Annotated in this window: 56 protein-coding genes, 2 pseudogenes, 1 riboswitch and 1 other annotated feature; of the genes and pseudogenes, 19 read left to right on the plus strand and 39 right to left on the minus strand. The window is 28.0% G+C overall.

All coding sequences use genetic code 11. The features are described from left to right. Window positions 1–168: 168 nt before the first annotated feature. The 4 genes from BD821_RS10975 to BD821_RS10990 form a co-directional block, all read right to left on the minus strand. The gene (locus tag BD821_RS10975) at window positions 169–504 is read right to left on the minus strand and encodes an HAD family hydrolase (RefSeq protein ID WP_169994137.1); all 336 of its coding nucleotides are present in this window, start codon (window positions 502–504) and stop codon (window positions 169–171) included. A 138-nt stretch (window positions 505–642) separates the two neighbouring features. Then, on the minus strand, window positions 643–1356 hold the full coding sequence (locus BD821_RS10980) for a D-alanyl-D-alanine carboxypeptidase family protein (RefSeq protein ID WP_104410508.1): 714 nt from the start codon (window positions 1354–1356) through the stop codon (window positions 643–645). Next, window positions 1346–2392 carry a sensor histidine kinase gene (locus tag BD821_RS10985; protein ID WP_104410509.1) on the minus strand — a complete coding sequence of 349 codons (1047 nt, stop codon included), beginning with the start codon at window positions 2390–2392 and terminating at the stop codon, window positions 1346–1348. The genes BD821_RS10980 and BD821_RS10985 overlap by 11 nt, the downstream gene beginning before the upstream one ends. Beyond that, on the minus strand, window positions 2393–3046 hold the full coding sequence (locus tag BD821_RS10990; protein WP_104410510.1) for a response regulator transcription factor: 654 nt from the start codon (window positions 3044–3046) through the stop codon (window positions 2393–2395). It abuts the gene before it with no gap. Between the two features lie 132 nt (window positions 3047–3178). Between BD821_RS10990 and BD821_RS10995 the strand changes: the two genes are divergently transcribed. From BD821_RS10995 to BD821_RS11010, 4 genes are all read left to right on the plus strand, one after another. Further along, window positions 3179–3859, plus strand: coding sequence for an ABC transporter ATP-binding protein (locus BD821_RS10995; protein WP_104410511.1), 681 nt, complete (start codon window positions 3179–3181; stop codon window positions 3857–3859). Next, window positions 3856–5979: an ABC transporter permease gene (locus BD821_RS11000; RefSeq protein WP_104410512.1), complete on the plus strand. Its 2124-nt coding sequence runs from the start codon at window positions 3856–3858 to the stop codon at window positions 5977–5979. Before BD821_RS10995 ends, BD821_RS11000 begins: the two co-directional genes overlap by 4 nt. A gap of 100 nt (window positions 5980–6079) precedes the next feature. Continuing rightward, entirely contained in the window at window positions 6080–6322 is a 243-nt protein-coding gene (locus BD821_RS13490) for a hypothetical protein (RefSeq protein ID WP_104410513.1), read from the plus strand. A gap of 190 nt (window positions 6323–6512) precedes the next feature. Continuing rightward, window positions 6513–7517, plus strand: coding sequence for a CehA/McbA family metallohydrolase (locus BD821_RS11010; protein ID WP_104410514.1), 1005 nt, complete (start codon window positions 6513–6515; stop codon window positions 7515–7517). An 83-nt stretch (window positions 7518–7600) separates the two neighbouring features. On the opposite strand, the gene BD821_RS11015 is transcribed toward BD821_RS11010, so the two are convergent. After that, window positions 7601–7969, minus strand: coding sequence for a hypothetical protein (locus BD821_RS11015; protein ID WP_104410515.1), 369 nt, complete (start codon window positions 7967–7969; stop codon window positions 7601–7603). A 384-nt stretch (window positions 7970–8353) separates the two neighbouring features. Between BD821_RS11015 and BD821_RS11020 the strand changes: the two genes are divergently transcribed. After that, window positions 8354–8821: an Lrp/AsnC ligand binding domain-containing protein gene (locus tag BD821_RS11020; RefSeq protein ID WP_029452904.1), complete on the plus strand. Its 468-nt coding sequence runs from the start codon at window positions 8354–8356 to the stop codon at window positions 8819–8821. Between the two features lie 59 nt (window positions 8822–8880). Here BD821_RS11020 and BD821_RS11025 read toward each other — a convergent pair whose 3' ends face one another. After that, window positions 8881–9339 carry a protease complex subunit PrcB family protein gene (locus tag BD821_RS11025; RefSeq protein WP_169994140.1) on the minus strand — a complete coding sequence of 153 codons (459 nt, stop codon included), beginning with the start codon at window positions 9337–9339 and terminating at the stop codon, window positions 8881–8883. A gap of 211 nt (window positions 9340–9550) precedes the next feature. Between BD821_RS11025 and BD821_RS11030 the strand changes: the two genes are divergently transcribed. Both BD821_RS11030 and BD821_RS11035 read left to right on the plus strand, forming a co-directional pair. Continuing rightward, window positions 9551–9757 carry a DUF378 domain-containing protein gene (locus tag BD821_RS11030; protein WP_104410517.1) on the plus strand — a complete coding sequence of 69 codons (207 nt, stop codon included), beginning with the start codon at window positions 9551–9553 and terminating at the stop codon, window positions 9755–9757. A gap of 437 nt (window positions 9758–10194) precedes the next feature. Continuing rightward, complete coding sequence (locus tag BD821_RS11035; RefSeq protein WP_104410518.1) at window positions 10195–10950, plus strand: putative ABC transporter permease; 756 nt, start codon at window positions 10195–10197, stop codon at window positions 10948–10950. A gap of 112 nt (window positions 10951–11062) precedes the next feature. On the opposite strand, the gene murQ is transcribed toward BD821_RS11035, so the two are convergent. Next, the gene (gene murQ / locus BD821_RS11040; RefSeq protein WP_104410519.1) at window positions 11063–11974 is read right to left on the minus strand and encodes an N-acetylmuramic acid 6-phosphate etherase; all 912 of its coding nucleotides are present in this window, start codon (window positions 11972–11974) and stop codon (window positions 11063–11065) included. Window positions 11975–12100: 126 nt separating this feature from the next. Continuing rightward, window positions 12101–12811: a lysophospholipid acyltransferase family protein gene (locus BD821_RS11045; RefSeq protein WP_104410520.1), complete on the minus strand. Its 711-nt coding sequence runs from the start codon at window positions 12809–12811 to the stop codon at window positions 12101–12103. 149 nt (window positions 12812–12960) lie between these two features. On the opposite strand from BD821_RS11045, the gene BD821_RS11050 reads away from it, so the two are divergent. Further along, window positions 12961–13833 carry a ComEC/Rec2 family competence protein gene (locus BD821_RS11050; RefSeq protein WP_104410556.1) on the plus strand — a complete coding sequence of 291 codons (873 nt, stop codon included), beginning with the start codon at window positions 12961–12963 and terminating at the stop codon, window positions 13831–13833. Between the two features lie 34 nt (window positions 13834–13867). Here BD821_RS11050 and BD821_RS11055 read toward each other — a convergent pair whose 3' ends face one another. Then, a complete protein-coding gene (locus BD821_RS11055) occupies window positions 13868–14536 on the minus strand; it encodes a ribonuclease H-like domain-containing protein (RefSeq protein ID WP_104410521.1) in 669 nt (222 codons plus the stop codon). 14 nt (window positions 14537–14550) lie between these two features. Next, on the minus strand, window positions 14551–15294 hold the full coding sequence (locus BD821_RS11060) for an HAD-IB family hydrolase (RefSeq protein WP_104410522.1): 744 nt from the start codon (window positions 15292–15294) through the stop codon (window positions 14551–14553). 252 nt (window positions 15295–15546) lie between these two features. Here BD821_RS11060 and BD821_RS11065 point away from each other — a divergent pair, with 252 nt between their 5' ends. The 3 genes from BD821_RS11065 to BD821_RS11075 are packed head-to-tail and all read left to right on the plus strand — an operon-like array spanning window position 15547 to window position 17746. Then, the gene (locus BD821_RS11065) at window positions 15547–15774 is read left to right on the plus strand and encodes a FeoA family protein (RefSeq protein ID WP_029452895.1); all 228 of its coding nucleotides are present in this window, start codon (window positions 15547–15549) and stop codon (window positions 15772–15774) included. An 18-nt stretch (window positions 15775–15792) separates the two neighbouring features. Continuing rightward, window positions 15793–17562 carry a ferrous iron transport protein B gene (gene feoB / locus BD821_RS11070; RefSeq protein WP_104410523.1) on the plus strand — a complete coding sequence of 590 codons (1770 nt, stop codon included), beginning with the start codon at window positions 15793–15795 and terminating at the stop codon, window positions 17560–17562. A 13-nt stretch (window positions 17563–17575) separates the two neighbouring features. Continuing rightward, a complete protein-coding gene (locus tag BD821_RS11075; protein ID WP_169994143.1) occupies window positions 17576–17746 on the plus strand; it encodes a FeoB-associated Cys-rich membrane protein in 171 nt (56 codons plus the stop codon). 111 nt (window positions 17747–17857) lie between these two features. Here BD821_RS11075 and BD821_RS11080 read toward each other — a convergent pair whose 3' ends face one another. The 4 genes from BD821_RS11080 to BD821_RS11095 form a co-directional block, all read right to left on the minus strand. After that, on the minus strand, window positions 17858–18256 hold the full coding sequence (locus tag BD821_RS11080; RefSeq protein ID WP_242971494.1) for a superoxide dismutase family protein: 399 nt from the start codon (window positions 18254–18256) through the stop codon (window positions 17858–17860). Window positions 18257–18540: 284 nt separating this feature from the next. Further along, window positions 18541–20235, minus strand: coding sequence for an arginine--tRNA ligase (gene argS / locus BD821_RS11085; RefSeq protein ID WP_104410525.1), 1695 nt, complete (start codon window positions 20233–20235; stop codon window positions 18541–18543). A 165-nt stretch (window positions 20236–20400) separates the two neighbouring features. Next, window positions 20401–20609 (minus strand) — a binding site (T-box leader). A 75-nt stretch (window positions 20610–20684) separates the two neighbouring features. Next, complete coding sequence (locus tag BD821_RS11090; RefSeq protein ID WP_029452891.1) at window positions 20685–21197, minus strand: DUF2179 domain-containing protein; 513 nt, start codon at window positions 21195–21197, stop codon at window positions 20685–20687. Between the two features lie 29 nt (window positions 21198–21226). Then, complete coding sequence (locus BD821_RS11095; RefSeq protein WP_104410527.1) at window positions 21227–22528, minus strand: L-cysteine desulfidase family protein; 1302 nt, start codon at window positions 22526–22528, stop codon at window positions 21227–21229. A gap of 223 nt (window positions 22529–22751) precedes the next feature. On the opposite strand from BD821_RS11095, the gene BD821_RS11100 reads away from it, so the two are divergent. From BD821_RS11100 to BD821_RS11115, 4 genes are all read left to right on the plus strand, one after another. Beyond that, window positions 22752–24260 carry a Ppx/GppA phosphatase family protein gene (locus BD821_RS11100; protein WP_169994146.1) on the plus strand — a complete coding sequence of 503 codons (1509 nt, stop codon included), beginning with the start codon at window positions 22752–22754 and terminating at the stop codon, window positions 24258–24260. Window positions 24261–24385: 125 nt separating this feature from the next. Further along, window positions 24386–24700: a PadR family transcriptional regulator gene (locus BD821_RS11105; protein WP_104410529.1), complete on the plus strand. Its 315-nt coding sequence runs from the start codon at window positions 24386–24388 to the stop codon at window positions 24698–24700. Next, the gene (locus BD821_RS11110) at window positions 24700–25401 is read left to right on the plus strand and encodes a DUF1700 domain-containing protein (protein ID WP_104410530.1); all 702 of its coding nucleotides are present in this window, start codon (window positions 24700–24702) and stop codon (window positions 25399–25401) included. Before BD821_RS11105 ends, BD821_RS11110 begins: the two co-directional genes overlap by 1 nt. Before the next feature lie 18 nt (window positions 25402–25419). After that, a complete protein-coding gene (locus BD821_RS11115; protein WP_104410531.1) occupies window positions 25420–26505 on the plus strand; it encodes a DUF4097 family beta strand repeat-containing protein in 1086 nt (361 codons plus the stop codon). Window positions 26506–26637: 132 nt separating this feature from the next. Here BD821_RS11115 and BD821_RS11120 read toward each other — a convergent pair whose 3' ends face one another. Then, entirely contained in the window at window positions 26638–27075 is a 438-nt protein-coding gene (locus tag BD821_RS11120; RefSeq protein ID WP_104410532.1) for a hypothetical protein, read from the minus strand. Between the two features lie 208 nt (window positions 27076–27283). Here BD821_RS11120 and BD821_RS11125 point away from each other — a divergent pair, with 208 nt between their 5' ends. Then, a complete protein-coding gene (locus BD821_RS11125; RefSeq protein WP_185158720.1) occupies window positions 27284–27670 on the plus strand; it encodes a DUF2721 domain-containing protein in 387 nt (128 codons plus the stop codon). Between the two features lie 67 nt (window positions 27671–27737). Then, on the plus strand, window positions 27738–28136 hold the full coding sequence (locus tag BD821_RS11130; RefSeq protein WP_104410533.1) for a (deoxy)nucleoside triphosphate pyrophosphohydrolase: 399 nt from the start codon (window positions 27738–27740) through the stop codon (window positions 28134–28136). Between the two features lie 128 nt (window positions 28137–28264). Here the strand turns inward: BD821_RS11130 and BD821_RS11135 are convergent, their stop codons facing one another. Then, window positions 28265–29023: a MerR family transcriptional regulator gene (locus BD821_RS11135; protein WP_104410534.1), complete on the minus strand. Its 759-nt coding sequence runs from the start codon at window positions 29021–29023 to the stop codon at window positions 28265–28267. A gap of 127 nt (window positions 29024–29150) precedes the next feature. Beyond that, window positions 29151–32558 carry a prenyltransferase/squalene oxidase repeat-containing protein gene (locus BD821_RS11140; protein WP_104410535.1) on the minus strand — a complete coding sequence of 1136 codons (3408 nt, stop codon included), beginning with the start codon at window positions 32556–32558 and terminating at the stop codon, window positions 29151–29153. 331 nt (window positions 32559–32889) lie between these two features. After that, a riboswitch (cobalamin riboswitch) is annotated at window positions 32890–33086 on the minus strand. A 445-nt stretch (window positions 33087–33531) separates the two neighbouring features. Between BD821_RS11140 and BD821_RS11145 the strand changes: the two genes are divergently transcribed. Further along, window positions 33532–34077 (plus strand): 2'-5' RNA ligase family protein, encoded by a 546-nt coding sequence (locus tag BD821_RS11145; protein WP_104410536.1) that lies wholly within the window; start codon window positions 33532–33534, stop codon window positions 34075–34077. Window positions 34078–34116: 39 nt separating this feature from the next. On the opposite strand, the gene BD821_RS11150 is transcribed toward BD821_RS11145, so the two are convergent. After that, window positions 34117–34389, minus strand: a complete 273-nt coding sequence (locus BD821_RS11150) for a MazG-like family protein (RefSeq protein ID WP_226104294.1) — start codon at window positions 34387–34389, stop codon at window positions 34117–34119. A 629-nt stretch (window positions 34390–35018) separates the two neighbouring features. Between BD821_RS11150 and BD821_RS11155 the strand changes: the two genes are divergently transcribed. Then, complete coding sequence (locus BD821_RS11155) at window positions 35019–35378, plus strand: arsenate reductase family protein (protein WP_104410538.1); 360 nt, start codon at window positions 35019–35021, stop codon at window positions 35376–35378. A gap of 424 nt (window positions 35379–35802) precedes the next feature. Here the strand turns inward: BD821_RS11155 and BD821_RS11160 are convergent, their stop codons facing one another. The 21 genes and pseudogenes from BD821_RS11160 to deoD all read right to left on the minus strand — a co-directional run bounded on the left by BD821_RS11160 (window position 35803) and on the right by deoD (window position 56669). Then, a complete protein-coding gene (locus BD821_RS11160; protein ID WP_104410539.1) occupies window positions 35803–36612 on the minus strand; it encodes a GNAT family N-acetyltransferase in 810 nt (269 codons plus the stop codon). 107 nt (window positions 36613–36719) lie between these two features. Beyond that, window positions 36720–37238, minus strand: a complete 519-nt coding sequence (locus BD821_RS11165; RefSeq protein ID WP_169994150.1) for a GNAT family N-acetyltransferase — start codon at window positions 37236–37238, stop codon at window positions 36720–36722. Between the two features lie 212 nt (window positions 37239–37450). Next, a complete protein-coding gene (locus BD821_RS11170) occupies window positions 37451–41839 on the minus strand; it encodes a coiled-coil domain-containing protein (RefSeq protein WP_104410541.1) in 4389 nt (1462 codons plus the stop codon). After that, window positions 41832–42545 carry a DUF6063 family protein gene (locus BD821_RS11175; RefSeq protein ID WP_104410542.1) on the minus strand — a complete coding sequence of 238 codons (714 nt, stop codon included), beginning with the start codon at window positions 42543–42545 and terminating at the stop codon, window positions 41832–41834. Before BD821_RS11175 ends, BD821_RS11170 begins: the two co-directional genes overlap by 8 nt. Before the next feature lie 13 nt (window positions 42546–42558). Beyond that, window positions 42559–44166, minus strand: a complete 1608-nt coding sequence (locus BD821_RS11180) for a hypothetical protein (RefSeq protein ID WP_104410543.1) — start codon at window positions 44164–44166, stop codon at window positions 42559–42561. After that, a complete protein-coding gene (locus tag BD821_RS11185) occupies window positions 44156–45175 on the minus strand; it encodes a Wadjet anti-phage system protein JetD domain-containing protein (protein ID WP_226104293.1) in 1020 nt (339 codons plus the stop codon). Before BD821_RS11185 ends, BD821_RS11180 begins: the two co-directional genes overlap by 11 nt. Window positions 45176–45303: 128 nt before the next feature. After that, the gene (locus tag BD821_RS13850; protein WP_104410560.1) at window positions 45304–45435 is read right to left on the minus strand and encodes a GNAT family N-acetyltransferase; all 132 of its coding nucleotides are present in this window, start codon (window positions 45433–45435) and stop codon (window positions 45304–45306) included. Between the two features lie 151 nt (window positions 45436–45586). After that, window positions 45587–46441 carry a GNAT family N-acetyltransferase gene (locus BD821_RS11195; protein WP_104410544.1) on the minus strand — a complete coding sequence of 285 codons (855 nt, stop codon included), beginning with the start codon at window positions 46439–46441 and terminating at the stop codon, window positions 45587–45589. 141 nt (window positions 46442–46582) lie between these two features. Continuing rightward, the gene (locus tag BD821_RS11200) at window positions 46583–47257 is read right to left on the minus strand and encodes a DUF1287 domain-containing protein (RefSeq protein ID WP_226104292.1); all 675 of its coding nucleotides are present in this window, start codon (window positions 47255–47257) and stop codon (window positions 46583–46585) included. Window positions 47258–47459: 202 nt separating this feature from the next. Then, window positions 47460–48011, minus strand: coding sequence for a biotin transporter BioY (locus BD821_RS11205; protein ID WP_104410545.1), 552 nt, complete (start codon window positions 48009–48011; stop codon window positions 47460–47462). A 68-nt stretch (window positions 48012–48079) separates the two neighbouring features. Further along, entirely contained in the window at window positions 48080–48733 is a 654-nt protein-coding gene (locus BD821_RS11210; RefSeq protein ID WP_104410546.1) for a lysoplasmalogenase, read from the minus strand. A 40-nt stretch (window positions 48734–48773) separates the two neighbouring features. Next, window positions 48774–49466 (minus strand): TraX family protein, encoded by a 693-nt coding sequence (locus BD821_RS11215; protein ID WP_104410547.1) that lies wholly within the window; start codon window positions 49464–49466, stop codon window positions 48774–48776. A 170-nt stretch (window positions 49467–49636) separates the two neighbouring features. Beyond that, window positions 49637–49942, minus strand: a pseudogene (locus BD821_RS11220) (endonuclease MutS2); the annotation flags it as partial. Window positions 49943–50345: 403 nt separating this feature from the next. Then, window positions 50346–50498: pseudogene (locus tag BD821_RS13675) on the minus strand (ATPase); the annotation flags it as partial. Window position 50499: 1 nt separating this feature from the next. After that, window positions 50500–50664 (minus strand): hypothetical protein, encoded by a 165-nt coding sequence (locus tag BD821_RS11230; protein ID WP_104410549.1) that lies wholly within the window; start codon window positions 50662–50664, stop codon window positions 50500–50502. Between the two features lie 222 nt (window positions 50665–50886). Continuing rightward, window positions 50887–51675 carry a pseudouridine synthase gene (locus tag BD821_RS11235; RefSeq protein WP_104410550.1) on the minus strand — a complete coding sequence of 263 codons (789 nt, stop codon included), beginning with the start codon at window positions 51673–51675 and terminating at the stop codon, window positions 50887–50889. Between the two features lie 385 nt (window positions 51676–52060). Next, window positions 52061–52702 carry a tRNA (guanosine(46)-N7)-methyltransferase TrmB gene (gene trmB / locus BD821_RS11240; RefSeq protein ID WP_104410551.1) on the minus strand — a complete coding sequence of 214 codons (642 nt, stop codon included), beginning with the start codon at window positions 52700–52702 and terminating at the stop codon, window positions 52061–52063. 163 nt (window positions 52703–52865) lie between these two features. Next, complete coding sequence (locus BD821_RS11245) at window positions 52866–53516, minus strand: site-2 protease family protein (RefSeq protein WP_104410552.1); 651 nt, start codon at window positions 53514–53516, stop codon at window positions 52866–52868. 17 nt (window positions 53517–53533) lie between these two features. Further along, window positions 53534–54583 carry a hypothetical protein gene (locus BD821_RS11250; RefSeq protein WP_104410553.1) on the minus strand — a complete coding sequence of 350 codons (1050 nt, stop codon included), beginning with the start codon at window positions 54581–54583 and terminating at the stop codon, window positions 53534–53536. Window positions 54584–54612: 29 nt separating this feature from the next. Continuing rightward, window positions 54613–55614 (minus strand): phosphodiester glycosidase family protein, encoded by a 1002-nt coding sequence (locus BD821_RS11255; RefSeq protein ID WP_104410554.1) that lies wholly within the window; start codon window positions 55612–55614, stop codon window positions 54613–54615. Window positions 55615–55967: 353 nt separating this feature from the next. After that, complete coding sequence (gene deoD, locus BD821_RS11260; RefSeq protein ID WP_104410555.1) at window positions 55968–56669, minus strand: purine-nucleoside phosphorylase; 702 nt, start codon at window positions 56667–56669, stop codon at window positions 55968–55970. Between the last annotated feature and the right edge of the window lie 242 nt (window positions 56670–56911).

The raw sequence follows: 56911 nt of genomic DNA on the forward strand, positions 1-56911 counted from the left end.
CACTTCATTCTTTTAGAGCACATTTTCATTTTTCAAAGTGTAATTTAAATCTTAAAATTTTTAATCTGTTTTTTCATAGATTAGTTAACACTATCTTTATTTGACTATCAAATACTTTGATAGTCAAAGTATATCTTATGAATAAAAAATAGTCAATATTAATATTTTTTAAGTTAATTCATTTAGCGACCTAATTATAGGATATTTACTTTTGAGGTCTCTTATGTCATATCTATCTATTAATATAGGTGCCATTCCAAATTCTTTTGCTGCATCAAGGTTTGATTCGCTGTCATCCACAAAGATGGCTTCTTGTGGTTTAATTCCTAATTCTTCAATAGCTATTTTAAATAAAGTCTTTTCAGCTTGATATGAACCATAAATAGATGACATTATAAAAGTTGAAAAATATTGTTTTAATTTCTTATTAATATGCTCACAGGCTTTTTCCATTGCTTCATTTAGCTGTTTATCTGTACACGAAATTTGAGCATTTCCAATCATTTGGAAAAAAATTGGGTGTAATAAACCAATGTCCTGTTCTAGGCACATTAAGAGTACGTCCTGAATCAAATAAAATTGCTTTAATACCATTCACATCCATTATGAATCCCCCTAACAACAATTATAATTGTATCTTTTTCAATCTAATTTTTTCAACTTACTATAAATTTTCTCTGTATCTATTAAATTGTATTGTTCCGTTTCGATATTTCTATCTGCATGTGCTGCAACTACTATATATGCTCTATTATTTACTTCTCCTGAGCTTACTAAACACAATCCTGCCGCTTTTCTATATCCTGTTTTACCACATTTTATATGATCTTTATCTATATTTAACATACTTCTTTTAAAAAAAAGATTATTATTTATAGTACGTTTAGTAAATAAGCCATTTATACCACGTACTTCATACTCTTTTGATTCAACTATTTTTTTGAATTGTCTATTTCCTAAGGCATATTTAAAAAGTATTCCTATATCTTCTACTGTACTATAATTTTCAATATCTGTTATACCTGTAGAGTTCGAGAAATGTGTATTTTTCATCCCTAATTCTCTTGCTTTTTGATTCATTAAATTAACAAATTCTTGTTCAGTACCAGAAACATATCTAGCTAAAGTTATACTTGCCTCTCCTCCTGATTCTAAAAGTATTCCATATAACAAATCTATTATTTTGGGATTATCTCCTGGTTTAAAGCCTGAAACACTTAATCCATTGGTAATACAATAATCTATAATATCTTGTGTAATCTTTGTTCTTTTATTCAAGTTGCTAACATTTTCAATACCTACTATCGCTGTCATAACTTTAGTCATTGAAGTATGAAAGTGATTTTTACGTGACATTATAAAATTTCACTTCAAAAGTTAATCCATTATCATTAAAGGCTATTATATCCCCCTTATGATCCTCTATAATTGATTTTGACAGATTTAGACCTATTCCGTATCCTGGCAATGATGTCTCTCCTCTATAAAACCTATCAAAAATCCTCTTTAATATATCTTCTTCTACTCCACTACCATTATCAGATATTTTTACAACCTTATAAATAGGATTAGAAGTAAGCTCTATACTTACAGTATCTAATGTATGCTCTAAGGAGTTTTTTATTATATTTAGAAAAGCTTCATAAAGCCATACTTCATCTCCTAATACATAAAAATCTTCTCCATTATATTTTATATTTACCTTTCTATTTCTATTTAAACTATTGAATATATCTTCTATTATCTCTAAAATAGAGAGTTCTTTAAATTTATATTCTATAGCATTAGAATTTATTTTTGAAAGCTTTAGAAGTACCTCTATAAAGTTTTTAAGCTTTTCTAACTCTGAATAAAGCTTCTCTAAATATATATCTGAGTTTTCTCTATCTTCATTTATTAGCTCTACCATAAATCCAATAGATGTTATGGGTGTTTTTAATTGATGAGCAATATTTGAAAGATCTTTTTTCAATGTTAATTTCTGCCTCTTAGCTTCTTCTTCTAGGGATTTTAAGTTTATGATTATTTTGTAAATTTCATCTCTTAGTGAGCTATATTCATCATCTTCTTTAATATCTATTGAATAGTCCCCACCATTTATTCTAATTAAATCATCTTCAAGTTTTTTTATCTTCTCTTTATATTTTTCTTGTTTTTTCTTTTCATTGTACCTATATAGTCCATATATAAGAATCAATATGAATATACTAAGTAATACACCATGCAGTTTATTTGTAAATATACTCTTGTTATAATAACCTAATGAATTTAAAACCACTTCACTGTTTATATTTTTAAATTCTAAAATATTAGAAATTGTTATATAAAAATATCTATCTAATCCAAATATTAATATAGTTATTATTAAAAAAATTATTAAAAAGTAAAGCATTTAATCCCTCACAAATCTATAGCCTATACCTCTTATAGTCTCTATAGTATAGCTATATTGTTTTAGTTTCTTTCTAAGTCTTTTTACCGTTGCTGAAAGAGTATTATCCTCTACAAATTTCCCTCTTATATCCCATATATCCTCTAATATCTTTTCCCTGGTTAATGTATTACCTCTATTTTTCAAAAGAAGTCTTAAAAGTTCATATTCTTTTACAGTTAATTCTATCTCGTTACCATCTAAAAAACATATATAGTTTTTCTCATCTAAAACTAATCCTTTATAATTTAATTTTTTATCCTTCTCTTCTACCCTTCTTAATATACTTTCTATTTTAGCTTTTAATATTGATAATTTAAAAGGCTTCGTAATATAGGCATCAGAAACATTTAATCCCATAACAATATCCTCTTCCGAATCATTAACAGTTAAAAACATTATTGGAGTAGTTTTTATATCATATAATTTTAAAAAATCAAAGCCTGTACCATCTGGTAAGTTTACATCTAGTATTATTAAATCAAAATCATAATTAAATTTTTCCTTTGCTTCGTTTAAAGAGCTTGCATCTATCACAGTGTAATCACTATTTTCTAAATATGTCTTTATTCCAAATCCTAAAGTCTCATCATCTTCCAGTAAAAATATTTTCAATATATCACCTCAAAGTTATTATATCAATAAATCTAGTATATAATTAATTTAAAGAAAATATTAGATTAAATTATTTAATTGTCACTTTAAAATCACTTTCGTATTGTATTCTCTTTCTAGGAGGTAAGATATATGGAAATATTAAAAGTTATGAACTTAAAAAAAATATATGGTGAAGGAGAAATTAAAGTAGAAGCATTAAAAGGAATCAACCTTTCTATTGAAAGAGGACAAATGGTTGCTATTATGGGGCCTAGTGGGTGTGGTAAGTCTACACTTTTAAATTTATTATCAGGTGTAGATGCTATTACATCTGGAGAAATTAAAGTCGATAATACAGATATATCAAATTTAGATGAAAATCATCTTGCTCTTTATAGAAGAAGACAATTAGGGGTTATTTATCAATTTTTCAATCTAATTTCTAACCTTTCTGTAGAGAACAACATAAAATTACCTGTTTTAATGGATGATAAAAATGTGGACCAGGAACATTTTGATGATCTAATAAAAAACTTAGGTATTGAATCTAAATTAAAAGTATTCCCTGATAAACTTTCTGGTGGACAACAACAAAGGGTAGCAATTGCTAAAAGTTTAATTTATAAGCCTAGTATAATATTAGCAGATGAACCAACAGGTAATTTAGATAAACAAAATGCTAGGGATATAATAGAAATCTTTAGGCTTTCAAACTTAAAATACAACCAAACTATTATAATAGTTACTCATGATGAAGAAGTTGCCCTATCTGCTGATAGAATAGTCCGTATGGAAGATGGGCTAATCATTAGTGATGAGGTGATAAGATGATTTTACGTGAATATGTAAAAGGAGATATAAGCTTAAATAAAAAGTCTTATATTTCAACAATCATTACAATATTTCTAGCTGTAGTTATTCTTTCTACTTTTGTTTTTGGTGTTTCATCATACTATAAATCTTATAGGGATATAATAGGTAAAAGTACAGGAGGCTATCACTTTAGAATTGTAAATACAATTTCAAGCAATGATGCGAAAAGTTTACAATCAAATAGATATATAAAAAAACTAGGATTATTTAATAATAAAGTTATAGAAGAAGGTTTTGGATCCAAAGAGAAAACTGAATTATTCGAAATGGATGAGAACTCTCTTTCTACTATTGAATCTTGGTTGAAAGAAGGTAGTCTTCCAAGCCCTAATGAAATTATGATAAGTAATGATATGGCAAGAGAGATTAATAAAAATATTAATGATAATCTTGAAGTAAATGGTAATAATTATACAATCTCAGGTATCTATTATGATACAACTTATGAATACGAAGAATTTTACAATATATTTTTAAATGTACAACAAGATAAACTTTTAGAAAGCGGAGAAGAACTTTCTCCATTTATATGGTATAAAAACATATTCAAAACTTATAGTTTAAGTGAAGAAATAGTAAACAACCTAGAAACAAAGGATATTACATATAATTACAACTTAATGTATTTAGATAGATCCTTTGTTTTTGATCCTCAAGATAATTTATTAAAAGATCATACTTTTCAAGTAATTGTATTGGTTTTATTCTTCATATTAATAATACTTTTTTACTTTATTATTACAAACTTATTTTTAGTGCAAGAGGCAAAGTCTATACAAGAATATTCCAAATTAAAAGCTATAGGTGCTACTAGTAGAGATATTAATAAAATAATAAAACTAAAAGCATTATATATCTCTCAAATACCAATACTTTTAGGTATAGTTTCATCTATTGGAATAATCAAACTATTATTTCTTGCTATAAATAAGGTTGAAATGTATTTTTCTAAATCTAAAAACATTCTTGAAAGTACTATTGATTTAAATATAAGCTTAAACTTTAAATTTGCAATACTTATTTATATTTTAAGCTTAGTAATAATCTATCTAAGTACAAAGAAACCTATAAACAAACTTAAAAAAAGTTCTATTTTAAATGGATTGAAAGGAGAAATAAAATCTAAATCTTATAAGAAATATGACCTTAAATATAAGGGTAATATAGAAAAAGATTTATCTAAACAATTTTATAAAAATGGTAAGAAAAGCTTTAAATTCACAGGAATAACTTTAAAATTAGGATTTGCTTTAATGGCTTTTATAATAATAATAATAACATACTATTCTATAGAGGAGAGATATAACAATATTGATAGATACACAACTTATGGTATTCAAGGAGAATATTCTACTATAAGTCCTTTAAATCAAGATTTAATTAATGATATAAAATCACTTAATATTGATGACTTTATAAACTTTAGAAGTGAATGCGTATATATTGATTATAATGACAATTTAATTGATGATGAATTTAAAAACTCTGGCAGTTTAAATAATCTAGAAAAAAATATTATATCTTTAAAAAATACACGACTTAATATAATTGGCTTAGAAGATAAAAAATTCAATGAATTGGTAGCTAAAAGAGGATTAAATCCAAGTAAATATAAGGGTAACAGAGTTTTATTATTAAATACTGTTGGAGATAATTTTAATATTCCAACATCAAGGATTACAGATAAACAATTTCTCAAAGAAGATATAGAAGCTCTTTACCTTTCAGAGTATGGAAATGTTCTAGATACTAGAGGTTATGAGTTTACTTTAAATGTAGAAGATAAAATTGATACACCACTTTTTGATTATCCTATATATAAAAATAGATTAAATTGTTATATGCCTAAATCTGAGTATATAAAACTATTTAGTAATTTTGAAAAAATCGCTGATTTAGATCAATTTGAATATATTGCTATTAAATCCGATAATGTTGAAGAAACTCAGACTGTGGTAAAAGGTAAGTCTCTTGATTATTTTAAAGATGGAGATTTTAGTTTGGCATCAAAAGTAGACGAAGATAACTTGATCCAAAAAAAGAACTATAATAGGAAATATACTAGCTACATTCTTTAGTGTATTCTTTATTGTAGTAGGATTCTCTAATTGCTATTTCGCCTTTTATAATTTATTTTTAAAAAGAAAGGATGAATTAATACTATATAAATCTATAGGAATGGATGAGACATTACTTAGAAATATATTAAAACGAGAAAAAAACAAGATATTATTTAGTTTTATATCTTCAATGCCTATTATATTAATTATACTAGCTATTATAGTGTCTAAGTCATCCAAAGTATTTACTGTTATAGACATATTAACAAACATAAATTATATATTTATAATCGGATATGTTGCTCTAATATATATATCTATTTCAAAAATGTATAATAACTATAAAAAAGAAATAATATGAAAATAAAAGGGCTATTTCACAACTAATTAATTTTAGCTAAAGGTTACACTTTTAGATGTAACTTTTTATTCATTCATATTTCAACCACAGTATTGTATTCATACTTTTTCTCATATAACTTAAAACATAATAACAGTTCCCATTCTTTTATCTATTATATTAATAAGAAAGATTTTTAAGGATGTGCTATATGGGAAAAAGCAAAAAATCTAAAGGATCTCTAAAAAAAAAGCATAGTATACTATATGGAATACCTCATTGCCATACTGAAAATTCTACAGGTACAGGAGATGTAAAGGTAGCCTTAAAGTATGCTAAAAATAAAGACCTAGATTTTATTATAATAACAGATCACAACAACGCTTTAAATAATAACAAAAAACGTAAAGATAAAAACAAATGGGAAGATGCTCTAAAAGATATACAAAAGTTTAATAAAAAACATGATAATTTCATTGGTCTTTTAGGGTTTGAATTCACCTTAAAGCCTTACGGTCATTTAAATATATTTGCCTCAGAAAATTTCTTTTCAGGGGATATAGGGAATATTAAAAACCTCCTTTTATGGAACTCTGTAAATAATCCTATAATGGCTATAAATCACCCAAGTAAAAACATAGAAAAACTTGATTTTAATCCTTTATTAAATAATAACCTATCTTTAATTGAGGTGGGAAATGGTCTTTACCCTGCTAAATCCTATAATAGATATGAAAAGCGTTATTATTCACTTCTTGATAAAGGTTGGAAGCTTGGTGCTATAAACTCTCAAGATAACCATAAGATAAACTTTGGAGATAGCGATAATTTAACTGCGGTACTAGTGGAGAAAAAAGATAAGAAAAACCTTTTACAATCTTTAAGAAATAGGAATACCTATTCTACTGAATCTAGAACCCTTAAGGTCCATTTTTATATTAATGGTAGCTTAATGGGTGATGTACTTAGTTGCAAGAAAAATGACACTTTAAAATTCTCTTTATATGCTGAAGATAGGGAGGATAAGATTACAAAAATTAAGCTTATATCCTCTAAGGGAGTATGTATAAAAGAAATGGACTTTCCACCCCAAAAGGACATTAAATATTTTTGTTCTCTCCCCTTTAAGGAAAATGAAAAATGGTATGTAGCTAAGATATTTTTACAAAGTGGAGCTACAGCTCTTACCTCTCCAATATTTTTAAATGAAATTTAAAAAGGTTAAAAGTTTTAGCCATAGATGGTTAAAACTTTTAACCTTTTTAAGTTTTTTACTCTTAATATCTTTCTTTTAAAAAACTATTTTTTATTTTTACTTTTTTTATCTTTTTCATTTGTTATTATTGAATCTTTAGGCATAGTTTTTAATTTATTTGGCTTTGCTTTAGTTTTTATCTTTATCTGTTTCTCTTTTTTTATTGGTCCCTTTGAGTTTAAATCAAAAAACCATAACAGTAATATTACGAAAAACATTGATTGTACTATAGACATTACATTTGGGCTAAACTCAAACCTACTAAGAGCTATAGGTAAAAAGAAAACTAATATAGCAACACCTAGTACTATCCACTTGTTAACATTTATCTTTCTTAGTAAATATACATTTAATAAGTTATATAATATAACACCTACCACTGCAGCTATCAAAATTAATAAAACATATGGCATATCTTTCCCCCCTTTAATTTTATACCTATAAAGTATCATATTTCATATTTAAGATTTTTTCAATAAAAACTTCATAATATATATAATAATTAATATAAAAGGTTAATACTTAAAATTAATAATTTAAAGCCTTATTGCACTTTTCTTTTGAATAATTTTAAATTTTTCTTAAAAACTCTCTACAAGTATTAGCTAAAATTGTTGTTATTAATTGAATTCTGTAGTAATATTAAAAATGTAATATGCTTGTATTTATGAGTTTAATATTTAAGGCCTTAAAATTTATGTTATTATTATATTTATCCTGGTTTTTAATAAAGATTTTATAAATTCATGAATATTTGAGTACATTGCTCAAAAAATTTACATATATGGGGTGATTTCATGTCTCTTGTGGTTAATTCTCAATTAGATGATTTAGACCTTCAAATTCTTGACATACTTATTAAAGATTCCAGGACACCATATCTAGAAATAGCTCGTATCTGTCATGTAAGTGGTGGTACCATCCATGTAAGAATGAAAAAAATGGAAGATATCGGTATAATAAAAGGTACAAAACTTATGTTAGATATGCCTAAACTTGGATATGACGTATGCTGTTTTGTTGGAGTATTTGTGGATAAAAACTCTTCTTTTAGTAATGTTATGGATGAAATGGCTAAAATAAAAGAAATCGTAGAATTACACTATACTACTGGCCAATATTCAGTTTTTGCAAAGGTTATATGTAAGAGCATATCAGACCTTCAAGATATATTGATGCATAGAATAAATACAATTATAGGTATACAAAGTACAGATACCTTTATTTCCCTTTCTCAACCAATTGATAGAAACATAAAACTTTAATAATTTTTTTATTAGCTTATTAAAAACCTTTTATTTTTGATAAATAAAAGGTTTTTTTGTTATCTTAGAGTTTCTTCTATCTTAGTATATTCATTTCCGAAAGTATCTAAAACTTTTAAATTTTCATTATTACATTTAACATTTAATATGATATAAGGGTAGGTAATAGCTTGTATGACTACTTCTCCATTAGAAGGTGATTTCTCTTCAATAGTTATAACTGTAGTGTTATCTGTTTTCTCTACGGAACTTACAGAAATAGAATGTCCTCCTGAAGTCTTTTTTCCTGATAAAATTATAATATAATTATCCTTATCTTTACTATATATAAAATATCCCTTTTTACCTTTATACTTAGATACTATATTATTTATGCCTTCTGGCGCTTTATCCCAAGATGTAACTTTATATTCTACAACACAATTATTATCAATGTTTTCGGCAGATGGTACCTTTTCTAAAATACCATCTTCTTCTTTTGCCACATCTTTTTTATACTCATTTTCATTTATACTCATATTTTCACACCCCGTAAATGTGAGACTGAAGATAAGTATAGGTACAAACATCAAAAATTTTTTCATGTAAAAACTCCTCACTAAACTATTTTATAAATATATAATACACTACAAATTAAGTTAATAATTTAAGAAAGAATTAAATATTAGTTATAAAAAATAGATTTTATGTTAATACTAACAAGAATAACTTATAAAAGGAGATGATCTGATGAAATCATTTGATTTTGTTGCGCTTTTATTAGTAATAATAGGAGCTTTAAATTGGGGACTTATTGTATTATTCAAGTTAGATCTAGTTGCATCAGTATTTGGAACTATGTCAGGTTTTTCTAGAATCATTTATGGCTTAGTTGGCCTTTCTGGTATTTATGCTATATCCTTTTTTACCAAAGATAGCCGTAACCATGTTGAATAATGACTCTATCAAGTGATTCTTAGACTCAGGTGGAGTTTGCTTATAAGGAATACATCTCCATCTGAGTCTTAGAAGAACTTATCCAGGGGCTTATCAGCCATCATCCCCCACCTTGAAGAGGATAGGGGTGTTACGGATGGTAGCCATCGGATAAACATAGTTGATTTAAGAAAAGTACTCTCAATACAATTGAGAGTGCTTTTTATTATAAAATTGAATTATTAATTAACTTTATAATATATTATTGATTACTCCCTAAATTACTACTAAACTTATATTAGTAATAAATAAAACTGATTATTAAATATTAGTTCATTCTATTCTATTCTTTAATTTTTAAAATAAAGTTATTATGTTATAATTCTTATTATGTTATTATAATCTAATAACATAATAAATATGACACCATTAAAAATTATAAGGAGGACTATATACACATGTTGGAACTTAGCATTTATAACTTATTATTTTACTTTGTAATATACTCGTTTTTAGGATGGACCTTGGAAGTAAGCTATGCCTTTTATTCTCAACATAAATTTGTAAATAGGGGATTTTTAAACGGTCCCTTTTGTCCTATTTATGGATTTGGAGGATTAATATTAATAATATTCTTAAATTCTTTTAAAAATAACCTTATGCTATTATTTGTTTTCTCCGTACTTTTAACCTCTATTCTTGAATATATAACTGGATATATTTTAGAGACAGTTTTTAATACTCGTTGGTGGGATTATGATGATAATGCATATAATATCAAAGGTAGGGTATGCCTTAGCTTTTCTCTAATGTGGGGAGCAGCATCCGTCTTTATAGTTAAATTTGTACACCCTTACGTTGAAATATTCACAAACAAGATACCATCAAGTTATGAGAAAGTATTATTTTACTTATTTATTATATACTTTATAGTTGATCTTACAGCTACTATAATCTCATTAATTGAATTCAGAAAAATTATTATTCAATTAGAACAAATATCTAAAGAAGTAAAAGAAAAATATTCTTATCTTCTAGAAAAGACCGATGTTATAGAAGAACCTATAAAAGATCTTAAAATTAAATATGACAATGCTATTATTAGCATTAAAACTAATCATAAAAGGCTTCTAAGTGCCTTTCCTAATTTAATGTCTAAAAGTTTTGATAATCTAATAAAAGAAATACAAAATAAACTTAAATTTAAAAAATAATCAATAAAGCCTTTGGATACTTAGTATCCAAAGGCTTTATTGATTATCATATACGTTTTTATAATACTAAACTACTTAAATACTTATACTTATTAATTTAAATTAATATAATTTATTTATTATTTAAATCTATTGCTTTAGATATGTACCCTTCACTATCTTTTAATAACTCTTCACTCTCTTCTTTACCTTTGTTAGTTTCAATCATCAATATACTTAATTTAACATCATATTCTGTCTCTTTAAGATACCTTTCTGCTTCTTCTATAGATACACCTGTGGCTAACATAACTATCCTTTTAGCTCTAGTAATTAGCTTTTCATTGGTAGATTGTACGTCTACCATAAGATTACTATATACTTTACCAAGTTTAATCATTGTTCCTGTAGTTAACATATTTAAAACCATCTTTTGAGCAGTGCCAGCCTTCATTCTAGTAGAGCCCATTATAACTTCTGGACCTACAACTACAGATATTGGAACATGGGCTATTTTAGACATATCACTGCCTGGGTTCATTGTAACACAAATTACCTTTGCCCCTAAAGACTTTGCATAATTCATTCCCCCTATTACATAAGGTGTCCTTCCTGAAGCTGCAATACCACAAATTACGTCATTTTCATTTATATTTTTATCTTCAAGATCATTCTTTCCTAGTTCCATGCTATCTTCTGCACCTTCCACAGCTTTAAAAATAGCAGTTTTTCCTCCGGCAATTATACCTTGAATTAATTCAAAATCCACACCAAAGGTAGGTGGGCATTCTGATGCATCTAAGATACCAAGTCTTCCACTAGTCCCAGCACCCATGTAAATAAGTCTTCCACCCTTTTTTATACCCTCAGTTATTATATCAATAGCTTTAGCTATTTGCTCTGATTCCTTTGACACAGCTTCAGCTACCTTTTTATCTTCTTCATTTATCCTTTTTACCATATCTAATGTTGAAAGTCTATCTATATCCATTGTATTAATATTTCTTTCCTCAGTTACCAAACATTCTAATTTCTTAATATCCATTATATATCCTCCTATAAAAATATTCTACATTCCCATTATAATGCCTATTTTCATAAATATCAATATTTTATGAAACTTTATTTCTTGACCTTCTTCAAAGTATTTTTAGCATATTTCTATAAAGTTTTATATATCTAGATTCTTACACATTAAATTTCTCAAATCATCAGATAGTGTATTTTCTTCTTCTTTAGTTAAATCTTTTGTATATATAGGTTTGTCTATTATAATCTTAACAGAGGCTCTTTTAAGCGATCCCGTTTCTTCAAAGGCTTTGTAAGTCCCATTAATAGATATAGGAACTATAGGAACCTTAGATTTTGTAGCAAGTTTTAAGCTTCCTTTTTTAAATTTCCCCATATGTTTTGATTTACTTCTAGTACCCTCAGGAAATATGCCCATGGAATAGCCTTCCTTTAAATACTGAACCCCTTCATTTATAGTTTTTATAGCTTCTCTTGCATTATTCCTATCTATAAATACGCTTTTTATATCTAGCATCCAGCTCTTATATACTGGTATCTTTTCTAATTCCTTTTTAGCTACAAAACCTATAGGTTTATCAATAGCATAAATAAGTGCTGGAACATCAAAATAGCTTTGATGATTAGACACAAATAAGCAGGCTTCCTTTGGGATATTATCCTTTCCTATTACCTCTATCTCCATACCAATTATTTTTATAGTTTTTATAGACCAGTTACTTACAACCTTTTTAGTATATTGAAATGCTGCCTCTTTACCTTTGAATACCCTAATAAAATGAAACTTTATTCTCTTAAGTCCTATAAATATCATGTATAATCCGTAGTATATTTCTACAAAAAAAGATTTCATCCCACCACATCCTTTTATAAGTTAGTCAAAGTAATTATACTCACTTATAAATTAAAATTCAACATAAACACTTTTATAGTAGCAATAAAAATGATAAACTATTGTAATAAGTTATTAAACTTACTATTAAACTTACTATACAAGGAGTGATACATTTGAAACCAAGGCATTTTAAAATTTTATTTCCTATCTTTCTAGCCCTTATGTTAATTTTTACATCCTGTGCTAGTATTAATACTTCAAGTGATGGTGGAAATAATTCTAATACTGATAACCTTAAAGTACACTATATAGATGTAGGACAAGGAGATTCTATATTAGTTCAGTATAAAGACAAAAACATGTTAATAGATGCAGGTCCTAAATCAAGTTCTGATAAATTAATTAATTATCTAAAGAGCGTTGGAGTAAAAAATATAAACATATTAATAGCTACACATCCTCATGAAGATCATATAGGAGGAATGGTTGCTGTATTAAATACCTTTCCTGTAGAAAAGTTTTATGCTCCTAAAAAAACAAATACAACAAAGGTATTTGAAAATATGGTATCTAAGCTAAAAGAAAAGGACCTTAAAATTAATGTAGCTAAAAGTGGAGTTGTATTAGATTTTGATGAAGATATAACCGCAACATTAATAGCACCAAATAGTACAGACTACGAAAACATAAATAATTATTCTGCTGCCTTAAAATTAACCTATGGAGATAATAGCTTTTTATTTATGGGAGATGCTGAAAAGGTATCTGAAAAGGAAATTCTTCAAAAAAACTTAGATATAAGTTCAGATGTGATAAAACTAGGGCACCATGGAAGTAGTACTTCTTCGTCAAAAGACTTTTTAGACAAGGTTAATCCTAAATATGCTGTTGTAAGTTGTGCTAAAGAAAATGATTATGGTCATCCTCATAAAGAAATAATTAAAGATATGGAAAAAAGAAATATTACAGTTTATAGAACAGATTTACAAGAAAATATAGTAATATCTAGTGATGGCAACAATATAAAAGTGAATAAATAAATTAAAAATGAATTTTTGAAAAATAAAAGAGGACTCATATTTCAGAGTCCTCTTTTAGGCATGGTAGCTTATTCCAATTTGTATATATATGGAATAGATTTACCACATCTTGTTCGTTATATAATAAAATTCTTTGTATTTTATCTTCCGGCATTCTTTTTATATAATCTTTATCTTTCACAACTTTGCTAAAAGTCTTTGCAAGATTAGCTCCGTTGACAATTTCGCCTTCTCTTTCTATACCCATTAGCTTTTCTAAATTCTTTAATCCTATACTTTCTTTAAACTTTTTCTCATATTCTTTTTGCAAATCTATATGAACAAAATGATCTTCAAAGTTAAAGTCTATATTATGCTGAGTAAATAAATATTTAATTACAGAAAAGTCATTATTACCAGAAAAGGTTACTATATAGCCTTTTTTTTCTCTCTCTGCCATTACTTTAAAATAACTTTCTGCCATAAATAGTACATCTATTGCTTCTTTTTTATTTTCTATCATATATTGTGTAACATTTATAGATGAATCTTCTTTATTATAGTAAGAACATCCAAAGACGCCTATACACACTGGCTTTTTATAAACATAGTGTTCTAAATCAAAAAATAAAGCCGATTCATAACATTCTCTTTTTTCTTCTACTTCTAATACTTTGCTAAGATCTATGTCTTCTACATAGATAGTATTTTCACGAATTATCACTTTACCCACTCTTTCTACAAGATCTGTAAACAATCTGGATTTATACTGTAAACAACATCTTTTCTTTCTACTATTATTTTTATCTTATCTCTTACTTCTTTGTGTTCTAAGACCTTTTTTGTTAACTCTCGAGTTGGGTTTATACAAATAGGATGACCTACTGATTTAAACATAGAAAAATCTCCTGCAGTATCCCCATAGGCATAACTATTATCTAAATCTATGAAATACTTGTCCTTAAAATGCAAAATTGCCTTTCTCTTGCTATTGCTATCCCACATTGGAACTACTTCACCAGTATATTCTAGATTATCGTCCATAAGATAATCTGCTCCTTTATAGTCATCAAATCCGTATTTTAAAGCCATTTCTCTAACTAATTCTTTAGGGCTACCAGATATTATTATTATTTTATGCCCCTGAGCTTTATGCCAAACTATCCGATCTCTTGTGTAGGTATATACTCTATCACCTTTTTGGTTTACAACCTTTTTAGCAATAAATTCAACCTGAGATTTATGAAGGCCTTTAACTGCTTCTATATATATATCTGCCATCTTTAAAAGATAATTATCATAATTACCTTGCCTTTTATCCCATTTTTGGTATTCAGGTCTCACTTCATTATACCACTTTTCAGGTTCTATTATTTCATATTTAACTAATTTTTTAAAAAGCTCTCCTATAAGACCTTCCCTATATAATGTACCATCAATATCAAAAAATGCTGCAATATTGGTACCTTTGTCTGAAATCATCATTTTCACCTACCTTTCTTAATAATTAATTATTTACTTTTACATTTATATTTGCCTCTTTTTTATTTTATCATAAGAAACTTATATTTATAGTATAATATCATGAAATTAATATAGGTTCAACTTTAACTGACATCATTATTAATAGATAGTTATTTTTTTATCAGCACTTATAATAGTATTGACTTGTTAATAACAAGATGGTATTATAAGAACATGGTATTGATAATGATTTTCAACGGGGGTGTTTTAATGTGTATTTGTGATTTAAAAATAGGTGAAATTGGTACTGTAATGTCTATCTGTGGTGACGATAAGCTAACTAAGAGGTTACTTGCATTAGGTTGTGTTGAAGGTACAGAGGTTTTTGTAAAACGCTTTGCTCCACTTGGTGACCCTATTGTAATAAACTTTAGAGGCTTCGATATGGCCATTAGAAAAACAGATGCTAAAAATATATATATAAATAATTTAATATAGTTTTTAAGGAGGACAAGTATGATAACAGCAGCTTTGTTAGGTAACCCAAATGTAGGTAAAACTACACTATTTAATGCATTAACAGGTTCTAACCAATATGTAGGAAATTGGCCCGGAGTTACTGTAGAAAAAAAAGAAGGTTTCGCTTACAAAAATTTAAAGATTGTTGATTTACCGGGAATTTATGCTATGGATACCTATTCTAATGAAGAAAAAGTTTCTAAAAGTTTTTTAGAAAACGGTAATGTAGATGTAATAATAAATATTGTAGATGCTTCAAATTTAAATAGAAATTTATATCTTACAACGCAACTAAAACAATTCAATAAACCAATAATTTTAATTTTAAATATGATGGATGTAGCTGAGTCTAAGGGTAAAACTATAGATATTAAATCTCTTTCTAAAGCTCTAAATGTTACTGTAATACCTATGATTGCAAGTAAGAGAAAAGGTATAAAATCTATACTAGAAACTATCGAAAAAAAGGAATATGTAATGCCTTCTGCTGATAATGATTATTATTTTCCCAGTGAAAAATCCACATACAAATATATAGAAAATGTTTTATCTACATGTGTATCTAAGGCTTCTTCTAAAAATAATATAAGCACTTCAGATAAAATTGATAAAGTAATATTAAATCCATTTTTAGCTTATTTAATATTTATAGGCATTATGTTTTTAATTTTTAAGGTTACCTTTAATTGGATTGGACAACCTTTATCGGACATGTTAGATAATTTTGTTTCAAATAGCTTTTCACCTTTTATAGAAGGTTTATTAGAAAGCTCTAGCCCTTGGTTTTCTTCCCTTATAGTTGAAGGAATTATAGCAGGTGTTGGATCTGTAATAGTTTTTATACCTATAATCCTTACATTATTTTTCTGCATATCCATATTAGAAGATAGTGGATACATGGCTCGTGTCGCTTTTATAATGGATAAACTAATGAGAAAAATGGGACTATCCGGTAAAGCCTTTATTCCTTTTGTTATAGGATTTGGTTGCTCTGTACCCGCTATAATGTCAGCTAGAACCTTAGAAAGTGAAAAAGATAGAAAGCTTACAGCTCTTTTAGTTCCACTTATGTCTTGTAATGCAAGGCTACCCGTTTATGCTGTATTTGCTTCAGCCTTTTTTCCTAAAAATGCTGATATACTAGTTTTATCCCTTTATTTATTAGGTATTGTTATGGCCTTTCTTTTAGGTATATTATTTAAAAATACTATATTTAAAAAGGATGAAGAACCTTTCATAATTGAATTACCTGAATACAAATTACCTGAAGCAAAAAATTTATTAAGACATACCTGGGATAAAGGTAAAGGATTTGCAAAAAAAGCTGGTACTATAATATTTGCAATGTCCGTAGTAATTTGGGTATTATCTAAATTTAGCTTTGGTGGATATACTGAAACCATATCTGAAAGCCTTTTAGCTAGCATAGGTAGTGTTATAGCACCTTTGTTAAGGCCTTTAGGCTTTGGAAACTGGGAGGCTGCTGTATCGCTATTAACAGGCTTTGTTGCTAAGGAGTCTGTAGTATCAACTATGGGAGTTATATATGGGGATCAACTTTCAGCAATATTACCCCTTCACTTTACATCTATTGCAGCAATATCTTTCTTAGTATTTGTATTGTTATATACTCCTTGCGTAGCTGTTATAGCCACTTTAAAGAAAGAATATGGTCATAAGATGGCTATCTTCTCAATAACCTATCAGCTTGCATTAGCTTGGATAATGTCTTTCATAGTATTCAACATTGGGAATTTAATATTTTAAAGAGGTGTGTTTTATGATAGAATTAATAGTAACAGCAGTAATAATATCATTCACTGCATATATAATATATAAAAATTTAAAAAATGCTAAAAAAGGCAAAGGCTCTTGTAGCAATTGCCCTTCCTCATCTTCTTGTTCAGGGTGTAGCATAAATAAGATAGAAATTAAAAATAACAAAAAGTAAATATTAAAATATTTTTAATCTACGCAAAGTACCTTAAGCTTAATTAATAAAATGTCCTATAATCTTCTATAAAGAGTCTAAAAGATTATAGGACATTTTTTATCTTTCTATTTATCCTATTATTTCACCACAAGCAAGCTTTCTTCCAGAGTTTCCTGAAGGTTCTGTTCTATAATCATCAGGGTTTTCATGTATTATTATAGATTTTCCTATTATATCTTTAACCTTAAACTTATCCGTAAAAAAGCACATATTAGCAATTCCATGATTAGAAAACAGCACCGGAAAATCTCCCGCATGATTTCCATGAGGCTGGTTATAAGGATTCCAATGACCTCCTACAGATTTGAATGGGTCATTTTTATCGCCTACCTCACAATTTCCAAATTCATGTATATGAAAACCATGTGGACCTATTGGGCTTTTGTTCCCTTCTGCTTTCTTATATTCAGGAAGTCCAGTAACTTTTACGCATACATTAGTTCCATAAGGTACATCCGTAAAATGCATGTATCCCTTTATGTTTGGAGCAAATGGTCCCCCCTTTATAATTGCTGTAGCCGTAGAACTCTTAATATTTCTATAGTCAGAATTAAAATTAGTATATATATTATAATTTGTACAAGGCAAATATCCATAATAATTATAAAGGTCATATATATATTGATTATTTATCATGTTAAAATCCCTTCATTAATACTTTATAAGCTATATTATGACAAACATCAAATATTTGTGAAACCAGAAAAAGACTTAGTTATTATAATAACTAAGTCTACTTTCTATGTTTATTATTACATCTTTTCTACAGTTTCTACCCCTAATAGCTTAAGTCCACTATTTATTACTATACAAGTAGCCTCAACTATATTAAGTCTAGCATTTTTTAAATCTTCATCCTCTATATTTAGTATTGAATTAGAATTATAGAACTTATTAAAGCTCTTCGCTACCTCTATAACATATCTAGTAACTATTGAAGGTTCAAGTTTATCTATAGCTAAAATTATAGCTTCATTAAATCCTTCTAAAGTCTTTACAAGTTCAAACTCTTCTTTAGTTTTAAGCTTTGAATAGTCCACATTATTACTTCTTATGCCTTCTGCTTTTCTTAGTATGCTTTTTCCTCTTGCATAAGTGTATTGAACGTAAGGACCTGTTTCACCTTCAAAGCTTAACATATCATTCCAATCAAAAACTATATCTTTTTCTCTGTTGTTTTTAAGATATGCAAATATTACAGCTCCTATTCCAAGCTTTTTAGCTACCTCTTCCTTATCTTCAAGATTTGGATTCTTTTCATTTATTATCTCTAAAGTCTTCTTTTTTGTCTCATTTAATAAATCCTCTAGTAATACTACATCACCTTTTCTCGTAGATAGCTTTTTGTCTGCAAATTTAACCATACCAAATCCTACATGCTCACAATCATTTGCCCATTCATGTCCCATAAGCTTTAATGTAGTAAATATTTGTTTAAAGTGAAGCTTCTGAGGGCTACCCACTACATATATATTTTTATAAAAATCATAAGTCTTTTTCCTATACATTGCTGCTGCAAGATCTCTTGTTGCATATATAGTAGCTCCATCTGCCTTTTTAATCATACATGGTGGCATATTATATTCATCTAACATAACAACCTTAGCTCCATTGCTTTCAACAAGTAGTCCCTTACCTTCTAATTCTTCTACAACTGAATCCATTTTATCTCCATAAAAGCTTTCACCTGCATAAGAATCAAATTTAACTCCTAACATATCATATACCTTTTCAAATTCTTTTAAACTAAGGTCTCTAAACCTTTTCCAAAGTTCTTGCTCCTCTTTTGATCCATCCTCTAATCTTTTAAAGTGCATTCTAGCTTCATCATCTAATGAAGGATCAATTTTTGCTTCCTCATGGAACTTTACATATATTCTTAAAAGTTCATCTATAGGATTTTTAAGAAGAGCCTCTTCATCTACCCACTTTTTATAAGCTACTATAAGCTTTCCAAATTGAGTACCCCAATCTCCTAGATGATTTATTCCTATGGCATTATATCCTTGTGATGCTAAAATCTTATATAATGAGTTTCCTATAGCTGTAGTGAATAGATGTCCTACGTGAAAAGGCTTTGCTATATTGGGAGATGAATATTCTACTATAACATTTTTACCTTTTCCAATGTCTGAAGATCCATAGTCTTCCTTTTCCTTTAATATCTTATCTAAAGTTTCTTTCATAAAACTTTCTTTTTCTACAAAAAAGTTTAAATAAGGTCCTAAATTTTCAATCCTTTCAAAATCTTCTTTTTCTATTTTATCTTTTAGTTCCATAGCTATAGCTAAAGGTGCTTTCCTTAGAGCCTTAGCTAATTGGAAACAAGGAAAAGCATAGTCCCCCATATCAGCTTTAGGTGGTATTTCTATAAGTCTTTCTAGCTCCTCGACTTTCATATCTACATGCTTTGAAATTCTTTCTGCTATGATCTTTTTATAATCCATTTTTATTTTCCTCCCTAACCACTTAATTATTTTTAAAAATAATTAGTTAAATTGCCTTTTAAAATGTTGATTTTCAACATAACTTAATATATTTATCTTTGTTATACTATTAAATCCTAAAATATAGAATTAAGTATAAAATAAAATCCGTCTCTTATTAAAATAATAAGAGACGGATTCCTCCGCGGTACCACTCCTGTTGATTACTTAAATTAAATAATCCCCTCAAAAACTTAACGCATTTAGCGGCCGCCTTTTATTTTAGACAGCTTCTCTGAGTTTCTCTTCTTTTTATATATCTTATAAGGCTTCCACCACATCCTTAATCGCTGTAAGAAATTCTATAAAAGTACTTCTCTCTTCTTTGAATTTTCATATTAAATTACATTACATTATACACCTGTAACCCTATATTGGTCAATATCAAACAATCTTTAAATTAAAACTATTTACTTTTTAATACCATACCCTCCATAAACAGTTTTAGTATCTGCAATAGATATAACTGCCTTTGTGTTGGTATCCTCAATTAATTTTATAACTTCTTTTTTTCTCTTTCGTTTTACATGTACAACTATCATCTTTTTCTTTTCATTTATACCTTCAGCCTCTACTAATGTAACTCCTAAATTATCTTTTCTAAGTTTTTCTGCTATTATAATAGCATCATTAGCTGAAGCCACTATGCTGATAGTTAAAAGTCCTATTGCTAACTTTTCCTCTAAAAATGACCCCACATAGTTTCCAACAGAGAATCCAAGAGCATAAACTACCATTTTAATAGGATCCTCACTTATTCCAACAAGAACAGTACTAACTAAATAAAGCCATATTATAACTTCAAAAAAACCAATGATAGATCCAACTACCTTCTCGCCTCTAGTTATAAGTACGGTTCTTAATGTCATAAGTGATACTTCAACTATTTTTGCCAAAAATATCAATACATATAGTACCATAATATAATCATATACCTCCTACTACTTTAAAATTATTTACACACCATCATATCTAAAATAACTTTATCTGTATCCACCATACCAGCTGTGGCTAGATTTCCTAAATTTTTTATAGTTTGTTCTACACATTCATGTATTATACCATCTTTACAGGATACTTCAATACCATTTGTAGCAAGCACTGCAGATTGAATAGCTGAACTCACTGATGTAGAAATTTTCAGTGCACAACCTTGCTTTGCCCCATCACATATCATTCCCGAAAGTCCAGCTACCATGTTTTTAACTGCATGGGAAATTGATTCATAGTCTCCACCTAAAAGATAGGTTATGCCACAGCTTGACCCTACTGCTGCCGCCACTCCACACCCACATAAAGCAGATAATCTTCCAAGATAACTTTTTATATGAATTGTAACTAAATTACTTATAGCAAGGGCTCTACAAAGTTCTTCTTCGCTACTCCCTAACTTTTCAAACACAGCTACTACTGGTAGGGTACACGTAAGTCCTTGATTTCCACTACCTGCAGTGGTCATAACTGGTAGTGCACACCCATCCATTCTAGCATCCACGGCTGCTGCTGTTATAGCAATAGCATGAGATTCAATGCTATCTGCAAAAATCCCCTTTCCTATGCTTTCATGAAATGTCTTTCCAACCTTTAATCCATATTCATGTTCAATTCCTTCTTTAGCAACTCTTCTATTCATTTTAGCACCATCTAAAAGAAACTTTATATCTTCAAAGTCTACATTAGTTGCAAAGTTATGTATATCCTTTATGCTGATTTCTATCTTATCATTGAATTTTGTAATTTCTTCATTTACTCCATCTTCAACTTTATTTTCTTCTTTTTCTTCACTTTCATAAAGAACCTCACCATTTAATGATATGTAAACTATATTAGTATGTTCATCTTTTATAATAACTTTAGATTCATCTTGTCCTTTTTTGCATATAACCTCTATGTAAAGCTTACTTTTAGTATCTTTTAGTTTTATCTTCAAATTATTATCTTTTAAAAACTTTACTGCTTCATCTATATGTTTGTCTTCTATATCCTTTAGAACTTCAAGCTTTGCTTCTGGATTTCCACCAATAACCCCAAGGGCCGCCGCTATATCAAGTCCTGTCATTTTTGTCTTTGGTATTCCAACTCCCATACCATTTTTAAGGATATTCCCACTTACTAAAACCTCTACCTTATCTGGCATAAATCCTAATACATTTTTCGCCTTAGCACTAGCATAAGCTACCGCTATAGGCTCTGTACATCCTAATGCAGGTGCGAGTTCTCTTTTAAGAAGCTCTATATATTTTATAAAATTCATAAGTATTCCCCCTAATTTAATTGGATAGTGTTAACACTAACATATCCTATGTAAATGTTTACTACCATTATAATAACAAATGCACTAGTTATATTCAATTTATATTATAGATTAATGTAGAATTTATTTATTTTTTATAATAACATTGAAAAAAACTGTATTATAAAATAATATAGTATATACTTATATTTGATTGAAATTCATTAAAAGGAGTATGTGTATTATGGAGAAACTGGGCATCATTGATATAGGCTCTAACTCAGTAAGATTGGTCCTGGCTCAAATAAACGAGAGTGGTTCTTTTCATATTATAGATGAGATAAAAGAAACCATAAGGCTTGGTGAAGATATTGAAATAAATCAAGTTCTCTCTGAAGATAAAATTATCAAAACTATTAAAACTTTAGACACATTTAAAGCTATTTGTAAATCCTTAAATACTTCAAATATTATAGTAATTGCTACAGAAGCTGTAAGGCAATCAAAAAACGGGGATTATTTTATTAATAAGGTAAAAAAGGATATTAACTTAGATATTAGGGTCTTAACTGGTATAGAAGAAGCTAATTATGATTGTATGGCTATAATTAACAGTATGGACACTGATAATTCATTAATGATAGATATTGGTGGCTCTAGTACAGAAATTGCTTGGATAAAAGAAGGTTATTTAAAAGAAAGCATAAGTCTACCTTTTGGAACTGTAAATCTTACTAAAAGATTTAATTTAGAAGATATGGTTAGATCTGAAGATGATCAAGCCTTTAAGGGCTTTGTTATAGAAGAATTAAACAAAATTCCTTGGATTTTGGGCACAAAATTCGATAACATTATTGGTATCGGTGGTGCTATAAGAAATATGGGAAAAATAGATAGAGCCATTAAAAAATATCCATTAGATACAGCTCATAATTATAAAATGGATTCTAAAGATATAAACCATATTTATAACTTAGCTAAAAGCAAGAATTTAAAGCAAAGATTAAAAATAAATGGGTTATCTGCTGATAGAGCAGATATATTTGTAGCTGCAGTATCTTCACTAAATGTTATTATTAATTTACTTCACATAGACGAAGTAATTGTAAGTGGTAAAGGTCTTAGAGAAGGAGTTTTAGATGAATACATTAAGATTAACTATAATCCAAAAGAGGACATGCTGGAATCATCTATAGATGGGATTCTAGAAAGTCATTATGTAAATAAAGTCCATGCTTATAATGTTTATAATTTAACACTTAAGCTATTTGATGATTTAAAAGATCTTCATAAATTAAATGACGATTTTATAGATATCCTAAAGACTGGATCCCTTCTTCATGACTGCGGTATAAGTGTAAGATATTATAATCATCATAAACATTCTTTTTATATAATAGTTAATTCTCAGCTAAGAGGCCTTACACATAGAGAATTAGTACTAAGCGCATATATGGCAGCCTATCATAGAAATAATGACTATGAAATAAACTTATGTCACTTTAGTAGCATAATAAATAGATTAGATTTGTCCAATATTAGAAAGATTGGAATCCTTTTAAGAATATCTGAAGGTTTAGATAAAACTATGCTAGGTTCCGTAACTAATATAACTACAATTATTGATGATAAATCTGTAACCTTAAAATTAAATGCATCTAGAGACATAGACTTAGAAGTAAGTGAAGCTTTAAGATGTAAAAATAAATTTTATGAGATTTATGAAAAAGAGTTAATTATAATTCAAGAATGACCTTTAAGGGAAGTCTAATTAAACTTCCCTTATTATATTTTAATCTACAACTTATAATTTGGTACCTTGCAATGTATACTACCATATGTTATATTATAGTAAAATTATAAATTAGAGGTGATTAAATGAATGTCCAACTAAAGAAGGGTGTTTTAGAGCTCTGCGTTCTGTCTGTACTTTCAGAAAAAGATTGTTATGGATATGAATTAGTAAATGAAATATCTAAAAATATTAAAATTTCAGATGGAACTATCTACCCTATCTTAAGAAGGTTAACCCAGGAAGGCTATTTTACCACATACCTTCAAGAATCGCAGGAAGGCCCCCCAAGAAAATATTATAAGTTAACTGATTTAGGGCATGAAACCAAACACAAATTAACCTCAGAATGGTTTGACTTTGTTAAAGCCGTAAGTTCCATAGTAAAGGAGGACAAGTAATGAGCCAAGATGAATTCCTAAAAATATTAGAAAAAAGTCTTCAAGGATTCTCTACAGATGAAAAAAGAGAAATTCTTTATGACTATGAAGAGCACTTTTGCTTAGGTAAAGAAAATGGCAAAACTAACAATGAGATAATTAAAGAGCTTGGAAATCCCTTAGATATAGCAAAACATTATAAGAGTAACAGAGTTGCATCAATTAATGAAAATCAAAACAATAACTATCGTGAAAATTATAATAACCAAAATTCAAATAATAATTATACTGAAAATAGTAATACACAAAGATCAAAAAAGTCTAATCCTATGAATGATGATAGTTTTAGCTACTCATACACGCCAAACAAACTTCCTAAGATTCTAATATTTTTACTTTTAACTCCTTTTGTAATCTTGCCTTCAATAGGTATTATACTAGGTTTATATGGTAGCATATTAGGCTTATTTGCAACATCTTTAGCCGTTGTAATTTCAGGGGTTGCACTCTCTTTAGGTGGTATATTTGGTACTACTATACTTGAACTTCAGATAATATCTTTCCCTAATATATCCATGATTCCAATGCCTGCACTGTTATTTGGCGGAATTGGTACCATAGCTCTAGGAGCACTATTTTTCATAGGAACCCTATGTTTAATTAAACTTTTAAATCGTGGAACATCAAAATTCTTTTCCTTAATATTAAGTTTACTAAAATAATAGAAGGGAGGCTAATCAATGTTTAAAAATAGTAAATTAGTTAGAAAGATCACCCTATACCTTTTATGCACTGTTCTTATTTGTTTCTGGATTACTAAAATGATTCTTAATTCCTCTGGATTTGAGCCTAATACTCTGTTTAATGGTTTTGACTCAAACTTCAATATCGGTGATCATTGGAATGGATTTAACTATAAATACAATTATGATGTAAATGAAGAAAAGTCTATAGAACCCTCTAATATAAATAGCATAAAAATAGATATGGTTAGTGCAGATATCAAAGTGTTAATATCTGAGGATGACAATATAAAAGCCACATTAAAAGGTTATGTAAAATCAAGTGAAGAAGCGTCAAATCCTAAATTAGATATGACAAGTAAAGAAGGTACCCTATATATAACATCACAAAATAACGCGTTTAAAGGTTTTTCTTCCTACTCAATGGATTTAGAACTAGAGATATTTATACCTAAAAGCTATGTTAATGATTTATATATAAAATCAACCTCTTCTGATATTTCTATAAATCCCTTAAACTTAAATAATCTAAATATAATTACAACCTCTGGATTTATTGAAGCAGAAGAAATTACAGTTAAAAGCTTTAATTTTAGTTCTACTTCAGGAGATTTAAATATTAATAAATTAAACAGTACACAAAATGAAATTCAAACTTCTTCTGGTAATATTGAGGTTCAATCTATGGAAGGTAACTCATCTATAAGTTCTACTTCCGGTGATTTAAATATTGATAGATTAAGCAGTAACCAAAATCAAATTCGAACTACTTCTGGGAATATTGAGATTCAATCTATAGAAGGGAACTTATCCCTAAACTCTACTTCAGGAGATTCTTATTTAAAGTATAACAAAATGCCAAATGGAAACATTGACATAAGCTCTATATCCGGTAATTTAGAAGTACTTACCCCAAGTAATGCGGAATTCTTCATTAACGCTTCCAGCACTTCTGGTAATATAACATTAAATAAACCTATACTAGCAGAAGTAAAAAAAGAGCATCAGGTAAAAGGGGTTGTAGGTTCTGATAATTGTAAAATAAATATAAAGACTACCTCAGGAGATGTAACCATCAAATAATAAAGTAGCCTCAAATATACAGATTTGAGGCTACTTCTCATATAAAGATGTTATAATCTAAGTATCACTTAGAAAGATTGGAGGTGAATTCATTGGAAAATAAATTAACTAAGTATGTGATATCTAGATTGATTATTCTAAATCCTCTACACTACTTTTAAAAATCATCTTAGGAAATTTCTTTTCTTTAATTTGAATTACTGACTTTTCATAAAGTTCTTGTATTACATTTTTCTTTTGTACAAATACATAGTCATCAAAAAGTATAACTGGATCTTCAATATCCATATAATTCATTATAATACCTTCTATAAATTCAATTTCAAAATCTGAGACTAATTGCTTTTCGCTAAAGCTTAGTAGTGCTAATTGATATATCAATTCTTCTCTATTATCTTTAATTTTCTCATACTCCTCTATGTCAATAGTCAAATCCAGATTTTCCACTATATTCAGTATAAATTGATAATTCACTTCAGATTTTAATTCTACATTATCTTCTATGTATAGTAACCCCTTTTTCTGTAGGCTTTTCATTGCTCTTATAATGCTCCTCAAATTTTCATCCATTATATCCACCTCCCTTACCAATATATTCTACTTAGGCGCCTATAATTATAATATCATGTTACGTAAAATAAAACTTGATATTTTATATTTATAGAGAATTTTAGATATTAAGTATCCTAAATATATTCACTTTAATATATAATAATGGTATTCTATTAATAAGTGCTATTATATATTTACTATATAACATAAGATTGGAGAATTAATAATGAAAATAGAATTAACTACACCTGCAGTGCTCTTTACATCCATTTCACTTCTTATCTCTGCCTATACAAGTAGATTTCTATCCTTAGCTCAATTAGTTAGGCAGTTAGATAATCAGTACAAGCAAGATAAAAATGAAGATATTTTAAAACAAATAAGAAATCTACAGCTTAGAATAAGTATAATAAGATACACTCAAATAATGGGAGGAGTCAGCTTCTTTCTTTGTGCATTATCCACATTTCTTATATTTAAAGATAAGAACTTTGCAGGAGAAGTTGCCTTTGGAGCGAGTCTTATTGCACTCATGATATCCCTTTTACTATTAATAATAGAGGTTCAAATATCTGTTAAGGCACTAAATGTACAGCTAGAAAAATATAAGTAGTATATGAAAGTTCATAGCATTTTCAAAAATATTTATTTCATGCTAAACTTATATAGAGGTGTTGATTATGAAAAGATTAGTAAAAGTTATTGGTGCTATTGTGGAAAATGAAAATAATGAAATACTCTGTGCTCTTCGTTCTCCCAAAATGTCTCTACCAAACCTTTGGGAATTTCCCGGTGGAAAAATAGAAAAAAATGAAACTTTTAAACAAGCTATAGAAAGAGAAATTAAAGAAGAATTATCTTGCACAATTGAATTTATAGGTGTTTTTCATGCTAATACTCACGAATACCCTGAAATTATAGTAAATTTAGTTACAGCTAAATGTAAATTAACTGCTGATACACCAAAAGCAAGTGAACATTCAAAATTAATATGGTTACATAGAGAAAATTTACTTTCCCTAAATTGGGCCGCAGCAGATATTCCCGCTGTAAAAAAGCTTGTATCAGAAAAGGTATAGCAAATTATTGCTATACCTAAAATCCAGTTCTTTAACATAACTTAAATCATATCTTCAGCATCTGTTATACCAATTTAATATATAATCCTATAGATTATCACATTTACCTTCTTACTTCACACTCTTATTTATTTTGCATACTTAACAATAATATCTCTTAATGTTGTAACAGCTTTTGATCCACACCTATCATTATAGTAGTTTCTAAACCTTCCATCTTCAACGTACATTTCAGCTAATCCAACATGAGCCTCTCCTGAATAACTTGACCAAGAAAAACTTAACCATTCTTTGTGTTTTTCATAAACATTCTTTGCATCTTTTGAATCTAAATCCTTTGCTTTTATAACTTCAGCTAAAGATTTAAACATCTCACTTTCAATAGTTTCCATGCTTTTAAAATTTTCCTCGCTCATATTCATAAACCTTTTATTAAATTCTTTAATGGTTTCTTCACCATACTTTTCTCTAATTTCTTCACCATATTTAGTTTCGTTTTCTTCTAGTTTCTCTTTTTTTAATCCTTCAAACTTTTGTTTATTTGTCATTTCAATCTCTCCTTTATTATAATCTAATGTCTTTTCCACTGTAAGAATTAATTGTTCTAACTGATTTTTTCTAGAAATTAGTTTATTATGATGTTCAATTAAAGATTCATGAATATCAAAATCCGGTTTAGAAATAATACTTTGTATATCTTCTAATTTCATTTCCATTGATCTATAAAGTAAAATTTGTTGTAGTAAATCTACTTCTTTTTCTCCATAGATTCTATACCCAGAAGAATTAATCCTACAAGGCTTTAATAATCCTATTTCATCATAATACCTAAGCGTTCTTGAACTTATTCCTGCTAATTCAGCTAGCCTTTTAATTGTATATTCCACATCATTACCTCCTTACAATTTTATAATAAAGGATTACGCTACGTTAATGTCAATATAAAAAATACATACTAATAAAACTTATTTCATCAGTATGTATTTTATTTCCAGCACCTCAGAGGTGCTTACATTAAATTACAGATTGTTTGTTTTGCTTTTTTAGAACTATTATTCCAGAAATAATAAGAAGCATTGATATTGCTATTAAGGCTTCGAATCCTATCACACTACCAGTTTTAACAAGTTCCTTTTTATTAGTTTTAGATTGGGATTCTATATCCTTATCCTTATTTAATTTATCTTCATTTGTATTTGTAATTGTACTATCTGCATCTTTTATTTCTTCCTTTGCATCACTATCACCTTTAAGATCTGTATCTTCGGTCTTTTCCACAACTGCCTCTTCTTCATTTCCTATAAGGGTTATAGACTCATAAACAGATTTATTGTTGTATATGTCTATTAAAGCTAAGGCTGCTTGTTCAGTACTCATCTTAGAATCTGTTCCCCACTTACTCTTAAATTCAAAATGATCTCCAGTTTTAAATGTTAAAAGGGCATCTAAAAGTGTATTACCATTTTTAACCCACTTGTTTGAAAATATATTTTCTTTATTAGCTATAAGAGCTTGTATTACTGCTGATAATGTATATGGATTTTCATTTCCATAAGATTCAAAACCAGCACTCTCTAATTGTTTACTATTTATATACTCTATAGAAGACTTTATTATTTCTTCTACGCCTTTTATATCCTTATGCTTTGATAAGGCTGTAATAACCATAGCTGTAGTATCTACGTCTCCATAAGATCCATCTTTTGACTTAGACAATAAATAATTTACAGCCTTTTCTTTATCATAATCTGCTTTTGACATGTCTAGTGCAATTATTGCAAAGGCTTGAAGGGTTGGCCAGTCTTCATCGCCATCTAAAATAACAAAAGCCCCATTTTTATTTTGTGAATCCTTAAGCATCTTAACATAATTCTTGCCCTCATAGTTTTTTGGATTTTCTCCTATTGCAATAATAGAAATTATATTATTTATAGCATCACCAATATTGTCTACTTCAAAAACTTCTATCTTGTTTTTCAAATTTATGTCCTTTGATATACTTCTTAGTGCTAATGCTTGTCTAAAACTATAAACATCTGTGTTTTCATAATATTTAGCAAGATCTATTAGGATATCTTCTAATTTCACTTCTAATCCCTTGCCTACATCTATACTAGATAGAAAATAATCACTACAATGTTCTATTTCAAATAGTATATTACCATCCTTTACTTTATGTGGTCCGCTAATCTTTTCTATATTCCCAGTGTTTTTATCATAATAATATAGATAAACTGGTTTCACACTATCATACTTCATTGTTATCTTTGCTTTAGCTGGTAATATTCCATTATCTTTAAAGGATAATATTTTAGCATCATTAAAGTTCTTTAAAATAGATTCTTTGTTTTCACTCTCTTTATTTAAATCTATATTTATAGATTTAACATTCTCCTTATTTATATATTTTGTTTCAAATTCCCATGTTATATCTTTATTTATAAATGTTAAAATTTTATTTTTCCCTAAAGCTTTTTCAAAAATCTCCGAAGAAATTTTATTATCCTTGTCCATTTTTATAGTAATATTTTTTATGAAGGGATCTTTAATACCTTCACTTATCTTATCTTCATCATAGTTTATCTCTAAAACCTGTTCTTCTACTGGAAGAGATACCACATAAGTATTTGGCACCACTTCTATATAATTATCTCTTTTACCAATTGTTATATTATATATAGCATTTGGTGCTTTAAAATTCACTTTTCCATTATCATCAGTTTTAAAGTTTCCTATACCTTCTATATTAATATCAGTATTTTTTAAAGCTGTTTTATCTATTGCCTTTAGCAGTGTTATTTCATGATTATCATCTAAAGATTTTAAAGACACATTTGGTATATCTGTATATAATTTAAATTCTCCATCATACTCAAAATGAGTCATATAGAATACTATCTCATCATAATTAAATTTACCTTCCGCATCTTTTATATCAGTAAATGCACCTGGTCCTACTTCGGGTTGTTGAATTTCCAAACCCTTTTTTACATAATAGCTCCATCCGAAATTTTTACTTTGATTTTCTCCAAGTATTCCATTTACAAAATAACTTTCGCCCCTTCCAGCCCCATTAACATTTCCTTTTCCTACAGCTTTCATTAAAATTTCAAGAACACTACTTTGAGAAACCCCAGACTCTACAATATCATTAAATAAAGTTTTTTCATTACCTTCAACTCTTACCCTTACCTTTTCATAAGGAGGCATATCCACTATGAAATTTACTTCTTTTTCTGATTTAACACCCTTTAGGTCTGCTACAACCTTTATCGTATATTTTCCAGCTTTATTTATAACCCCTCCTAAGAAGGGTTCTCCATTTAATGTAGCCTTCCATGTTCCTTCATCTGTAGATATATCTACATTTACAGCCTCTGTATATACCTTCCCTTCTTCTATTCCCTTAATGGATATAACTGCTGACTTCTCCACTTGACCCATAGAAGTATTTTTTATTCCAAATATAGATTCTCCATAATAAAGATCCACTAATGCAGCAAATCCATGATAGGTTGCTGTCATTTCATAAGCTCCTCCTTCTGACTTAGAAAATCCACCATATTTATTATTGCTGTTCCTTGGCTTAGATTTTAATTTTAGAAGTGCCTCTAGCATACTTTTGTCTTTAATCCACTCTTTAGAAAGAGGATTTATATTGTTAGCAACTAACCCTTGAATAACTATACCTAAAGTTCTTGCTTCATTATCCGATTCAAAGCTACCATCAGATTTTTGAAAGGAATGTATTTTTGAAATAATTGTACTTATTGTATCATTAACACCCTCAACTTCAGGATGAGATGCTAAAGCTATAAGTGCCATTCCTTTAACTTCTATGTCATTATAAACTGAACTTACAATTTTTTCGTTAAGTACTAACTTTGTTAAAGCAGTTATTGCTAATTCTTTATTATAATCAACCTTTGCAACTTCAAGGGCTATTATAGAATAGGCTAAATTTATTGGTGAATTACGGTCTGTTATATTACCTACTATAAATTGTCCTTCAAATTCATCTCCTGCTGGTCTTTGAGATTGAACCAACTTCTTTATATAATCAGTACCCTTATACTCCCTAGGATTTTTATTTCCACCTATTAATGATAATATATTTTGAGAGTATATTATAGAACTTGTCCCAGTTTTAAAGTATGCATTATCTAATAATTCTTGAGATGCCCCAGCTTTATTTAATGCTAATGGCGCAATAGCTTGCATATTTTCATTAACATACATCTTCTTAAAGTCTTCAATTTCAGTTTTTATTATTTCTTTATCTTCCTTATTTATTTGAATTTGCTTTGATGTTGACGATTGTTTCCCTCCATCAAAGGCTTTAGCAGGTACATAGGATATGAGATTTAAAAGTAGCGAAAAAGTTAAAATAATGCTCAAAAATTGAAACTTATTCTTTTTCATATTAACATCCTTTCTTTATTAACATTTAAGTTTAGTAAACATTATATATATATCTTAAATCTCCTCTCTATAAAATAATTTTTATATATAGAATAACTATTATATAAATCAATACTATAAAATTGTGATTTAAAATAAAAAATACCTATCCACTTAACCTTTGCCTGTGAATAGGTGCATTAAAATCATTTTTATAATAATAAAAACCTTAGCTTTGAAAGGCTAAGGTTTAACTAATACATATAAAAAAGCTTTATTTAAATTTACTTGTAATATAAATTTAAATAAACATCTTAATATCCTGTGTTAAACCCTTAATCGGAAGGCACCTATTACACTTTCAACTAGTTAGATATCCTGACTTATGGTTCATAGCATCCTTCCGCCTTCCCAGAAAAATAAATTCCAGTGACTTCATATCAATATGGAAGTAGCTCCCCAAATACAGTGGCCGTACCGCCCAGGATTTTAACCTGGTTCCCTTTTAACTTATATTAACTCTATAAGTTTCTAGTTGATTTAATACTATTTAATTTTATCCGATGGCTACCATCCGTAACACCCCTATCCTCTTCAAGGTTGGGGATGACGGCTGCTACGCCCCTGGATAAGTTCTTCTAGCCTTTGATGGAGAGATGTATTCCTTATAAGCAAACTCCACCTGAGTCTAAGAATCACTTGATATACCTATACTAATATATTTAATAGTTTATTCAAAGTTTGTTAACTTCTATAGGAGTAATTTATATCCTTCTTATACAAGTTAACTTCCATTTACTCTATATATGTTAATAATTAAAAATTCTGAAGTTTTCGCATTAAAAGGAAAGAACTTTATGATTAAAAGTCATACTCGGTATATCTATACACTGGTAACTGATTTTAAAGAGATGCAACCAATATTTATATGTTTTAATACAACTTATGGTATAATAAGCATACAGAAAATATAAATAAAAAGGGGGGGATTAAGATGAATTGTAATATCAAAAAAAGAACCATAATTATATTTCCACAACTTGAGAATATTAATATTATAAATGAAATAAGAGAAAAATATGACCCACTTGCAAATCACGTTAGACCACATATTACTTTAGTGTTTACTTTTGAAAGTAGTCTTACATCAATTGAAATTAAGGAACATTTAAAGAAAGTACTTGATGGAACAAGACGCTTTAGATTGACTTTACAGGAAATAATAAAAATTGATAACCCTTTAGGGCTCTATCTATTTTTAGACATAAAGCAAGGTAATGAACAGATAAAGGAGCTGAGTAAAAAATTATATACAGGAATCTTACAAAGCTATAAACCTAATTGGTTAAACGAAAAAACATTTATGCCTCATCTAACAATAGGTAGTTTTACTTCAAAAGAAGATTTAAATATAGCATTTAAAAATACTGAACTTATTAAAGAAAATTTCACCACAGTGATAGATAAAATTTCTGTTGAAATTATTGATGAAAATGAAGATTCTATTATTGAGGTTGAAGTAGATTTAAGTAATGAGTAAATTAAAATCTTAATAGTATGTTTTATTCATATATATTTCTCATTTCAAATCTGAATACTTCTTGTTAGAACCCATGAATTTCTCTACACTATACTTTTTATTATTCTTTTCCATTTTTCTTTCAAGAGCACCTGATAAATCTATATTATACAATTGTGCAAATCTAAGCAAAAAGAAAAATATATCTGCCGTTTCATCTTCTACGTCTTCTCTTTTTTTAGGATTATCTAAAATCTCTTTCATTTCTTTTTCATTTTTAAATCTAAATAGCGATAGTAATTCATTTGCTTCCGTAGATATTCCGATTGTCAAATCTTTTGGATTATGAAATTGCTCCCAATCTCTATCATTGCAAAACTTCTTAACAGTATTCTTAAGGTTCAGCCATATAGTTCTTGTTCCATATCTTGATATTTATTTTAACATTCCTGTGCGGAATTCTCCCATACTCTTAGGTGGGAGATGGATAGCACTTGCCGACAGGCAACAAATAAACTATAATATAACCAACATATTGTTCTTACAAAACTGAATATATAAGGTTGAGTAGAGAAAAAGGTTCTACTCGTAAAATATTCAACCATGCATTATTATACCACAAGAGCGAAAACCAAGCCTTGACGGTGGCATATCAAGACAATTGATAATCGCTTGATGCGGTGGGTTCTCGCCAAGAACGGAAATTGGTAAAACTAACAGTATAATAAAAGATATATTGTTAGAGAGGTCGGAACGACCTTGATAGCTTGGGTAAACTTGCTACATTAGTAGTATTGACCAAGAAGCTCCCACCTCTTAGGTGGAGAGTAGTTCACATTATAAACTAAGTATAATCAAGATTAACCTTCATTTAGAGTATTTAATGAAATATTAGTGTATTCAAAGTAATAAATGAGAGAGTATATAAGTATACTAGTTTGAATATGAAAGGACGCGATGAGATGAGTACATTATTTATTCAATATCCAAAGTGCACAACTTGTATTAAAGCGAAGAAGTTTCTTCTAGAGAACAATATAGAGTTTGAGGATAGACATATAGTTGAAAACAATCCTACTGTAGATGAACTTACTGACTGGTTTAAAAAAAGTGATCTAGAAATCAAGAAGTTTTTTAATACTTCAGGCAAACTTTATAAAGAAATGAGTCTTAAGGATAAGATAAAAGAGATGTCTAATGAAGAGTGTCTAAATTTACTGTCTACTAATGGAATGCTTGTAAAAAGACCATTACTTATAACTGGAGATAAAATACTAATAGGCTTCAAGGAAGATGCTTACAAAGAGTTCTTTAATCTATAGGTAAATAGTAAAAATTATAGAGGATATAAAACTTATATCCTCTATAATAAAATAAATTTTCACGGTTTATACTTTCTCTTAATACCGTTCAACTATACTTCTATATGCTTCTCTAGTGACTACTCAATGTTTCTTTTTATTGATATAATATCTGCTAAAAATACATCTATTAAAAGTTGACCATTCATCTGATGCAATTGTTTTACAACCTTTGCACCAAATTTATGATAAAAACTATTCGATTGTGCATAATGATGATGATATATAACTATTTTTTCTATATCATTTTTAATATAATAATTTAAAATATATTTAGGTAGCTTAAGAGAAATACTTCTGTTTCTATGTTCAGTATATACCCAAAGCCCATTTCACTATATCCTTTTGAAGTATAAACATTACAATGCCGTCTTCAAGTTTACCTTTAATCTAGTTTCTTCTCAAGTCCCATAAATGCTAAAGAATCTAATGTACATTCTCCATCACCTGAAATCCCTATTATGGTATTAAAACCACACTTACTCCAAAATCTTAACCCTTGCCAATTTTTTAAACTAACACCTAAACTTATTTTATTTAACTTAATCTTTTGAGTTTCATTACAAATATACTCTACTACTTCTTGTCCAAATCCTTTTCTTTGGAAGCTACAATTAATATACATATATCCAATCCACAAGGTTTTTTCTTCTGGATATCCATGATACATATCTATAAATCCAATTAGTTCTGATGTTTCTTTAAGATATATGGATTTAATTTTATAATATTTTTTATTAGCATTAGTTATTGGAGGTAAGTCACCATCAGCTAAGCACTTATAAATATGGTCAGCTTCAAAACTATCTCCAATTATATCTTTTAAATATTTTCCTGATTCGTATAATCTCTGTAAGCTTTCACATTCATCTTTAACTGAATCTTTTATAATGAGCCTTGAAGTTTCCCCAAACTCTTCCATTAAAGTTGGACCAACTTTCCAATACTTACTTCCATCATTGGTTCTATTTAAAAAGCCATTATCAAACAATTCTCTTCTTAAAAAACATCCATCAGCAAACGTAAAGCTTGCTGCTAGAATTTCTGTAACTTCTTTTTCAGAATACATAACTCCAACTTGAAATTTTGAAGATATATATTCTAATACCATAAGCCGATACTTTACCTTTGAGGGCCAAGCCTTTATTTTATAATCTTTATCAATATAATTTTTGATCTTATTCTCTACACTCATAAATAAAACTCCTTTAATAAATCTTTCTATGTTTGTAAATCTTTATTGCATATTTAATGAGTTTGTTTATAATTTTTAATTGGTAAAATGTTAAAACTGTGAATTAATTATAACCTTATCCAATATCTTAAAACCTCTTTACTAGTTTCCTTAGATATTATGATATTCTCTAAATTCCCCCCATTGTGTTCAATAATTTTCTTTGAACCAATATTATCAAAATCACATGTTATTAACACTTTTTCCATTCCAAAGCCCTTTGCTTTATCTAATGCCAATTTCAATAGGATTTTCCCATATCCTTTACCTCTATAACTTGGTGATATATCATATCCAATATGACCACCTTCCAGATGGTTTTTTTCAGCAAGTCTATGCCGTAACCTAATTGTTCCTATAATATTATTATTGTCATTTATAAGCCACCATTCTGTTGAAGGAACATATCCTTCTGGTAAACACACCCCATTGGACATATCATGGTGGTCCTTAATATATGCTTCAAAATCAAAATTTCCATTGAAGTAGTCACTATTAAAAGTATTTTCTTTATGATTATTATAATCCTTAATCATATCTATAAATTTTTCTTTTAGCCAAATGTCTGGTTCAATCAAATTAACCACACCCATCACTCCTATATATGTTTAATTTTTATGCAATCTTCTTCTATGACGTAATAATTTACAATTGTGAAACAACTAATGTGGTAAATCATAACACCATTTACCACATATGGTAGCCATCGGATAAATATCATCATAAGTAAATTCAACGATTTAAGTTATAAGTAGAAGTTGGTTTAATTTGTTATTATAACTTAGCAAAAATAGTTAAATTAAAATAATCTCATCTGGTCACTTGGTTCTATATCAAATCTTGCTGCTATTAAGCTTTCTTTTTCGGATTCTTCTTCACCTTTTTTGTGCTCTCCTTTTAAGTATGATTTATTTGTATTCAAACTTGACTTTATTAAGTTTAATACATATATATTTTCAAATCTACCATATATAGAGTCTCCACCTAATCCAGATAAACATATTAATTGAGTATTACTTTTCTTTGCAATATCCATAAGTGGTTTTAAAAGATGGACTGCATTTGTTTGCGCAAATGGATTATCCATTATTAATACTTTTCCACCTTCATTTTTACTAAATATATCACTTTCATCCTTTCTTGTGTAGGATAATAAACTTGAAAGTATTACAAACGCAGATAGGAAGCCTTCTCCCCCTGAATTTTTAGCAACTTCTCTCCATGTTATTTTTATTTGTTTATTTTCTTCAACCTTATATAGTTTTATTACTATTGAATCAATATTAATAACTTCATCATATAATTTAATTGTTGTAATAGTGCTATTTATATACTCTTCAATATTTTTATTTTCTTCAAGTATCTTAATACCGTTATCTCTTATTGTTTCTACATAATCTTTTAATTTTATCTTGTATAATTCTTTGTTTTCTTCGAAATTATCTAATATTATATCTAGCATTTTTCTTCTTTTATTATCTATTATTATTGAAGAATTTTCATCTATCATACCTATGTTTTCATGAATATCTTTAATATATTCTAGCATACTAGTTATTAAGTTATCTTCCTCTTCTCCAATAAGTTCTATATCTGTATTAAGCTTTTGTAATTGTATATTAAATGATTCTATTAACATTGTTAGATATTCTAACACTTCTAAGGGCCTTTTTACTAATTCCCCCATTGTATTTAAAGGTGTGTTAAATTCTAAAGTATCTTTAAACACTTCTTGATTTTGAATGTTTACTATAGTTCTATACAATATATTTTCATTTTTAACTATGTCTTTATCAATATTCCTTAGATCTCTTTCTAACCTTCCTCTATCTTCATCTAATGTGTCATAGTTTATTATTATTTCCAAAACTTCTTTAACTTCAAGATTAGAATAGCTAACTAATGAGCTTTTGTTGTTTTCTAAAGTTCTTTTGTCTTTTAGCTCAATATTTTTTAGATCTTTTAATTCTTGCTTTTGACTATCTATTTTTGCTTTTTCTAGTTCAAAATCTCTATGAAAAACTTCTTCTCTTGCTAAAGCAACTTCCTTATTTAAAGTAGTCCTTAACCTTTTATAAAGAGATTCTATCTGGCTATCTAACACTGCAATTGTTTTTTCTATTTCTTTTATAATTTTTCCAAGTCTCTTTATTTCTTTTTCTTTAACACCTATATTGCTATTTACTTCTTTTTCTTTTGAAAGATTATAAGTTTCGTTTATATAATCAACTTCTTGCAGCTCATAATATCTAGCTTTTTCTATTAAGTGATTTTCTGTTTCATTATATCTTTCTCTTACTGCCTTTAATCTTTCCTTTAAACTTTTTTCTGATTCACTTATGTTTTTAGTTAAAGCTTTATATTCTGAAACTAAATCTTCTTTATCTTTAATAATCTTAGTTCCTTCTTCATAATCCGAGTATTCTAGCTCTTCTTTTTTTATATCTTTTAATAATTGACCTGTAGAACTTATTACATCCTTTTTTACTTCTAGATTGTTTTTTATGATTGAAATCTCTTTTTCTATTTCTGATATACTAAATTTATTCTCTTTAAGTAATCCTATATTTTTAGCTAGCTTAGCTTTATTTTCTTTATATTGGTTGTACTCAGATCTTAACTCTATAAATGACTGCAGTTTACGCTTTGATTCTTCACTTTTATTTTTATAATGACTTATTTCTTTATCTAAGTTGTCATTTTCTTGATTTAGTTTAATTAAATCTTGCTGTAATTCTCTTATTTTAACTAACATATTTTTATTTTCTTCTTGTAATATATTAATCTTATCTTTAAGCTTTTTGTATTCTTCTTCACTTAAATTAGAATATTGAACTTCATTTCTTTTTCTACTATATAACTCTATTTCTGCTTCAATATTTTCTATAGTTTTAGATATCTTTTCTTTTTTTAAATTAATATCGCCAATTAAATGTTTTAATTCAACTTCATCTAATAAAGCTTCATTAAATGCAATATAGAAACTAACTCCCTTTATATCTATAACTCCATTGTTTGTTTCTATTTCTTTTTCTATATCTTGCCTTTTTATTATTGGTATTGGAAAGTTAGTGAATATATCTAAGCTTTCATTTCTTAAAGTCTCTATATCCCCCTCATCCATTATTAATGAATATGGAATAAAACTATTTTTCTCTACTAGCTGCTTGTTCTTCTTCTCACTATATCCATTATTTTTTAACCATTGCATTCCATATAAAATATTTATTCCTTTTCTATACAAAGCTCCTTCAATTTCTATAGGTACCTCCAAGACTTTACCACTCTCTAATTTTTCTAACTCTTTATTTAATTCTTCTAACTTTTTAGAATTCTTTCTTTCATCTATTTTTAATTCTTTAATATTCCTTTGGAATGCTTCTAAAATTTCCTCTATATTAAACAATTTATTTTCACTAAAATCTATTATTTTTATAATTTGTTTTCTTTCATTAATTTTAGTTTCAATTTCCATTAGTAATTCTTTGCTATTCTCTAAATTAATATAATTTGCTTTTTCCCCTAATAAATTATCTTCCTTTTCTTTATTTGCTATTTTAATTTTTTCTTCATTTTCCTTATATGATTTAGTAAGATTTTTAAGGACATTATTTGTTTCTTCAATAGCCTTTTCTATTTGCTTTTCAAAACTTATTAAGCCATCTTCTTTATAATAGCCTTCAATATTTCTATTAATGTCTAGGCTATACTCCTTATTGAACTTTTCTTCTTCCTTATTATATTTTTCTATTCTTTCTTTTAAAACCGCTACTTTTGCATTTAAATCGCTAGATTCAATTATTAAATCATTTTTAATCCTATTTGATTTTGCTTCATCAGATATTAATTCTTCTTTCTCTTGCTCATATTTTATTAATGAAGATTTTTGTACATTTTTTTCTTTATCTAGAATTTCTTTTATGCTATAGCCGAGATCCTTTATTCTTGGTAACTTTTCTTCATTTGATTTATTCAATGCTTCTAATTCATTTTCTATCATTTGGGTTTCTTCAGAAGCTTTTGTATAATCGAAATAAAATTTTGCACATTCAAGTATATTTTTTCTTCTCTTTAAAAATGTTAAATTTTCTTCTTCGAGATCCAATCGCTTTGTTTGATCTTTTAAGCCTTCGCTTTTTTCTTGTTTTTCATCATCTTTTTTATAAATATAGCTTGAAATCTCTTCATAATTAATGGCAATTAATTTGTCTTTTAGTACATCCTCTTTTGATTCTATTTCACTTATGCTTTCTTCTTTTGTCTTATATTCTTCATCTATTTTATTCATTAAATTAGCAATGTTATTTTCTATATGATTTTTAATTTCAATAGTTTCTTGATAGTTTTTTGCATTTTCACCTATTTGTGCTGACAATTCCATAAATAGCTCCATATTGTTTTTACTATCTATTTTACTTTTATTATTTTTATATTGCTTTATGTAGCTATACATTAACTCATTATATTTCTTAATTCTATCTTCATCTTTATTTAGCTTATCTTCAATAGCTGGAATAAACCATTCCTTCACTAATCCACTTTCATTTTTAGCAGTATTAAATAGCTCTGATAGCCCTGATTCTTTTAAATTTACTTTTCTTATTATATTTTCCCATTCTTTATTGTCTATTTTATATTCCCTAAGTTTATCAAAATATCTTGTTGATTGAGTATTCATATCATAATAATTAAACTTATAATTATTATCCTTTTTTAAATCTTCAAAGATATTTTTACTGCTAATAAATCCTCTTAATTTACGTACATTACCTTCCTCTTCTATAAAAGGGAAGCTTTTAATATCATATTTGTTCTTTTCTTTATATTCATGAACAAAACTCAGTATCTCGAGTTTATCCTTTGAATCATCATCTGATGCCAACTGCCTTTTTCTAACCATCATTCCTGTAAGAAGATAACCAGCATTATCCTCTAATAACCACTCCACTAATATGTATGTTGGACTACTTGTTGTAAAATAACTATCAAAAGTTCTGTCCTTCATATTTCTCTTTCTTTTACCCATAAAAGGAGCCATAACCATTTGAACTAAAACAGATTTCCCGCCACCATTTCTTAGGTTTAATAATGTATTCTTACCCCCTAAGTAGAATGTTTCATCATCTATTTTCATGCTATTATTATTATAATTAAGATTTATAAATCTAAGGCTATTTATTTTACTCATCTATATCTTCCCCCAAGGTTTTCACAACTCTATGATAATTATTTTTATTAAGCAAGTTCCAATCCATGAAACTATCTAACTTTTTAGTGGTTTTAATCATGTCATCCTCTTTCATATAATAGATTAATCCTTGCTCATCTAAAAAGTTTAATATTGTATTTATAAAACCTTCTTTTGTTGTTTTAGCTGTACTTTGCTTTTCTGTGCTTTTTAAAGCTTGGAACTTTTCTAGTATATTTGAAAAAGCAATTCCACCTTCTTCTTCCTCTTCTTTACTTCTAGTTGCACCTTCTTTTAATTTGGTCTCAATAGTATTAATAAAATCTCCTATCTTAATAAAACTTCTACTTTTACTAGATAATCCATTTGAATTATAAAACTGAACTAATAATGTTAAAATAACAAACTGTGATAAATAATAATCTTTATCTGTAGCACCGGATTTGCATAATCTTAACTTTAGTTCCTTTTTTGAATACCCTAAAAAGTCATTTTCTTCTTTTGGAATTAAATATATTACACCCATATATTTTTCTATATCACATTCTGATTCTTCTCCTTGGGCTTTTACTAATATCGTTATCTCTTCATTTTCTGAATAAGCCCTATATAATTCTTCATTATTATCTTCTCTAATTTCACCTTTTCTTAATAATTCATAAAATATTCTATTACTAATCTTTATTGTATTTATTTCATAAGCCATATAATATTCTCTCCTAATTTATTTTAAAATAAACTTCTGAACAAATAAAGTTTTTAGTCTCACCAAGTTCATTAATTACAGACTTTATAATTAAATCTTCCTTATCTAAAGCTTTTGACGCATAAATTCTTTTTATATTTGAAAGTTCTTTATTCTGTTCAATAACTTCAATAACTGCTTTATTAAGTTGAAAGTCCATCTCTCCCATTTCTGTATTACTTTTTCTTTCTTCTAAAAGTGAATTAATGTCTATTTCACGTACTTTTAAAAATTCAATAATTACTTCTCTAAATATCTCAACTGTTGGTATAAGCTTAAGCTTTATATATTCATCTCTCACTATTAACTCATTTAAATCAGACAAATATAGTTTATTAGTAACTTTCACATTTTCTAATATTATATTTATTACAGTTTTATATTTTTCTAATCTTTCAAGTTGCCTTTTTTCTTTTTCCTTTTCTACATCTTCATCGCTAAATTCTAACACTTCTAAATCTTTTTCCTCTTTATTTTTTCTTATAGGATTTTGATATTGTAACGCTTTGTTTATATTATATATCTTAGGAATATGATTTTTAAATAAAGGGCGTAGAAAAACTTCAATATTTTCTATTTTTTTTATATCTCCCAAAACTTTTTCATATATTTCATTGCTTAAACTAAACCTTTTAATTATAGACATTTTTGATATGTTTTCTAATTCTTTGGCGTAAATCTCTTTAAGTTCAAAATGTTTTTTTAATATTCTTTGATCTTCATCAATTGTCTTATTTAAATACCTTTTTATACACTGCAAGTTATTCAAATTCTCATTTTCTTCTTTAGTTAGTTCACTTAAATTAATCTCTTTATGAAGAAATTCTTGAATCCTCTCTTCTACAACTTCCCTATGTAACTTATACTTTTCTTTACTTTCCTTCATTAAGGCTAAATTGCCCTTTGTTATTTTTTCATAATCTGAATTTGAATAATTTAATGGATTTTCTCTTATTCTTTGAATATCTTCTTCCATCTTCTGGACCCTTATTCTAAACATATTAAATATGTTTTTTATATCATCAGCAGCCTTGCTATACTCAGCCTTTTCCAAATGAAGTTTGAATATCATTTCATGAATACTTATTCTTAAATTTTCTTCTATTTCTAAAGTTCCAAGCAACATATTATATCCGTCATCTGTTAAAGAATAAGTTACCCTCCTTACACCATCTATATCAATAATTTTAGTAATAAGATAACTTACATTAATTTCTTCATATATACCCGTTGCATAATTAAATCCCTTATAGTACCTAACATCTCCGTCATTACAAATAATAGTATTTATTATGAATTCAGTTAAAGATTTTTCCTCCTCATAGGAAAGATTTTTTTTATAATATAAATCATTAATTTCATCTATAAAATCAGTTATATTATCTAATGTACATACCTCTTCCTTTAAAGATTGTTCCATTATATATAACAAAACAGTAAAAATTAAATTTTCCTGTTCATCATATTCATCAAATCCATACTTCTTCCAATTATTTTTCATTATGCTATTTCTAAAAATCAATGAATAATAACCAATCTTTTTCATTCTAATATTAAAGTTATTTAAATAATCAAATACCATCCTCTAAATCTCCTATATTTAAAATTTCCTGTGGTATGTATACCCCTTCATTTAGTATCTTTAAGATCTTTTCTTTATATTCTTCATCAAAATGTGTAAGGAAACTCCCATTCATATTTTTATTTTGCTTTTCTTTTATTGCTGCTAATTCATAGCTATTACTTAGTGCCTTATCAATCATCTTTTTATATCCTTCAACAAAAGGTTTAATACAATACTTTTCTTTTATTAAATCCTCTAAACCCTCATATATAATTATACCTTCATAATCTAAATCACCTAAATACAAAATTTTATTTCTAGTATCAGATACATTTTTATCAACAACAAGTTCAAAATCTTTAATTGACTTTTTTATTCCTTTGCCCTTTCCATATATAACTGTGCCTATATCATTACCAAATATATCTGCACCTTTATCCATAAGATGTTTTCTTACTGTATAAAAAGTATCCATATTCTCAATTATAATTATATTTTGAGGTACCTTCTTAGTAAGTGAATAATAAGCTATTGGCTCATTAGTTCCATAATAATTTAGCTTTTTCACATCCACATTTAACTTCTTAAGTAAGGTTAGCCCTCTATCTTGTAAATACTTTTCTTCCTGCCATATCTGAAAAGATCTTTCTTTTTGTGAAACTTGTTTGTTTAAAAGTTCCCTTTCATTAAGTAAAAAGTCGCTTAATTTTAAAATATACTTTCTATTTTCTTTGTATTTATCAATATTTCTTCTAAAATATGAGGTATTAAGCTCTGGTATTATCTTATAATCAATTTCTTTAAAATACTTAGTATTGTCTTTCTTATCCTTTAAAACTATATATCTATTATATAAAGCAGGCTTTTTTCCATTTGTGCCACTTGCTCTAACTATTTTAATCTTTTCATCCTTTATTAAGCTTAAAACAAGATCGCTTAACTGGTTATAATCATTTACCTTATAGAGACTTTCTAACTCACCTAAGGTTATTTTATTATATTTATCTAACTCATTAATTTTAATCACCTTATTTCCTATTTTACATATATTTTAACATAATATTAGATCTTCCACCTATTATTATGTAATACTAAATCTTTTCTTACTTTATCATTAAACTACATGATACCTATATAATATCAATCCAAGATACCCTAATAAAACAACTGAATCGTTAAATATATCAATGCTTCTATATGCATTCCTAGTTTTTCAAATCCATATTCTAAGATTGCATTACAGCCTTCTGTGGCATAGCCCTTTCCATAGAATAAAGGATTAAAAATATATCCTAGATCCCATGTTAAAAAGTGCTATGGTTCAGCCCTATTAAAATATATATATGTCCTATAACTTTTCTACTATCCTTTAACTCAACAGCCCAAAAAGTATCTCCTTTTGAAAAAAACTTTGTATAACTACCTTTTTATAAATAATTTATAATTTTAAAACCATTTCATATTGATCAACAATATACTCAAATCCTAATACCAATAAGAAATCTTTCGTAGATTTAGATTGATGGTCTACATTAAGAACGCCAATCTTATGTGATTCTGTATTTTTTAGCAAATCCGTAACGATACTTCTTGCAATGCCTTTACTCCTATAATTCTTATTTACTGCTATTTGTGGAATATCTCCTGTTTTCTTATCAATAATTCCATATCCAACAATGATATCGTCAAAACGTACAATGGAATATATGAATGTATCTGGTGCAGCATTGATTGAATCAATAGCATTTTGCCAGGATGGTTTGAAATCCCAAAATCCTATTAAATGTTTCCAATTAGTTGAATCAAAATTACCAACATGTTCAACTCTGTAGGTTGCCATAGGGTTGTATTTATTCTTATCTAGCTGAAAGCATGCTAAATTTCTTATAATCTCAAAACCTTGTTTTTTGTAAAGTTGAACTGCTGATGTATTGGTTTGAATTACTTCAAGTAAATATTGCTCTACTTCTTTTTCTTTAAGCACCTCTTTGATATTTAAAAGCATATTACTTGTTATACCTTGTTTTCTATACTCTCCTAAAACACCTGTACCTGTGTCATAAACAGTTAGTTTCCCATTCCAGTTTCTAAATCCATTTAAAACAAACCCCACTAACATATTATTTTTAAATGCACCTATAGAAATTTCTGAAACATAGCCTCTCCTTTGAAGCATTTGCTGAAACTTCCAAAATGGCAAATCCATTTTAACTTGATAATCAGAAAATGCACTTAAGAATGCTTCATGTAATATTTCAATTTTTGTATTTTCAAGTGTTTTATAATCAAACATAATTATCTCCCCCTACGTCATTTACTTTTGAATACCTGCACCCTTACATTAATCTTTTAATAATTCATTGTAATTTTCTTTATTTCTAGCTGTACAGATACCTCTAAATAAAGTTACCAGAACTTTTATTATTGTACCATATTATTCAAATCTATAGTGTCCTGTAATAGATAAGCTCTTAGAATAGCTTATTAATGCATCTTCTTCTCTTTTAGGCTGTGCTGCATTATGAATGATGTATGATACGCCTTCACTATTTCGTTTATCTGATACAATGGCAATATGAGAATAATCTTCCCCAAATATAACAATATCCCCTGGTTGCCACTGACTTATTTCATAAGGATCTAAGCTATATGAAGCAGCATTATTATCAAAGTAAACCTTTAAATTAGGTACTCTTCTAAAGTCAATATTCTTTTCTGCCTTTCCCCCTACCCTTGGATACATCAATAAGTTATTATTTATATCTTCATCTACCATATCTTTAAGCGAATATCCAGCATTTTCAAAAGCTCGCCATATAACATCTGTGCAAACTCCCTCATTTTCTGGAGGATAGCCACCGTCATAATAAACACTTTTATACACTGGTTTATTCAGTGCATCCTTTCTAGCGCCTAACAAAATGTCAGTATAATCGTCTATACCATTATCGTTATAATCATTTTTGCTTTTTATAATTTCAATGCCAAAGTCCTTTGCTGTATAAGCTTTTTTAGGAATCAAGTTCCAATAGGATAAAGTAACATAACATCCTACTAGAATAGCTATTATACCCATAAAAATCAGTAGCTTTTTTCCCTTTCTTTTCATGTTATTCCCCCTATTATAATTCATTACATCATATTTACTACGTATTCAAAAGTCATATTGTTTAATTTTCCCTGTAATTTTTTTAAAATTAACTTAAATAGAACTTTCAAACAAAAAAAACAGTGCAATAAAAAATAGTTTTCATTGCACTGTTTTTTAGATTATATCTTCTTTTGAAAATATTTTAAGTTCTTTTAATAATTTACCTATTTATTTTTCTTATTACTGGAACAATTTTCACACCTAAGATAGCCACAATAACAGATTTTATAATATCTCCTGGAATAAATACTAAGAATCCAATTTTCATGGCTTTAGTGAATGTCATGGTAATTTTCAATACATTATTAAGTATAATATACATATAAGGTACACCTATAATATATATTACTACAACACCTAATATTGAAGCTAAAAATATTCTTAAAAATGATGGTTTTTCACTTTTTCTTACTATCTTACCTATAATATATGAGGCAAAAACAAAACCTATAAGATAGCCAAATGTTGGATTGAAGATATAAGAAGGCCCTCCTCCTGATGTGAATATAGGAATTCCAAAAAGTCCAATAATTATATATAACAATTGGGATAAAGAACCTAAAAATGATCCTAAAAGCACACCAGCAAGTGCTGTAAATAAATACTGAAGCGTAATAGGTGCAGGTCCTATAGGTATTTTTATGAATGCCCCAACTGCTGTAAGTACAGTAAATAATGCTACCAAAATCATATCTTTTGTTTTAATTTTCATTAGATCGCCTCCAAAATTATCTACAAATAAAGATCTATATTATATGATTCACACTAATACTGTGTAATCTAATATAAATATCCAACAACTATTAAAACTTGTGCTAAAACATAAGTTAGCATAATATATAGGTTTCCATTCTTGAATTTGCCTTTAAAAGTATCAAATGCTAACATAGTATCTGAACATAAAAAGAGTAATGAGCCTATAAATGGTAAGAGAAACGATATATTTATATCCATAACCCAAATACGTGCTAAACTAGTAAAGCTCATTAAAATAATAATGATCATATAAATAAAAACAGGTATCTTCATATCTCCAAGATAATTTATTAGTTTTTTCATTATAATTGCGGCAACTATACCATATATAATAAGCATTAAATAAAACCATATAGGGATGTCCTTTACAAAAGATATACTTTGTTTAAAAAGTAGAACATAAGAAATGTGTCCTATCAAAAAAGCAATTAATCCAAATATAAAATTATTTTTCCTATCTGGCCATAGTAAAAAAACATCGCCAATAAAACCAAATGCTAATGCAATTATAATGAACTTATTAATATTCTCTGCACCTATTACATAAAAAGTTGCCAATAGTGGCATTAAAAATGGTTTAGTATAGCAGCGCCCCTTTTTATTTTCATTCTTAGTAAAAATCATATGCATAACAAAAATCAATAGAAATATTCCGCCTATTATTACCTTGTATATCATAAGATCCTCCTTATATTAAATTTCTATTTAAAGACTCACTTCAAAAATTTATATAATTGCCAATTACATATAATGTCCATATATGAACTGGATAGAATATATAAAAGAAATATTTAGCCTTTCTTCCCCTTTCACCATTATACATAAGTATAAATGGAAGTGAAAATACCATCATCCATTGATAATTTTGTACAAATAAGCTTTCATAAATGCTATTTGCTGGATTTGTTAATATTAAAAGCGAACATAAAATATACCAAAAACACATTTTAGTTTTATTTTCCCTATTAAAATAAAATATAAGTGTCATGGCAGTAGTAAGAATTGATCCTTCTGCAAAAAGGGTAAGAAAAAATGAAATACCAATACTTAGGTTCGCTAATCCTTTATTATTTGCTTCCTTCTTCCATTCAATAGATGAAAGTAACATTAAGTTTAATGCCATAGAGATTAATATATTATTTGTGATTTTTATTGGTCTATTAAATATATACATCAATATAGATGAGCCTATTAACATTATTATTCCACTAATAGCCAGTCTTTTTATATAACCTTTCTTACTTCTTGTATGAAAAAATCCTTCAACTAGTAAATAAAAAAACACCGGTGCCGCAATTCTACCTATATAATGAAACCATAAGGGTGTTCCTTGAATGAACTCTGCAACATGGTCAATAAACATTGCTATTCCCATTATTATTTTTAGCTGAAAACTATTAAATTTCTTCATTATTAATATCCTTCCGAATCTTAAATTTAATTATCATCAATTATTCTTCTTATACTATTCTCAAAAATATAATTCTATAACGTATTTGGTTTCAATATATGCTTAATATATAATTCTACAAGATATTCCCTTTTCCTTCTTATGAGCATTTAATTATCTATCTGCTTCTACTAGATGACTCTTGAAGTTTCTTTTTTTATTTCTTTTAGTGCCTTTTTTGAACCTCTCTCAATATCTTTTTCTAACTTTCTTTCCTTATAGCTTATGAATAACTGATTTAAATCATAACCCTCTGGATAAAGTTCACTTGCCTTTAATTCTAGTTTTATTCTTTTATAGTTAACCTCAATAAATTCCTTATTGTATAGTATAGTCACATTATTTAATCTATCTCTTTCTTTATATACAATGGCTGATTCATTATTTTCTAAAAGAATAATTTTATCACCTACAGAGTATTCATAAAAATCTTCCTTTTGCTTTTTATTACATTACAAGTCTACGAAATCTTGATAGATTTCTATTTTTATATAATAAAAAAAGCTATGGATACTTCCACAGCTTAAAATTCAACAATTAATAAAGGTAGTTTTATTACCCCTTTAAAGTAAATTCGTGGACTTGTATCTTTAATAGTACAAATTAACTATTTTAGATACTAAACACTCACAAAAATACCTCTCTCTTCTTGAAATCTATCTTAATCCAATATACATTAAATTTAATCTAATTGTCAATGTTATTATCCATATTTACACTAACCTTTGTAAATATACGATTTTTGTTATCGTAAATTTTAATTATAAAAACTCAAATCACTTTAAATTTACTTAAATTCTACTACTTATTATTCAAATTCACATTTAACCAATTCGGGCCATTCCTATCTTTCCAAATTATTTCTCCATTGTTAACAACCATTTCATCAGTGTTTATTCTTTTCTCATCTATATTTTCATTATAATAAATAGATTTATATATAGAAGTTTTTCCTGCTCCATTAACCCCTGCAAATATAGTGTAATTTTTCATATTACTTACCTATAACTTTCATTTGTTCTCGTTGTAATATCATGTTGCATAAATTCGCATAAAATTCTTGTTCTTCTTTGGTTTTTGAGCTTTGAAGTAATTTCATAATATCATTATAAGAATATCTTGTGAAAATATCATATAAATTAATATCCTTATTTTCCATATAATGCACCTCCTAAAAGAAAGTTATTTATGTAATATTATATACCAAATTCATCAACTAATAAACCTACTCTCTTTTAAATCGCCTATTTATTTTGGTTTTCCACAGATACGCTTCATCTCTTATTATTTAATTCTGTTACCTTTTCTATTGAAAGTCCCATTTCTTTCACTTAATACACATAGAACTTAATTACAAAGAGAAAAACACCCATTAACATACCTACCTAGACTCACCAAATAAGCTTTGAATCTCCACATCTGTAAGGGATCTATACTGGCCTTTTTCTAATGATTCATCTAACATGAGTCCCCCAATTGAAACCCTCTTTAAGTATACCACATAGCAGCCGACTGACTTTAACATACGCTTTACTTGATGCTTACGACCTTCCTTTATAGTAAGATATCCTGAAACAACGGGCTGGTTATAATGATCTGAGTCTATATTTTGTAAATCTTTATTAGGCATTTCATGTTTAAATTCTTTGTACATTCCGGATTTTTGGACTTCTATTTTTGCAGGTTTCGTTAGTATTTCACCTTTTCCTATGTATATCCCTTGTTCTAATTGCCTCATATCTTCCTCATCTAAAAATCCCAAGGCCCAAAAAAAGTAGGTTTTTTCAATATGTTTTTCTGGATACATTAGTTGGTGTTCAAATTCGCCATCATTAGTCATTAGAAGCAATCCTTCTGTATCCTTGTCCAATCTTCCAACATGAAATACTCCATCCATGTTCACGTCATGAAAAAAATCAAATACAGTTTTGTTAACTGTATCTTTTCTTGCAGTAACATATCCAGTAGGTTTATTAAACATATAATATACCTTTCCAGTATAATGAACTACTTTATCTAGATATTCTATAACATCAGAACTTTCTTTAATTTCCATTGCAGGCTTTGTTATCACCTCTTTGTTTACTTTTACCCTGCCCTCTTTTATATAAGTCCTAACATTTTTCCTTCTTCCAAGGGATGATTGTGCTAGAAATTTATCTAATCTCATATCTTATCACTTCTCTTTCATTTGGCAATGATTTTTTGGTAGCTAGATCATCGTAGATTTTTATTTTGAATATACAAACTACCTAAAAAAGAGCAACAGCTTTTTACTTGCGATTGCTCTAATTTTTTTATCTTGCATTGATTAATATCATAATTATTATATATTCAAATGTTTTAATAGCCTTTTATAATTAATATTTAAATCTTTAAGCATAGTCATAGATTTAAATATTAATTTATCCGATGGCTACCATCCATAACACCCCTATCCTCTTCAAATTGGGCGATGACGGCTGCTACGCCCTTGGATAAGTTCTTCTAAGACTCAGATGGAGAGATGTATTCCTTATAAGCAAACTCACCTGAGTCTAAGAATCACTTGATCTCTACTTAAGCTTAGCCCTCAAAAACATTATCTTCATTCCCTTACTTCGGAATTTCTCTTCGTATTCTGTCATGATGTTTTCTTTGAAGTCTGAATTATGAAGATCGTAGGTATGGTAAAGCAATTCAAATCCACTTTCCTTGAAGTACTCTTGTGAATCATCAAACAATTCTTTATCATCACTTTTAAACCAAATCTCACTTTCAGGTTGTAAAAAGGTTTTGTATCTTTCTAGAAACCTTGAGTGGGTAAGCCTTCTTTTGTTATGGCTTAATTTAGGCCATGGATTACAAAAGTTTATGTATATTCTATCTATCTCATTTTTATCAAATACCTCTTCTATAAATGCAATTTCTAAAGGGATTAGTCTTATATTATCTACTTCCCTTTCTACTTCATTTACTTTTCTTAGGGCATAAACCAAAACTTCATCTTTTAAGTCTATTCCAATAAAGTTTATATCTTTATTAGCCTGTGCCTGTGTACTTATAAATCTACCCTTTCCACAGCCAAGTTCTAGATAAATAGGATTACTATTATTAAATTCCTCTTTCCACTTGCCTTTTAATAGGCTTGGTTCTGTTACTACTTCTTTACTTTGTTCCAGTTCTGGTCTAGCCCACCATTTCTTTCTAAGTCTCATTTTTCCTCCTTGTAATAGTGCATATAAACCTTTTTAATACAACATACTTTCATATTAAAAAGCTTTTGCATCCGTAAAATTATGTGTGTTTATTTTAAATTTCTAATATTAAAACATAACTTATGTGTATTTAAATTCAAAAATCCACCCTAGCTTATTAAACTTACATCCCCGTAAGTTTAAATGAAACATTTATAAGACCTTGAGCTAAAGCGTGTGCAGGATTTCCCACTAGATATGAAGATAGTGGTGATACTATAAATATAATTAATATGATATTTTGGTATCTATTTATAGTTTCTGAATATTTATTAAATTCTTTAGGAAATATATCTCTTAAAATATGAAATCCATCAAATCCAGGTATTGGCATAAGATTCAAGAAAAATAACATACAATTAATTGTTAGGATAGGTTTAATAATTGCTATTAATACACTTACAAGCCTTCCCCCCACATAAAACTTACTCATAAATATAACTAATGAAAGTACTAAAGCACTAAATACAGCTAAAAATAAGTTTGCCAAAGGCCCTGCAAGGGATACCTTTAAATCATCTTTATATCTATTTTTAAATGCATAAGGATTTACCTGTACAGGCTTTGCCCAGCCAAAACCTAGAAGTAGAATCATTAAAAATCCTACTGGATCAACATGAGCTATAGGATTTAGGGTTAATCTACCCTGAAACCTAGGTGTTTTATCCCCTAATCTATCTGCAACTAAAGCATGAGCATATTCATGTAAGGTAAAACCTAATAAAATTGCAGGTATACTTAAAATAATACCTAAAATATCAAAATTTCGTAACATAGTTGTCCTCCTAAAAATTAATCGATCTTTGTCTTGACTAGCTTACCTTGACTTGAACTTGCTATACCACCTTTATAAATTTGAAGAAATCTTCCTTCATACTTTACCTCTTCACCACTTTTGGCATCTTTAAGTATACCTTCTAATTTAGCATTAATATATACTTTTCCATCTCCTGTTACATTTATATCTTCTTTATTTACTGGATTAGTTAGACTTATCTTACTCCAACTTCCTGGACTATCTTTTAAATTACCATAAACTATGGTTTTTATTTTTTCGCCCTCTTTATCTCCTATATAAATTGTATCTTCATTATCTACTCCTAATATATTAGGATTTTTTATCCCTGGAATTTCTATAGGGTTTTTTATTTCTGTTGAGTATATTTTTTTATAAGTTATATCTTCATATAACAAATTATCCTCACGAGTTAATACCTTTATGTTACCTATTATATGAGACCTGGTTTCCACTTTATTTATCTCATGCATTATATTTACCCTGTATAGTGAAGATCTATTTCCTGTTTGTATACTTTTTACATATGTAGTGTTAGTAAGAGATGTGGCGATATCCTTTATAGATGAATCTGTATTTACTTTAGCTAAATTTACTATTTTACCATCATTATCAGCTATTTCACCTTTTTCATTTTTTCCTGCATCATAGTATGTGAGTTTTAGTACAGTTCCCCCATTGCCTGAAGCCATCTTTTCTCCAATAAGCATTCTATTTTGATTTGAAAGCCAGGTATAATAGGTTATATCGCATCCTTTTTCAGCTTCTACCTTTTTTTTGTCTCCAGTAATTGTATTTATAACCTCAATTGCTTTCTCATCATTATAAGCAAGATACTTACCTGTAAAAGATACTGCAACATTTTGAGATTCTTCTGGTACTAATATATCTACATTGCTCTTCTTTTCTTCCTTTTTTTCTACCTTTTTAATTTTCATATTTGAAGTTCCCTTAGCTAAATAATAATTATTTATATAGAAGAAGCCTATAAATTGGATAGAAAGTGATAATAGACCCCATAAAATAATTCTTTTGAAATGTTTCATCTAATTCTCCCCTTTGATCGCTATTTAAACTATTTTACATACATACAAGAGGCACCGGTTCTTTCTCCTGTACTATCGCTTGGAGTATTTATCACTTCATCTTCATAATACATAGTTGAAGATGATCCACCATCTAAATTAGTAGCATTTACTGCACCGTACGTTAACATTACTTCTTGAATATCCTCTAAAGTTGCTCCAAGTCCTGTAATGTTTCTTCCTTCAGTAACTAACATAAGTATAGCCCCATCTTCTCTTTGTCCTATAACTGTTCTAGGTGCATTTCCCCAAGCTTCTACATCAACCTTTTTACCATTTACTATAAGGGCTGGTCCGAAACTTACAGCTTCTGTGGCGCCAAGTTTTTTAAGTTGAGCTACACTATAGGGTCCTACTAAAAGCTTACCTTCCTTCGTTAAGGCAACCATCTCTCTTTCTTCACCCTCTACAAGATCGTTGTGTATTATCTTACCATCAGCCAATATTAGTCCTTTGGGATTAGCTCCTGTACCCGTCCACTTTTTACCTCCATTGGTATCCTCAAAGGATCCGCCATTTATAGCTGCCACGGCATCCTTATCCCTAGCCATCTCACTAGTAAGCTGTCCTTCCGTATAAAGTTTACTCGTATATCCAACTTTAACTCTTGTAGGATCATGAACTATTAACATATAGCCTTTAAATTTACCTGGTACATGTATATCTTGCCTCTCTATATTTTCATCATGCTTTTTAGATATCTTAATATCACTAATACTTAAATCTTGTTTCACAGTCTCAGTTCCATGACTACCTAATATACTGTCTATTCTTTCCTGTGATAAAAATGAAGTAGCTATCCATTGATGACTTAAAGTTGTCATAGCAGAACCTACTAGGGTAGTGGTTACATTCTTAAATGGTCCATAATAGGCTATAAAAGGTGCAGTTGCTATTGTAAATATAATTTCAAATGCAATAAATCCAGTGAATAACTTCCATGAAAATTTACTTTTCATTTTCTTTTTTATCTTTTTATCATTTTTATTCATTCATTCTTCTTCTCCTTTATAAATCCACTCAGGCAGGCCTTTATTCCTTATACGATATATTTTACAACTTAGTTATTTATATCTAATTATTTCAATTTATATATAGAGATAATCCTAGTATCTACTTTAAAACTACTTAAATCTTTTTTATTATATAATTTATTACTTATAAAAGCAAATATATACTCTAACTTTTAACCCAACCTATTATGTTTTACCCTAACGTAAATATAATGTTACGTTGTTAAATAGCATAAAAAGCTTTAGTATTTCTATAAATAATACTAAAGCTTTATTCTTTTAATCAAGATATCTTAAAAATAACAGTTCAAGACGCCTTAACTTATAGTTTTTTATTCTGCTATTTCTAAGGCAACTTCCATCATTTGAGTAAATGTTTCTTGCCTTTCTTTTGATGTAGTTTCTTCTCCTGTTAGCATGCTATCACTAACTGTTAATATGGATAATGCCTTTCTATTAAACTTAGATGCTATTGTATAAAGGGCAGTAGTTTCCATTTCAATTGCCATAACCCCAAACTTAGCCCACTTTTTCCAAGCATCTCTATCATCTTGGTAAAAGCTATCTGCTGTAAATACACTTCCTGCTTTAACATTTATTCCAATGCTAGTTGCATAATCATAAGCCTTTTTTAAAAGTTCAAAGTTTGCTGTAGGTGCATAGTCTTTGCCATCAAATCTTATCTTATTTATAGCAGAATCCGTGCAAGAGCTCATAGCTAAAACCATATCTCTAACTTTAACGTCTTCTTGCATACTCCCACAAGTTCCTACTCTTATTAGAGTTTTAACGTTATAACTTTGTATAAGTTCATTTACATATATTGATATAGATGGTACCCCCATACCTGTACCTTGAACAGATACTCTTTTCCCCTTATATGTTCCTGTATACCCATACATACCTCTAACTTCGTTATAACATATAACATCTTCTAAAAAGTTATCTGCTATAAATTTAGCCCTTAATGGATCTCCTGGTAATAGTACTGTATCTGCTATTTGTCCTTCTTTTGCTCCTATATGTACACTCATTTAAATCCTCCTTAAAATAAACGGCATCTTTAAATCTAACATTCTAACTCTAAAACAGCTTAATATATGAAAAGTTCTCTTCCGATGCCTATAATATTATTAAAGTATATAGCATATGTTCACTTTTTTCAATATGATATGCCTCTTGGTTTGAGTCAAGTAAAAGTGGGCAACTATTTTGTTTAATTTATTATCCATTATTTTACATGAGATATTTATAATTTACCATGCCCATTTTTATT

The sequence above is a fragment of the Clostridium algidicarnis DSM 15099 genome, assembly GCF_002934235.1.
In the GTDB taxonomy this organism is placed as follows: Bacteria; Bacillota; Clostridia; order Clostridiales; family Clostridiaceae; genus Clostridium_L; species Clostridium_L algidicarnis.

Bases quoted from the DNA above. Each gene is read 5' to 3' on its own strand.
- BD821_RS10975 (WP_169994137.1), bottom strand. From the start codon at position 504: ATGATTGGAAATGCTCAAATTTCGTGTACAGATAAACAGCTAAATGAA.
- BD821_RS10980 (WP_104410508.1), bottom strand. From the start codon at position 1,356: ATGTCACGTAAAAATCACTTTCATACTTCAATGACTAAAGTTATGACA.
- BD821_RS10985 (WP_104410509.1), bottom strand. From the start codon at position 2,392: ATGCTTTACTTTTTAATAATTTTTTTAATAATAACTATATTAATATTT.
- BD821_RS10995 (WP_104410511.1), top strand. From the start codon at position 3,179: ATGGAAATATTAAAAGTTATGAACTTAAAAAAAATATATGGTGAAGGA.
- BD821_RS11000 (WP_104410512.1), top strand. From the start codon at position 3,856: ATGATTTTACGTGAATATGTAAAAGGAGATATAAGCTTAAATAAAAAG.
- BD821_RS13490 (WP_104410513.1), top strand. From the start codon at position 6,080: ATGGATGAGACATTACTTAGAAATATATTAAAACGAGAAAAAAACAAG.
- BD821_RS11010 (WP_104410514.1), top strand. From the start codon at position 6,513: ATGGGAAAAAGCAAAAAATCTAAAGGATCTCTAAAAAAAAAGCATAGT.
- BD821_RS11015 (WP_104410515.1), bottom strand. From the start codon at position 7,969: ATGCCATATGTTTTATTAATTTTGATAGCTGCAGTGGTAGGTGTTATA.
- BD821_RS11020 (WP_029452904.1), top strand. From the start codon at position 8,354: ATGTCTCTTGTGGTTAATTCTCAATTAGATGATTTAGACCTTCAAATT.
- BD821_RS11025 (WP_169994140.1), bottom strand. From the start codon at position 9,339: ATGAGTATAAATGAAAATGAGTATAAAAAAGATGTGGCAAAAGAAGAA.
- BD821_RS11030 (WP_104410517.1), top strand. From the start codon at position 9,551: ATGAAATCATTTGATTTTGTTGCGCTTTTATTAGTAATAATAGGAGCT.
- BD821_RS11035 (WP_104410518.1), top strand. From the start codon at position 10,195: ATGTTGGAACTTAGCATTTATAACTTATTATTTTACTTTGTAATATAC.
- murQ (WP_104410519.1), bottom strand. From the start codon at position 11,974: ATGGATATTAAGAAATTAGAATGTTTGGTAACTGAGGAAAGAAATATT.
- BD821_RS11045 (WP_104410520.1), bottom strand. From the start codon at position 12,811: ATGAAATCTTTTTTTGTAGAAATATACTACGGATTATACATGATATTT.
- BD821_RS11060 (WP_104410522.1), bottom strand. From the start codon at position 15,294: ATGATTTCAGACAAAGGTACCAATATTGCAGCATTTTTTGATATTGAT.
- BD821_RS11065 (WP_029452895.1), top strand. From the start codon at position 15,547: ATGTGTATTTGTGATTTAAAAATAGGTGAAATTGGTACTGTAATGTCT.
- feoB (WP_104410523.1), top strand. From the start codon at position 15,793: ATGATAACAGCAGCTTTGTTAGGTAACCCAAATGTAGGTAAAACTACA.
- BD821_RS11075 (WP_169994143.1), top strand. From the start codon at position 17,576: ATGATAGAATTAATAGTAACAGCAGTAATAATATCATTCACTGCATAT.
- BD821_RS11080 (WP_242971494.1), bottom strand. From the start codon at position 18,256: ATGCATTTTACGGATGTACCTTATGGAACTAATGTATGCGTAAAAGTT.
- argS (WP_104410525.1), bottom strand. From the start codon at position 20,235: ATGGATTATAAAAAGATCATAGCAGAAAGAATTTCAAAGCATGTAGAT.
- BD821_RS11095 (WP_104410527.1), bottom strand. From the start codon at position 22,528: ATGAATTTTATAAAATATATAGAGCTTCTTAAAAGAGAACTCGCACCT.
- BD821_RS11100 (WP_169994146.1), top strand. From the start codon at position 22,752: ATGGAGAAACTGGGCATCATTGATATAGGCTCTAACTCAGTAAGATTG.
- BD821_RS11105 (WP_104410529.1), top strand. From the start codon at position 24,386: ATGAATGTCCAACTAAAGAAGGGTGTTTTAGAGCTCTGCGTTCTGTCT.
- BD821_RS11110 (WP_104410530.1), top strand. From the start codon at position 24,700: ATGAGCCAAGATGAATTCCTAAAAATATTAGAAAAAAGTCTTCAAGGA.
- BD821_RS11115 (WP_104410531.1), top strand. From the start codon at position 25,420: ATGTTTAAAAATAGTAAATTAGTTAGAAAGATCACCCTATACCTTTTA.
- BD821_RS11120 (WP_104410532.1), bottom strand. From the start codon at position 27,075: ATGGATGAAAATTTGAGGAGCATTATAAGAGCAATGAAAAGCCTACAG.
- BD821_RS11125 (WP_185158720.1), top strand. From the start codon at position 27,284: ATGAAAATAGAATTAACTACACCTGCAGTGCTCTTTACATCCATTTCA.
- BD821_RS11130 (WP_104410533.1), top strand. From the start codon at position 27,738: ATGAAAAGATTAGTAAAAGTTATTGGTGCTATTGTGGAAAATGAAAAT.
- BD821_RS11140 (WP_104410535.1), bottom strand. From the start codon at position 32,558: ATGAAAAAGAATAAGTTTCAATTTTTGAGCATTATTTTAACTTTTTCG.
- BD821_RS11145 (WP_104410536.1), top strand. From the start codon at position 33,532: ATGAATTGTAATATCAAAAAAAGAACCATAATTATATTTCCACAACTT.
- BD821_RS11155 (WP_104410538.1), top strand. From the start codon at position 35,019: ATGAGTACATTATTTATTCAATATCCAAAGTGCACAACTTGTATTAAA.
- BD821_RS11160 (WP_104410539.1), bottom strand. From the start codon at position 36,612: ATGAGTGTAGAGAATAAGATCAAAAATTATATTGATAAAGATTATAAA.
- BD821_RS11170 (WP_104410541.1), bottom strand. From the start codon at position 41,839: ATGAGTAAAATAAATAGCCTTAGATTTATAAATCTTAATTATAATAAT.
- BD821_RS11175 (WP_104410542.1), bottom strand. From the start codon at position 42,545: ATGGCTTATGAAATAAATACAATAAAGATTAGTAATAGAATATTTTAT.
- BD821_RS11180 (WP_104410543.1), bottom strand. From the start codon at position 44,166: ATGGTATTTGATTATTTAAATAACTTTAATATTAGAATGAAAAAGATT.
- BD821_RS11195 (WP_104410544.1), bottom strand. From the start codon at position 46,441: ATGTTTGATTATAAAACACTTGAAAATACAAAAATTGAAATATTACAT.
- BD821_RS11200 (WP_226104292.1), bottom strand. From the start codon at position 47,257: ATGAAAAGAAAGGGAAAAAAGCTACTGATTTTTATGGGTATAATAGCT.
- BD821_RS11205 (WP_104410545.1), bottom strand. From the start codon at position 48,011: ATGAAAATTAAAACAAAAGATATGATTTTGGTAGCATTATTTACTGTA.
- BD821_RS11210 (WP_104410546.1), bottom strand. From the start codon at position 48,733: ATGATATACAAGGTAATAATAGGCGGAATATTTCTATTGATTTTTGTT.
- BD821_RS11215 (WP_104410547.1), bottom strand. From the start codon at position 49,466: ATGAAGAAATTTAATAGTTTTCAGCTAAAAATAATAATGGGAATAGCA.
- BD821_RS11230 (WP_104410549.1), bottom strand. From the start codon at position 50,664: ATGGAAAATAAGGATATTAATTTATATGATATTTTCACAAGATATTCT.
- BD821_RS11235 (WP_104410550.1), bottom strand. From the start codon at position 51,675: ATGAGATTAGATAAATTTCTAGCACAATCATCCCTTGGAAGAAGGAAA.
- trmB (WP_104410551.1), bottom strand. From the start codon at position 52,702: ATGAGACTTAGAAAGAAATGGTGGGCTAGACCAGAACTGGAACAAAGT.
- BD821_RS11245 (WP_104410552.1), bottom strand. From the start codon at position 53,516: ATGTTACGAAATTTTGATATTTTAGGTATTATTTTAAGTATACCTGCA.
- BD821_RS11250 (WP_104410553.1), bottom strand. From the start codon at position 54,583: ATGAAACATTTCAAAAGAATTATTTTATGGGGTCTATTATCACTTTCT.
- BD821_RS11255 (WP_104410554.1), bottom strand. From the start codon at position 55,614: ATGAATAAAAATGATAAAAAGATAAAAAAGAAAATGAAAAGTAAATTT.
- deoD (WP_104410555.1), bottom strand. From the start codon at position 56,669: ATGAGTGTACATATAGGAGCAAAAGAAGGACAAATAGCAGATACAGTA.